Origin of the sequence: Streptococcus parasanguinis (assembly GCF_009717775.1) — a bacterium.
Lineage (GTDB): Bacteria > Bacillota > Bacilli > Lactobacillales > Streptococcaceae > Streptococcus > Streptococcus parasanguinis_AG.
On sequence record NZ_WMZF01000002.1, the window covers coordinates 230,687 to 288,357 of the forward strand.

Here is a 57,671-nt window from a genome sequence, read left to right on the forward strand (position 1 = left end):
TAAACTGGGCTTTAGTGGAAAAGAGATCATGTTTTCTTCTAACAATACGCCAGCAGATGAATTTGTCTATGCTAGAGAATTAGGGGCAACGATCAATCTGGACGCCTATGAAGACATTGCTTTCTTGAAGTCTGTGACTAGCATTCCCAAGGTCATTTCTTGCCGCTATAATCCTGGTGGAGTTTTTGAACTGGGAACCGATATTATGGACAATCCTGAAGAAGCCAAGTTTGGAATGACCAAGGAGCAATTGATCCAAGCCTTTATCGAGTTGAAAGAACTAGGTGTGGAAGAGTTTGGCATTCACGCTTTATTAGCTTCTAATACTGTATCCAACGACTACTATCCAGAGCTAGCGCGTCAACTTTTTGAATTAGCAGTAGAAGTCGTCGAGAAAACAGGTGTCCACTTGGGCTTCATCAACCTCTCTGGTGGAGTTGGGGTCAATTACAAGCCAGAACAAGAACCAAATGATATTGCCATTATTGGGGAGGGCGTGCATCGCGTTTTTGATGCGATTCTTAAACCAGCAGGACTTGGTCATGTGAAAATCTATACCGAGCTTGGTCGCTTTATGCTGGCTTCACACGGCCTCCTGGTAACAAGAGTCACTCATAAAAAGAAAACCTACCGGACCTATGTGGGTGTCGATGCTTCAGCTGTGAATCTTCTTAGACCGGCTATGTACGGTGCTTATCACCATATTACCAATATGGATCGTTCAGATGAACCAACTGAAGTGGTCGATGTCGTGGGAAGTCTCTGTGAAAACAACGATAAATTTGCCAAACAACGAGAACTACCCGTGACGGAGATTAGAGATTTACTCGTGATCCATGACACTGGAGCCCATGGATTTTCAATGGGCTATCAGTACAATGCCAAGTTGCGTTCGGCAGAAGTTTTGCTTCAAGAAGATGGGCAGGCCCGTTTGATTCGTCGAGCAGAAAAACCAGAAGATTATCTTGCGACACTCTACGGCTTTGACATTGAAAAATAAGCGATTGTCTGATATAATGATAGTTATGTAAAAATAATGGATCGGAGAAAATTGTATGAATCTCTTTTTAGGAATTTTGTTGATTATTTTAGCTTTCTTTGGTGGGATGGTTGCAGGAATGTTCTTGCTTCGTCGTCAATTTGAAAAAGAATTTGCATCAAACCCACGTTTGAATATTGAAGCAGTCCGTACGCTTTTAGGTGCGAGTGGCCAACGTCCAAGCGAAGCAAAAGTTCAACAAGTCTATCGCCAAATTGTGAACCAACAAAAATCAGCAATGGCGAAAAACAAGAAAAAATAAGAGTGGGGCAATCTCACGATAATAAATGAGAGGGGCTTGGAGGAATTTCTTAGTCCCTCCTTTTGGAAGGAAGAGATATGGATAACCGACCGATTGGTTTTTTAGATTCTGGAGTAGGGGGCCTAACTGTTGTCCGCGAATTGCTCCGTCAGCTTCCTCACGAAGATGTCGTCTATATTGGAGATTCAGCACGTGCACCTTATGGTCCTAGACCAGCAGACCAAATTCGCGAGTATACTTGGCAGATGGTGAACTTCCTTCTGACCAAAAATGTCAAGATGATTGTCTTAGCCTGTAATACAGCGACGGCAGTGGTTTGGGAAGAAGTCAAGGAGAAACTTGATATTCCTGTTTTAGGAGTGATTTTGCCCGGAGCTTCTGCAGCCATTAAATCGACGACCCATCAAAAAATTGGGGTCATTGGGACACCGATGACGGTTTCTTCTGGAATTTATAAAGAGAAGATTCAAAGTCTAGCACCAGACATGGAAGTCAGCAGTTTAGCTTGTCCCAAGTTTGTTCCTTTAGTGGAATCAAACGAGTTGGCATCCAGTGTGACCAAAAAGGTGGTTTACGAAACCCTAAAACCACTAGTTGGAAAGGTTGATACCTTAGTCTTGGGATGCACCCATTATCCCCTTTTAAAACCGATCATTCAAAATGTGATGGGACCGGATGTCAAATTGATTGATAGTGGGGCAGAGTGTGTTCGGGATATTTCCGTTTTATTAAACTATTTTGAGCTCAATAAGAGTCGGGAACTCTTAGAGCAGACCCACCGCTTTTATACCACTGCAAATGCCAATAGCTTTGCAGCGATTGCCGAAAAATGGCTAGAACGTTCAGTGAATGTGGAGCATGTAAATTTATGAGTGACAAACTATTTGAATACAAAGATTCCCAAGATTGGTATATTGCCCAATGGGGAGAAGATGCAGACTACAACCAATTTAGTCAAGTCCCTGCAGAAGCTTCCACTCTGTTAGACCAGCTGGAACTTCTCTTTGCCAAGGATCCTGAAGGATTTCCTCTCAATCTATCGGTGATGCGCTATGGTTCAGCCTTTCGTTTTCTAACCTTTTTGACTGAAATCTTGAATGAAGTCAAGGGAAGATCTTTTGAAATTGTCCAGCGTCAAGGTGCCTTGCTCTTGGTTGAAAAAGGGAAATTGCTCTATTTGCATTTGCCAAGTGATGGGGTGGATTTGGAAGCCTTCTTGGGTCAAGACAAGGTCAAAGATACGATTCTTATTGCGACTCGAAATGAGGGAAAAACCAAAGAATTCCGTAATATGTTTGAAAAGCTAGGCTTTGAAGTGGAAAACCTCAATCAGTATCCAGAGCTTCCAGAAGTCGAAGAAACAGGGATGACCTTTGAGGAGAATGCCCGCCTAAAAGCTGAAACCATCGCAGAGCTAACTGGTAAAACAGTCTTAGCGGATGATTCAGGTTTGAAGGTAGATATCTTAGGAGGGTTACCAGGTGTTTGGTCAGCTCGCTTTGCTGGAGTAGGTGCGACAGATGCAGAGAATAATGCGAAATTGTTGCACGAATTGGCCATGGTCTTTGACTTGAAAGATCGTTCAGCTCAGTTCCATACGACCTTGGTGGTCGCAAGACCAGGCAAGGAAAGCCTAGTGGTGGAAGCAGATTGGCCAGGGTATATTAATTTTGAGCCCAAAGGGGAACACGGCTTTGGCTATGACCCTCTCTTCTTAGTTGGGGAAACGGGCCGTGCTGCTGCTGAATTAACGCTAGAAGAAAAAAATACACAATCACATCGTGCTTTAGCTGTTAAAAAGTTATTGGAGGTATTTCCATCATGGCAAAGCAAACAATCATCGTTATGAGTGACTCGCATGGAGACCGCTCCATTGTTGAAGCTATTAAAGAAAAATACCTAGGCCAGGTCGATGGGATCTTTCACAATGGGGATTCTGAACTAAAAAGTGATGATCCTGTCTGGGAAGGGATCCACGTTGTCCAAGGAAATATGGATTTTTATGATGGCTATCCGGAACGCTTGGTGACCCAACTAGGGCCAACACGAATCATCCAGACCCATGGGCATCTCTTCCAGATCAATTTTAGTTTTCAAAAATTGGATCTGTGGGCCCAAGAGGAAGAAGCAGATATCTGTCTTTACGGCCACCTTCATATCCCAGATGCTTGGAAGGAAGGAAGAACCCTCTTTGTGAATCCTGGATCGATCAGTCAGCCACGCGGTCTGATTCGAGAGTGTCTCTATGCTAAAATTGAGATAGATGATTCTCATTACAAGGTAGAGTATTATACGCGAGATCATGAGTTGTATCCTGAATTGACAAAGGAGTTTAGCAGATGATAGCAAAGGAATTTGAACGTTTCTTGCTGGCGCAGGAAGAGACGTTCTTAACTCCAGCCAAAAATTTAGCGGTCTTGATTGATAACCACAATGTAGACCATGCTGTCTTGCTGTTGAGCCAGATTAGCTATAGTCGTATTCCGGTAGTGACGGATGAACGCAAGTTTGTGGGGACGATCTCCCTAACGGATATTCTATCTTATCAATTGAAACACGAGATTCCTGAGGAGACTTTTGCCTCGATGGATATCTTAAACGTTGCAAAAAAAGAGGTCGGGGTCATCGGCTTGGACTTCAATTTGACAGAAGTCCTGCACAAGTTGGTGGATGACTCCTTCCTTTCGGTGGTGGATGAAGAAGGCTATTTCCAAGGGATTATTACACGGAAATCGATTCTTAAAGCCATCAATTCGCTCCTGCATGGTTTTTCAAATGAATACGAGATGATTCCAAAATGAAAGAATTTATTGCAAGTTTTATTGATCAAAAAGAATTAAGTGAAAATTCTCAGTCTGCCTATTTCTATGATTTGGACCAATTTATTGAGTCGATCCATGGAAAAGTGACACCGACAAATTTGAGAATTTACCAAGCTTCGATTAAAGATTTTAAACCGGCGGTTCAAAAACGAAAATTATCCGCCGTCAACCAATTTTTATATTATTTGTATCAAGAACGCTTTATTTCTGAATACCATCGTTTGGTCTTGCCTAAAATTCAACCGGCCAAGACCCATGATCGGGAATTGTTGGATCTGACCCATTTTTGGGAAGAATCAACTAACCCACAGGGACGCTTGATGGCCTTGTTGATTCTGGAGATGGGCTTGTTGCCAAGTGAGATCCTCCAAGTCAAAGTCGAAGATATTCAGCTGGACTTTCATGTCATTCGAGTGGGCAAAGATGGCCAAAAACGGGTTTTAAAGGTTCCGGAGCCGTTACTGGATGAGTTGCAACTCTTCCTAGATGGTATTTATCTCTTTGATAATAAAGGAAAATCATACTCCCGTCAGTGGGGATTCCGACAATTAGAAGCCTTCTTGATCGAAAAAGGGAATCAAGACCTTTCGGCACAATCGATTCGTGAGCAGTATATTTTGAAACAACGTGAACTCGGTGTGGATCTTTTTAGTATTGCGCGTGAATTGGGCCTAAAAACCATGGTGACATTAGAAAAATATAAATAATGGATATTAAAATTAAAGATTTTGAAGGGCCTTTGGACCTCTTGCTCCACTTGGTCTCTAAATACCAGATGGATATTTATGAGGTCCCCTTGATTGAGGTGATCGAACAGTATCTGGCTTATCTGGCGACCCTCCAGGCTATGAAACTAGAGGTAGCAGGAGAATACATGCTGATGGCTAGTCAACTAACCTTGATCAAGAGTCGAAGACTTCTTCCTAAGGTTGCAGAGGAGATGGATGAAGCAGAGGATCTCGAGCAGGACCTCCTTTCTCAATTGGAAGAGTACCGTACTTACAAGCAATTAGGAGAGTTGATAGCCTCACAGCACGAGGAGCGCGCCCTCTATTATTCAAAACCAAAGATGGAATTGGTTTATGACGATACCGAATTACTTCATGATCGCACCACGGTGGATCTTTTCTTGGCTTTCTCAAAACTATTGACCAAGAAAAAAGAAGAATTCCGCCAGAACCATACAACCATTGTAAAGGATGAATACAAGATTGAGGATCTGATGGACCAGCTGCGTCACCGATTCCACGATCGCTCACAAGTTCTCTTGCAGGACTTGTTTCTAGAAGCAACGGATCTCCAAGAGGTCATTACTCTATTTCTTGCAACCCTTGAATTGATCAAGATTCAAGAAGTAACGGTGATCCAGGATAGGGCTTTTGGAGAAATTTACTTAAATAGGATTGAACATGAGCAAATTAGCTGAAATTGAAGCACTCTTATTTGTAGCGGGTGAAGAAGGAATTACTGCCAGACAAATCGCAGACCTTCTCTCTTTACCTCCGACAGGTGTGGTGCAAAGTTTAGAAAAATTAAGCCAAAAATACCAAGAGGACACAGATACCAGTCTGTGTTTGATGGAGACAGCTTCCCGTTATAAATTGGTGACAAAGGCAGACTACGCTTCGGTTTTACGAGACTATTCTAGAACGCCTATGAACCAAAGTTTGTCTCGGGCTGCCCTCGAAACCTTATCAATCATTGCTTATAAGCAACCGATCACCCGAGTGGAGGTCGATGATATTCGGGGTGTCAATTCCAGCGGTGCTATTACCAAACTACTGTCATTTGATCTGATCCGTGAAGATGGAAAAAAAGAAGTCCTCGGGCGTCCCAATTTGTATGTCACGACGGAGTATTTTTTGGATTATATGGGAATCAATCATTTGGAGGAATTACCAAAGGTTGAGGAAGTGGACATTGATCCAGAGGAAGGTCAATTATTTTCAGAGAGAACAGAGGAACTAGATGAGAATTAACAAATATATTGCCCATGCAGGAGTGGCTAGTCGTCGCAAGGCCGAAGAACTGATCAAGCAAGGCTTGGTGACGGTCAATGGCCAAGTTGTGCGTGAATTAGCGACCATTATTAAGACCGGTGATCAGGTTGAAGTAGAAGGCACTCCAATCTACAACGAAGAAAAGGTCTACTATCTTTTAAATAAGCCACGTGGCGTCATCTCTAGTGTTTCTGATGATAAAGGGCGGACAACAGTCGTTGACCTTTTATCTCAAGTGCCAGAGCGCATCTATCCAGTAGGACGTTTGGACTGGGATACATCTGGTGTCTTGATTTTGACCAATGATGGTGATTTTACAGATGAGATGATTCACCCACGTAATGAGATTGATAAGGTCTATGTGGCGCGTGTCAAAGGGATTGCCAATAAGGAAAATTTGCGTCCCTTAACACGAGGGGTGACCATTGATGGCAAGAAAACCAAGCCAGCGACTTACGAGATCTTAAAAGTGGATGTTGAAAAGAACCGTTCAGTGGTTCAGTTGACCATTCATGAAGGGCGCAACCACCAGGTCAAAAAGATGTTTGAAGTTGTAGGCCTTTTAGTGGACAAACTCTCCCGAACCCAGTTTGGAAACCTAGATGTCTCAGGACTTCGTCCGGGTGAATACCGTCGCTTGAACAAAAAAGAAATTAGCCAGTTGCACAATCTAGCAGTGACTAAATCTAAAAAATCATGAAAAAAATCCTGATTGCGCTGGTCAGAGGCTATCAAAAATGGATCTCTCCCCTATTTCCGCCTTCTTGTCGCTTTCAACCGACCTGTTCCAATTATATGATCCAAGCGATTGAACGTTTTGGTGTGAAAGGTGTCTTGATGGGGATTGCGAGGATTCTACGTTGCCATCCGGGTACCCAAGCGGGACCAGACCCTCTGCCAGACCATTTTAGTTTGAAGCGAAATGAAGAATCAAAGTAGCACGATCACAAATAAACAGAAATGAGAGTGGGACAGAAATCGGTAATTCGTTAGAATTCGATTTCGTTGTCCCACCTCCGCATAGTTGAGTAGGGCTGTAAAAGCTGATGAAATCAGCGTAGTAGAGCCCACTCAACCACTGCGTCTTGCTCGACAATCCAAAAACAATTAAGAGGCTAGGACTTTTGTCCCAGCCTCATTTTTTTATAACACTCTCGTTTTATCAGCGTTTAGACCATGTTTTAGGGAGGAAGAGTAGAATCATTGGATAGATTTCAAGCCGTCCGGCAATCATGGCTAAGGAAAGTAACAGTTTTGAAATCGGACTAAAGATGGAGAAGGTTTGACCCGTACCAATCATAGGTCCAATATTGTTGAAACAACTAAAGACAGCACTGACAACCGTCATGAAGCTATTATTGTCTAGACTCACTACAAAGAGTAAGCCGATCGTAATAAAACTGTATATTGTAAAGTACTTGAGGATCTGATGCTGGGTATCCTTATCGAGTACCGTATCGTTGACATGCAAGGTCAAAACGCGATTTGGAGACAAGGTCGAAAGAACCTGATTTTTTGCGATTCGCCATAAGGTCAAGCACCGAATGACTTTTAGCCCCCCGGCGGTCGAGCCAGCAGACCCACCGACCACCATCAGCATCAAGAGGATGAACTGAGAAAAGAGAGGCCATTTTTCCGTCGTTCCATAACCAAAACCGGTGGTGGTGATGATATTGGAAACTTGGAAGAAGGAAATCTCAAAACTCTTAGCGACATTGGCATAGAGATGAAGGACATTGTACGCGATCAAGACACTGGACACGAGGACGATGGTGATATAGGTCCGCAATTCCTCATCTTTAAAAAAGGCCTTGAATTTTCGGATCATGAGGAAGTAGTAGAGGTTAAAGTTAACCCCGAAGACTAAGACCCCGATACTGACCAAATAGGTGATCAAACTACTATTGTAGTGGGCGATCCCATCGTTAAAGACAGTAAAGCCCCCAGTACCAGCCGTCCCCATGGCGATGACAAAACTATCATACAGGGGCATGTCGGCAAGGAAATAAAGAACCACAAAGAGGAAGAACAAACCCAAGTACAAGAAGTAGAGAATTTGAGCTGTGTTTTTTAATTTGGAAACGACCTTGCCAAACACTGGACCAGGAACCTCTGCCTTCATGACTTCAAGGTGGCTGTTCTTGTTATTGTCCATAATCGCAAGGGCAAAGACCAATACTCCCATCCCACCTATCAAGTGGGTAAAACTACGCCAAAAGAGGAGAGAATGGGTGAGGACACCCACATCATCTAATATCGTTGCCCCTGTTGTTGTAAAGCCAGAGCTGACTTCAAAGAAGGCATCGATAATGTTTGGAATTTGGCCCGAAAAGACAAAGGGAAGGGCACCAAAGAAGGACCAGAGGATCCAACAGAGGGCTACAATCAGGACTCCTTCTTTAGCATAAATGTGAAAGTCCTTTGGTTTGTGAAAACTACCAAGTAGCCCCAGCCCAAGTAAGATGGCCATGGTTGCCCCAATAGAGACAAAGACCTTGGCAGGTTCCTGATAGATCGTAGCGACGACTAAGGGAACGATCAGGAGAGCTGCCTCGATTAAGAGGAGCTTGGACAAGAGGTAACGAATCATGCTTCTATTCATCAGGCTTACCTCTCAAGTAGATCGTAGATTTTTGTGACATTTTGAATCAAGGTAGTTACGATAATCCGATCTCCTACCATCAAACGGTCATCTCCATTTGGGAAAATAGCCTTGCCGTCTCGAATAATGGCAGCGATCAAGACGCCTTTTTTCAATTTCAATTCAGAGAGGGGATATTGGGTTAGTTTATTGTCTTCCTTAATTTGGAACTGCAAGGTTTCAATCCGGCCGTTTGCGACATGGTGCAAGGCTTCTAGGTTTGAGAACTGTGCATTGTAGCGTCCACGAATAAAGTGCATAATGGTATCTACAGCGATGCGTTTTGGCGTAACGATACTGGTCATATCTTGATCGCCAATGATCTCTAGCAGACTAGTTCGGTTGACCTTGGTAATGTTCTTTTTGACTCCGACAGAATTTAAGAACATGGAGGTGATGATGTTTTCTTCATCGACCCCTGTCAAAGTAGCCACAGCATCGAAGTTATTGGCACTCTCTTCTAAAAGAATGTCTTTAGCAGTTCCGTCTCCATGGACGACATAGAGATCAGGAAATTCCTGACTAAAGAATTCCGCCCGTTCGCGATTGACCTCTAAGACCTTGAGATCGATCTTGCGGCGCACATCTTGAAGAATGTTGAGTAGGTAATAGGCAATTTTCCCAGCACCAATCATCATCATGCTCTTAATGACTTGAGGTCGGACATTGTTGTGGAAGAGAACGATCTCGATCCTATTTCCTGTCACGAAAATCTTGTCTTGGGGCTGCAAAACAAAGTCTCCATTTGGAATCGTGAGTTCGTTGCCACGCTCGATCGCACAAACAATGACGTTTCCGTATTTCTTTCGGAATTGGGAGAGGCTCATATTGCAGAGATTGCTATCTGGCTTGATCTTAAATTCCATCAAGGCAACACGGCCGTTTGCAAAATGCTCCACAGAAAGGGCATTTGGGAAGTCAATAATATTAGCAATATAACGAGCTGTCAGCAATTCAGGATTGACAACCAGGGAGAAGCCCAAGATATTTTTTTCCTTGAAGTAGGAATTGGAATATTCCGGATTCCGCACCCGAACGATGGTTTCTTTGGCTCCCATTTTTTTAGCTAAAACAGCAGAAACCATGTTCACTTCGTCGTACTCGGTCATGGAAACGAAGATATCGCAGTCTTCAACATCTGCTTGCTCCAAGATCTTGAAGTTTGCGCCATTTCCTAAAATCCCAATGATATCAAACCGTTTGGTAATATGGTTGAGAACGGATTCGTCTTTTTCGATCAAAATAACATCGTGGTTTTCAGCAACGAGAGAACGACAAAGGGCCGTTCCGACCTTTCCTCCACCAACAACAATAATTTTCATAGATTACCTCCAGAGTATGCTTCTATCATACTCTATTTTCAAGAAAAATTCATCTATTTTAAGGATTTTCTGGTGGAATTTTGAGAAGCTAAGAACAAGTAGGAGAAATCGTCAAAAGAGTAGAGCTAGGAGGGATTGAAATCTTTGATAAAGTTTCTTAAAAAAATCTAAAAAAACTATTGACAGGAGCTTCAAAAGTGTTATACTTAGAAAGTACCTTCGTTGATTTACCTCAAACCTGTTGTGAGTTAAGTTAATGAAGCTGTAACCACGCTGTTTGCTGAGCTTGACTCCGGGCAGTGTGGCTATTTTTTTATCAGAAAGAGATCGAGTATGAATATTGAAGAACTGGACTACCAAGAGTCAGCTGCTCAAAACCACATCGTCTTGTTCCAACCTCAGATTCCACAAAATACGGGAAATATTGCACGGACTTGTGCGGCGACCAATTCCCCCTTACATATCATTCGCCCCATGGCTTTTCCGATCGATGATCGCAAAATGAAGCGAGCAGGACTTGATTATTGGGACAAGCTGGATGTCCGCTTTTATGATAGCCTGGAAGAGTTTATGGAAGCGGCGCGCGACGGTCAGGTACACCTAGTGTCCAAGTTTGCAAATCAGACCTATTCGGATGTTTCTTATCAGGATGGGAAGTCCCATTATTTCTTGTTTGGACGCGAGGATAAAGGTTTGCCGGAAGATTTTATGCGCCAGCACGAGGAGAAGGCCATTCGCATTCCGATGAATGATGAGCATGTCCGTAGTTTAAATGTCTCCAATACTGTCTGCATGATTGTCTATGAGGCACTCCGCCAGCAAGGTTTTAATGGGCTGGAGTTGAGCCATCGTTATGAGCACGACAAGCTCAAATAAGAACGAAAAATTAAAACCCGAACGATGTAATCCATGACGTTACAAAAACTTGCCTAGGCAAGTTTTTTTTGTTATCATAAAAGGGTCTTCAGGGCAGGGTGTAATTCCCGACCGGCGGTGACTTTTACTAGGAAATGTTCTTTTCCATACTCTAAAAGAAGTCCGCGAGCGCAAGCTGATGTGGTGTGACTCCACAACCGACAGTATAGTCTGGATGGGAGAAGACGAGAGACGAATAGACTGACATCTATTCTGATCTGTTTAGAGCTGATGCATGAAAATGGAACGTTAGGGTCTAAGACTGACTAACGGCATGTTTCGATGGAGACCAGCTAAAGTAACTAGAATATTTTCTAGTTTAAGCTTTGTTTAAATAGTTTAGAGTAGAATGATGGAGTAGACGTCTTTCCAGCTTCTCTAATTTTTAAAAAATTGGAGGAACCTGTTATGACAAATACACGTAAACTGACCCTAGTGGCTGTTTTATCCGCTTTATCTTTTATTTTGATGTTCTATCAATTTTCTTTCTTGATAGATTTCTTCAAAATTGATTTGAGTATCATCGCCATTTTGTTGGCCTTGGTCCTGTTGGATTTTAAAAGTGCCGTTTGGGTGACCTTGATCCGATCTGTCCTTAAGTTAGCCCTTAATAATAAGGGGCTTGAAACCTTGATCGGATTACCAATCAATATCATTGGAGTTCTTGTTTTTGTTCTTGCTTTTGCATGGATTTGGAACAAGGAACGGACCCATGGTCGATTTGTCTTGGCAACGATTGTTGGAACGATCAGCTTGAGTATCACGATGGTATTGGTGAACTATGTCTATGCAATCCCTTTGTATGCTCGTTTTATGAACTATGATATTTCGAAAACACTAGGGCTTGTCCACTATTTAGCCGCAATGGTTGCACCGTTTAACCTGATCGAAGGGGTGATTTGGGCCATCGCATTTGGGTTGATCTATACCTTATTGCAACCGATTTTAAAAAAATATGAAAAATAAACAACAACATTGGGCGAAGGCAAGCTTCGCCCTTCTCATTTTTGTCATTCTTGGGTATGTGATTCGCTTTTACCCGCAACAATTAACAGGCTTTGATAGCACGATTCAGTCTGCTATTCGAGGCGATCTGCCTGCAGCACTGACGGCCTTCTTTACCAAGGTGACCCATGTCATGGATACCAAGATCATTGTCATCTGGGTGGGTCTTTTGCTGGCGGTCTTTGCCTATAAGAAGTGGTACAGCGAAGCTCTTTTTCTAGGGAGCAATCTGGTATTGACTGGTCTTTTGGTTCTTCTTCTAAAGAATATCTACCAGAGACCGAGACCAAGTATTCTTCATCTAGTAGAGGAAAAAGGCTTTTCTTTCCCGAGTGGTCATTCACTGGCATCTAGCCTTGTTTTGGGAAGTTTGATCATCATCATCAGCCAACATGTAAAACATAAAACAGCCCGCTTTTGCCTTCAAGGCTTGCTGGTTCTGGGAATTGTGACCATTGTGGTTTCCCGCGTTTATGTCGGGGTCCACTATCCATCAGACGTTCTTGGCAGTATGATTTTGGGTCTCGCTGTTTTACAGTTTGAGTATCCCTTGTATGATCGCTTGCGATTTCAATGGCGCTTTACAGGTAAGCAAAAATAAGCATCTAACAACTAGGAGTTGAACTCGCGTTTTGAGTTCGACTCTTTTTTTGCTATAATGAAGGGTATGAAATCCTACAATACTTTGAATGATTATTATCGAACCTTATTTGGAGAAAAGACCTTTAAAGTCCCTATTGATGCGGGCTTTGATTGTCCCAATCGAGACGGAACAGTCGCCCACGGTGGCTGTACTTTTTGTACGGTCTCAGGTTCAGGAGATGCCATTGTGGCCCCAGAAGCTCCAATTCGAGAACAGTTTTACAAAGAGATTGATTTTATGCATCGGAAATGGCCAGATGTGAAGAAGTACCTGGTCTATTTTCAAAATTTTACCAATACCCACGATAAAGTGGAAGTCATTCGAGAGCGGTATGAACAGGCCATCAATGAACCAGGAGTGGTAGGAATCAACATTGGTACGCGTCCGGACTGTTTACCAGATGAGACCTTGGCCTACCTAGCAGAGCTGACAGAGCGCATGCATGTGACGATCGAGTTGGGGCTTCAGACGACTTATGAAGCGACTTCTGAATTGATCAATCGGGCCCATAGTTATGATCTCTATGTTGAAACAGTCAAGCGTATTCGCAAACAGGTGCCCAAGGCAGAGATCGTATCCCATTTGATCAATGGCCTTCCTGGGGAGACGCATGAGATGATGGTGGAAAATGTTCGCCGTTGTGTGACCGATAATGAAATTGATGGCATCAAGTTACACCTCTTGCATTTGATGACCAATACACGGATGCAACGGGACTATCATGAAGGACGACTTCAACTCATGAGCCAGGAGGAGTATGTCAAGGTCATCTGTGACCAGTTGGAGATCATCCCCAAACACATTGTCATCCACCGGATTACAGGGGACGCGCCACGGGATATGTTGATTGGCCCTATGTGGAGCCTCAACAAATGGGAAGTCCTAAACGCCATTGAAACTGAAATGCGTCGGCGTGGAAGTACCCAAGGATGTAAGCTAGAAGAAAAGGAGACTGCTGATGCTTCGACCACTTGAAATGGCCCATCAATTTTTAGCAGAAGTCATCACCAAAGAAGATGTGGTGGTGGATGCGACCATGGGAAATGGACATGATACGGCCTTTTTAGCCCAACTAGCAGGCCAGGTCTATGCCTTTGATATTCAAGAGCAGGCACTTGTCAATACCCAAGAAAGATTGGAAAAGTTGGGACTTCAACATGTCCGGTTGATTTTGGATGGCCACCAGCATGTGGACCAATATGTGGAGACCATCAAAGCAGCTATTTTTAATCTGGGTTATCTGCCATCTGCGGATAAATCGGTCATTACTCTTCCAGCTACCACGATTGAAGCGATGGAGAAAATTTGTGTTCGCCTAGAAAAAGGTGGGCGAATGGCTATTATGATCTATTATGGTCATGAGGGAGGAGACATCGAGCGTGATGCAGTGCTGGACTTTGTCAGTCAGCTCCCTCAAAAAGACTATACAGCGACCATCTACCGGACACTGAATCAAGTGAATCAGCCACCGTTTTTGGTCATGATCGAAAAATTAGAAAGCTACCGTCATGGATAAAGAATATTTAAAGAATAAAATTGAAGGATTGAGACATCATTTTGTCGAATCAACCATCCACGAGCGTGCAATGGGTTTTTATGATGAAGCTCATATGACCAAAAAGATGCTCAAAATAAAAAAGAAATTGGTTTCGCTTGAGATGGAACGGTCCCAAAAGAAGATTGAGCACAAGGATGTAACCAAGACAGACCAAAAGATTGCGGAGTTAAAACAGCAATTTGAGACCTGCTGCCAAGAACGCTAAGGAGGGAGTGATATGGAACTACTCCTTTATGCAGTGATCTTTTCGATGATTTTGATCATCTCAAATGCCACGAATAAACTTGTGCCGAGTCTTCCTCTACCCTTGATTCAAATTTTACTAGGGATTGGTTGGGCTCTCTTTGTGCCAGAAGAAAATTTTCATCTGGATACCGAGCTCTTTCTGGCCTTGGTCATTGGCCCTCTCTTATTTCGAGAAGCAGAAGAAGCAGATATTACTTCCGTCTTAAAGCACTGGCGGATCATCCTCTATTTGATTTTCCCAGTGATTTTTATCTCAACCATTAGTTTGGGCTGGGCAGCTCACTCCTTGTGGCTGAGCCTTCCTTTAGCAGCCTGTATGGCAGTTGGGGCAGCCCTTGGGCCTACCGACTTAGTAGCCTTTGCTTCCCTGTCTGAGCGCTTTAGCTTTCCAAAGCGGGTTTCGAATATCTTAAAAGGCGAAGGATTACTAAATGATGCCTCAGGTCTAGTTGCCTTTCGAGTGGCCTTGGCAGCTCTTGCGACCGGGAGTTTCTCTCTTGGAGAGGCAGGGATTTCCTTAGGAATCTCCATTATTGGAGGATTTGCGGTGGGGATCTTGACGGCCTTTGTGAACCGTTGGCTGCAAACCTTACTCTTGAGTGTTCGCGCCAGTGATATTGCTAGTGAATTGTTATTAGAACTGAGTCTCCCTTTGTTGACCTTCTTCTTAGCAGAAGAACTCCATGTCTCTGGTATCATTGCAGTAGTTGTGTCAGGAATCCTAAAAGCCAGTCGCTTTAAGCACATTACCCTCCTTGAAGCGCGGGTAGATACTGTGAGTCATACTGTCTGGAATACGGTCAACTTTATCTTAAATGGGTCGGTCTTTGTCATCTTAGGAATGGAATTGGAAATGATTTCCAAGCCCATCTTAAGTAGTCCCATTTACAATAATCTGCTTTTAGTTCTTTCTGTCTTTTTGTTGACAGCCTTGCTCTTTTTGATTCGTTTTGTCATGGTTTACCTCTTTTATTGGTACCGAACTGTTCGATTAAAAAAATCGTTGAGAAATTATCTAAAAGATGCCTTATTGCTGACCTTCTCCGGTGTGAAGGGAACGGTTTCGATTGCGACGATTCTTTTGATTCCAACCAAGATCGAAAAAGAATACCCTATCCTACTCTTTTTAGTGGCAGGAGTTACCCTTGTCAGCTTTATTGCTGGCTTAGTGGTACTTCCAAAATTATCAGAAGACAAGGAAGAAACCAATGACTACCTGATGCAGATCGCGATTTTAAATGATGTCGTCATGGAATTAGAAGCAGACCTAAAGAATAGCAAGCACAAAGGGCCCTTGTATGCGGCAATTGATAACTACCATGGTCGCATAGAAAACTTGATTCTAGGCCAAGAAAACAGGCTCATTCAAAAGGACTGGGAACAGTTGAAGCTCCTGATTTTGAGTATTGAAAGTGACGGCTTGGAACAAGCCTATGAAGAAGGGAAGATTCGAGAGCGGGGCTACCGCGTCTACCAACGCTATCTTCGCAATATGGAGCAACGTGTCAATCGCAATCTTTCGTCTCGTTTAACCTATTACCTCTTGGTGTCTTTCCGTCTCTTGCGTTTATTAGTTCATGAGATCTTAACTTTTGGGTCTGGCTTGCGAAACTGGTGGACCCGAGAAGACAGTAAGTTAGAGGCCATTGATTATGACCAGATTGCGGCCCTTTATCTGGCCAATACGGAAATCATTATCGAAAGTTTGGAAGACCTCAAGGGGATTTATCGGAGCAGTTTGATCTCTTTCCTACAAGAATCTCGTCTGAGAGAAACTGCTATTATTACCAGTGGGGCCTTTGTGGAGCGGGTTATTAATCGCGTGAAACCAAATAATATCGATGAAATGTTGAGAGGCTATTATTTGGAGCGTAAGATTATTTTTGAATATGAAGCGCAACACCTGATTACTGCCAAGCAAGCGCGCCGTATGCGACAAAATGTCAATGAATTAGAAAGCTATTCCCTAAGAGAAAGTGCCAATACGCTTCCATACGATTTGATCGAGTATGCACGGAATCGTTGAGATAAGAGTAAAAGAGGCTGGGACAAAAGTCCTAGCCTCTCAATTATTTTTGGATTGTCGATCAAGACGCAATGGTTGAGTGGACTCTACTACGCTGATTTCATCAGCTTTTACAGCCCTACTCAACTGTGCGGAGGTGGGACGACGAAATCGAATTCTAACGAATTACCGATTTCTGTCCCACTCTCTTTTTGCTTTATTCATTTTCTTTTCAGTGTGCGATTTCTGGTTTGACAAAGAGTCGCTCATCACCAAGATCAATAAGGGATACTGGTGCTTCATAAAATTGGCTAAGGACATGGGGAGTTAGGATCTTTTCCTTTGGTCCTTGCTTGACCACTTGGCCATGTTTGAGTAAGAGGACATGGGTCATGTCTTTTGTAATTTCCTCGGCATGGTGGGTGACATAAATCATGGTAGGCGCGTGATCCAGTTGTTTGATATGATGGATCTGACGGAGGAGTTTTTCTCTGGCAAAGAGATCAAGCCCGCTCGAGGCTTCATCAAAGATGATCAGATCTGGCTGGTCCATGAGGCTTCGTGCAATGAGAACGGTCTGCTTTTCTCCCTGGGAGAGCTCACGGTATTTGCGGCCGATCAAAGAGCTAGCTCCAATTGAAGTTAGCATATCCCGAGCCCAGTAAAGTTCTTCCTCCCCGTATGCAGCATATAAGATACTACTCTTGTATTGACCAGTTAGGACAATTTGTTCTGTCAAAAGATGATCTGGCAGTCTTTCTGAAATAAAGGAGCTAACGATCCCAATACGCTTCCGCAACTCTGGAATGCCCCCTTCTCCAAAGCGGGTTCCAAGGACAGTTACCTGGCCAGAACTAGCCCAGTATTCAGACATGAGAAGTTTGAGGAGGGTCGATTTTCCTGCCCCATTGAGGCCTAAAATGGCCCAACATTCATTTCCTTTTACTTGCCAGTTAATCTCTTTTAAAAGGGCTTTTCCATTGCGGATCAAATTGACGTCTTGTAGTTCAATCAAATTATTCATAACTTCATCCTTTTGATTAAAATCTCCTTTATTCTATCATAAAATATGGTAGAATAGAAAACAGGAGGTAAGGAATGTTTCGAAATAGTAAATTGTTATTCTGGACATGTGAGATCTTATTATTGACGGTGATTTTCTATATTTGGAAATCAATGGGGACTTTAATTTCTCCATTTGTATCTGTTCTGAATACCATCCTCTTACCATTTTTAATTGCAGGTTTTTTATATTACATTACCAATCCGATTGTTGAATTGTTGGAAAAACATTTAAAAATCAAGCGTGTGTTTGGGATTTTGATCACCTTAGTACTCTTGTTTGGGATCATTGGCTTAGGGATCTTTTATCTGCTCCCTATCTTAATTAATCAGTTAACCAGCTTGATCAATTCAACTCAAGGACTTTACTGGGAAGTTCAAAGTTTGGTTCGAAAACTCTCGACCAATCCTTTGTTCCAGAATGTGAATATCCAGTCGACGATTCAGCAGTTGAATCTCTCTTATATGGATATCCTACAAAATCTCTTGAATAGTGTGACCAACAGTTTAGGAAGTGTGGTTAACACCATTGTCAATACGGTCTTTATCTTGATCATGACCCCTGTCTTCTTGGTTTATTTCTTGGTCGATGGGAAGAAGTTATTACCGATGTTGGAGCGGACCATTTTACGCAATGACAAACTCCACATTTCAAGCCTCTTGATTAGTTTGAATGAAACGGTCTCTCGCTATATTAGTGGGATTTCGATCGATGCCTTTATCATTGGAACCCTAGCCTACATTGGCTATAGTTTTATTGGATTGAAGTATGCTTTGGTCTTTGCCATTTTTTCTGGATTGGCCAACCTCATTCCATATGTAGGACCAACCATCGGGTTGATTCCGATGATCATCACCTATGCCTTCACAGATATGGATATGATGATCAAAGCAGTCATTTATATGTTGATTATCCAGCAGATCGATGGGAATATTCTTTATCCGCGTATCGTTGGAGGCGTGATGAAGGTTCATCCGATTACTATTATGGTTCTCTTATTGCTCTCAAGTAATATCTACGGCATTATCGGGATGGTCGTCGCGATTCCAGTCTATTCGATTGGAAAAGAAATTGTAAAATTCTTGGTGAATCTTTATGATAACCACCGTGCTGCTAAGGAACAGAAGAAAAAAGAAGAATTTGGTATCATTAATAAATCCTAGACTCTAGCGCCTATATGGGCCTTGGAGTCTTTTTTGTACATTTTTTTGAAAAATGCTGGAAAAAAGTCAACAAGTGCTATGAAATGTGTTAAAATATAAGTAATTTTGAAAGAAAATATGAAAAGGTAGGAAAAGATGAGACTGCTCTTATCGAAAAAACAGAGACGCCAATTGCAATTGTTGGAAATCCTGATTAAGGAAAAAAGATGGTTCCACTTGAAAGAGTTGGCCAAGCGTTTGGATTGTACAGAACGTTCGTTAAAAGAAGATTTGTCTAATCTTCGTAGTACATTTGATGACTTTTTAATTGAATCCTCTACCAATGGGATCAAGATCAGTTATGAGGATTCGGTTGGGCTTGAGGTGATTTACCATCACTTTTTTAAAGAATCACAAGCCTTTGCTTTGATTGAATATCTTTTCTTCAACAAGGATGTTTCCAATGAATATATTTGCAGAAAGTTTGATCTGAGTTACCAATCTTTCTACCGCTTGATTCGGACGATCAATCAGAAGCTTCAAACCAAATACAATGTAAAGATTGATTTGAAACCCTTGAATCTTGTCGGGGATGAAGTGGATGTTCGTTTCTTCTATGCCCAGTATTTTGCGGAACGTTATTACTATATGGAGTGGCCTTTCCCAGAATTTAAGGAAGAGGCTGTGACCGATTTGATCACCTTCTTCTTCAAGCTCTATGGCTATCCATTGACCTTCTCTGTCCTCAGGTCTTATAAAGTTCTCTTGACAGTCTACTTATCACGGATTAAGCAGGGCTATTTTATTGACATGCCAACGAACTATGATGTGTATAAGGACCAGTATCAAGGGGTGACCAATGTCGAGGAGATGTTGCGCTACTTTAGCTTGCAGTTGGGTGTCGAGTTGAATGAAAAAGTGCTGGAGCAGTTCTTCATCATCTTCATTCAAGAGAATTTCTATTTCAGCCCAGAAAGCTTGATCGAAGCTGCAGAAACGGATCCTTATGCCAAAGAATCGACTAGACTCATCAAAGATATGTTCAAGGATCTATGCTATACCTATGATTTAGACATTGAAAATCTTGATGAGATGTTGATGCATGTCCATAACACGTCTCATCTCGATCGGAAGGAATTATTCTCTGAGTTTCTCTTATTTGATACCAAGACCAATACCAACGAAGATTTCATGAGCATCTTCCCAGCCTTCTATGATGATTTGAAGGAGCATATCATCACTTATATGAAGACCATGAAGCATGATTTGAATGATGAGATCATCAAGCACATGATCTATACGGTCTATACTCACTGGGAACGTCTCTTACCGCAGTTATTGCGCCGTCGGAAGTCCATTAAGGTCTTGATTATCAGTCGTTTTGACGATCACCATGCCAAATCCATGATCGATTTCCTTGATTTCTACTGTACGGATAACTTTGAATTTACGCAGATGATCAAGTACAATCTGACAGTGGATGATATTGAAGCTTCGGATGCCGACGTAGTGGTGGCCAACTTTATGATGCCTGAATTAAAGAAAAAACCATTTATTTGTACAAGTAGTCTCTCATCGCTTGAGCTGGTTGAAAAACTTAATGCCTTCTTTTATGATTTTACCAGTGCAGAGCATTAAAGACAAAGCCTTCTTAGAAACTTTCCTTAGGTGAGTACGGACGTCAGCGAACTTCGAAGAAGTTCCATGACTAATTAAGATACAAAGGGCGTTCGCGGATAAAGTCAAAATAGGAAGTTTGACGCAGAATCTTTAGATTCTAGGAAAACTTATCTTTTTGACACGATCCGTAGCCCGTGTTCAATTCGTTTTGGACCCCTTCGCTTTTTAATTTTTTAGGCTCAGGCTAAAACAGTTTCCCAAACTGTTTTACTCCCAAAACTCCCGAGTGCTAGAAACAATCGTGTTTCTAGCACTTTTCTCACGGCGGAAAGTTTCAGTGTAGGTTTGAATGAAACGATTATATATTTTGTTTTAAGTTTTCAGCGTTACTTAGGTTATTTTATGTGAAAAAACAATATGTTCACATTCTAAAATCAGGACTTGTTCCTGATTTTTTGATGGTAAAAAAAAGAAAATTTTATAGAAGAATGCAGGCTCTCCTATTTTGTGGTATAATATACAATATTATATACTGGAGGGAATTATCCATGGAAGACCCTGGCAGTCAGGAAATTTTACTGGAAGTTATTTTATTGATTGTTTTGACATTATTGAACGCCTTTTTCTCGGCGACTGAAATGTCAATGGTATCGTTGAATCGCTCTCGTGTAGAGCAAAAGGCTGAAGAAGGAGATAAAAAATACATTCGTCTTCTTAGAGTTTTGGAACAGCCCAACCATTTCTTATCCACTATTCAGGTGGGAATCACCTTGATTACCATCTTATCTGGGGCGAGTCTTGCGGATAGCCTTGGACATGTCATTGCTGGATGGATGGGCAATACCAAAACGGCTCTGGCAACTGGAAGCTTTTTATCTCTAGCATTTTTGACTTATATTTCGATCGTGTTTGGCGAACTCTATCCGAAACGAATCGCTATGAACTTGAAAGATGAGTTGGCTGTTCGAACAGCTCCGATTGTGATTCTATTAGGAAAAATTGTCAGCCCCTTTGTTTGGTTGCTTTCAGCGTCGACCAACCTTTTGAGCCGTATCACGCCAATGGAATTCGATGATCCGGATGAAAAGATGACGCGGGATGAAATCGAGTATATGCTGACCAATAGTGAAGCAACACTGGATGCTGACGAGATTGAGATGCTCCAAGGGATCTTTTCATTAGATGAAATGGTAGCGCGTGAAGTCATGGTCCCACGGACAGATGCCTTCATGGTTGATATCAATGATGATACTAAAGAAATTATTGAAAGTATCCTTAAGCAAAACTTTTCACGGATTCCTGTCTATGATGATGACAAGGACAATGTCATCGGCCTCATCCATACCAAACGTCTCTTGAACGAAGGATTTATCAATGGCTTTGATAATATTGTCTTAAGAAAGATTTTACAAGAACCTTTGTTTGTTCCAGAAACCATTTTTGTGGATGATCTTTTGAAGGAATTGCGCAATACGCAAAATCAAATGGCCATTCTGCTCGATGAATATGGAGGAATGTCTGGACTGGTCACTCTTGAAGACCTCTTGGAAGAAATCGTCGGTGAAATTGACGATGAGACTGACAAAGCGGAAATTGATGTCTTTGAAATTGCGGACAATACCTATGTCGTACAAGGAGCTATGTCACTAAACGACTTTAATGAATACTTTGGCGTTGAGTTGGAAAGTGATGATGTGGATACCATTGCGGGGTATTATCTGACAGAGGTTGGGCGGATTCCATCCTTGAAAGAACGCCTCAGCTGTGAAGTCGATAGTCAAAAGAAACACTTGATCCTGACTAACGACAAGGTGAAAAACGGTCGTGTGACCAAGGTGAAAGTTGAAATTTCTGAAATCGTCGAAGAAGATGAAGAAACCAAATCAAAAGAAGATTAGAAAATAGAGGCCTGGACGTGTTCCAGCCTCTTTTTTTTCTTGTCAGGGCTAGTTGAATTTTCAAAAAATTTGAAAAATTTCTGAAATAGTCTTGACAGCCAAAATAAATTAAGGTAAGATAATACCCATAAATAAAGAAAGCAGAAAATAAACATGAAGCAACAAGCCATTTCAACTCAAAAATTTTACTTTAGCTACTTTAGATAGTGTTTGTAGACATGATCTCATGGATGCAAACAACCCAAACAATTTGTTTGTATCTATGTGGCTAAGATTTTTGATGATGGTCCATAGAGCTAGTATCTAAATGGACCGAGGTTTTGTAACTTGTTGGAGAATTTCAAGCATCCGTTTAGAGAATGATCTAAGCGGATTTTTTGTTTATTTGCAGAAAAGGAGTTTTAAATGAAAGTAGTCAAAAAATTATTGGCACCAGTTTTGGTCGTAGGCCTTTTGTTAACATCATTGGTGACCTTACACCATCTGAAGGATGCAAAAAAAGACAATGTCTTTCGGATTGGGATTTCCCAGTACATCACCCATAAGTCACTCGATGCGACACGGAAAGGCTTTATCGATGAGTTGAAGAAAGAGGGATATGTGGATGGGAAAAATATCCAGATTGATTTCCAAAATGCTCAAGGAGAGCAACGAAATCTGAAAAACATTTCCAAACAATTGGCGGAGAAAAGTGATCTAGTCTTTGCGATTGCAACCCCTTCGGCTCAAAGTTTGGCTAATACGACTAAAACAACGCCGGTTGTCTTCTCAGCTGTGACCGATCCATTGGCAGCGAAATTGGTGAAAAACTTGAAAGAGCCTGGTGGCAATATCACAGGGACAAGTGACCAGTCAGAAGATGCGATCGCTACACAGGTAGACATGATTAAGCAAGTGCTTCCAACGGCGAAAACAGTTGGGATCCTCTATACGCAAAGTGAGCCTAACTCAGTCGTCCAAAAAGATAATGCGAAGAAGATCCTTGAAGCTAAAGGCTATCAAGTGGTTGAAAAAACAATTCTCGATAGTAACAATGTGAAAGCTGCAGCAGACAGTATCATGTCAGAAGCAGATATCGTCTTTGTTCCGACAGACAATATTATCTCTTCTACAATGGAAACTGTAAAACAGGTATCGATTAGTCATAAGGTGCCAGTTTTTGGAGGTTCTGCTGAAATGGTGGCTACTGGTGGCTTGTACAACTTTGGTACTGATTATGAGGAATTGGGAAGACAAGCTGCTCGGATGGCCATTCGCATCATGAAGGGTGAGAAACCCGGCAAAGTCGCAGTTGAAACACCTGAAAAATTAGAATTGCACACCAATAAAGAGATGGCTAAAGAGCTTGGAATTGATATTAGCTCGTTGAAGGTAGAAAAATAGGAGGTTTGAGATGAATTTTGTTTTATCAAGTTTATCAGAAGGTTTATTGTGGTCGATCATGGCGATCGGTGTTTACTTAACATTTCGAATTTTAGATATTGCTGATATGACGGCAGAAGGAGCCTTTCCACTTGGGGCAGCAGTTGTAGCATCTCAAATTCAAGCCGGAAGAAATCCTTGGCTTGCAACCTTTTTAGGCTTCCTAGCCGGAATGATCGCAGGATTGGTCTCTGGAATTCTCCATACAAAAATGAAAATTCCAGCCCTCTTGACAGGGATTGTCACTTTGACCGGTCTCTACTCTATCAATATCAAAATCATGGGAGGGGTTCCTAACCTTTCTATCGGAGATTCTAGTACCATTTTCAAGAGTGTGATGAAATTAGGTCTTTCTAATGAAGAAGCTGTCTTTTTGATTAGCATTTCTTGCTTGATCATCGTCTGTATCTTGTTAACTCTCTTAATGAAGACGCAACTTGGCTTGGTTTTGCGCTCGACTGGTGATAACATTCCAATGAGTGAGGCCAATGGGGTCAATGTAGATAACATGAAGATGTTGGGCTACATGATTTCGAATGGTTTGATTGCCCTTTGTGGAGCCATGTTTGCACAAAATGATGGTTTCTCAGATGTGACTTCTGGTACAGGGACGATCGTAGTCGGCTTGAGTGCGGTGATTATCGCAGAAGTTTTGATCCACGAATTGACCATTGGTTGGCGTTTGCTTTCCATCGGGGTTGGAGCTATTGTGTACCGTTTGATTATCTTAAATATTTATGAGATCCCAAATCTCGATCAAAATATGGTTCGTCTCTTCAATGCGATCTTGCTCGCGATTGTCTTGTTCGCTCCTGAGGCGCAAAAACGTCTTCGTGTTCGCGGATTGAAGTTAGGAAATAAGTAGGAGAAAAGTATGGCAACATTATTATCAATTGAAGGTATTCATAAGACATTTGAAGCAGGAACAGTCAATGAAAACCATGTTTTAAAAGGCTTGGATCTCCAAGTAGAAGAAGGGGACTTCATTTCGGTCATCGGTGGAAATGGAGCTGGGAAATCAACCTTGATGAACATCTTGGCAGGAAATCTGGTCGTAGATGAAGGAGATATCTTGCTAGAAGGTAACTCTATCAAAAATACGAGTGTTCGTAAGCGTGCGAAAGATATTGCGCGTGTCTTCCAAGATCCTAAAATGGGGACAGCTTCACGTTTGACCATTGAAGAAAATATGGCCATTGCCCAACGTCGGGGGAAATCTCGTGGTTTGAGCTGGGGAGTTCGAGAGAAAGATCGCGAATTATTCCGTGAAGCCTTGAAGGAACTGAATATCGGTTTAGAAAACCGTCTCAAGGTGGATACCCAATATTTGTCTGGTGGGCAACGTCAAGCTTTGACCTTGGTCATGGCAGCCTTGGTCAAACCGAAACTCTTGCTTCTGGATGAACATACCGCAGCGCTCGATCCTAAGACTAGTGAAATGGTCATGGAATTGACACAAAAGATCGTGGAAAGCCATGATTTGACAACCTTGATGATTACGCATGATATGAACCATGCAATTGAATACGGCAACCGCTTGATCATGCTCTACCAAGGCAAGATCGTTGTCGACGTCAAAGGAGAAGAAAAGAAAAACCTAACGGTTGAAGATTTGATGCGCCTCTTCCAACAAAACAGTGGTGAAACCCTGGTTAGTGATGAATTGGTATTAGGATAAAATGAGAGTGGGATAGAAATCGGTAATTCGTTAGAATTCGATTTCGTCGTCCCACCTCCGCACAGTTGAGTAGGGCTGTAAAAGCTGATGAAATCAGCGTAGTAGAGCCCACTCAACCACTGCGTCTTGCTCGACAATCCAAAAACAATTGAGAGGCTAGGACTTTTGTCCCAGCCTCCTTTATTTCCTCCGCTCTGCATAGTCGACAAAATGAAACTTGTCTAATTTGTGTCGGCTTTCGATGAATTGGAATTACCGTCCGTCTGCTAGGTGAACTTGGGAGCGGACCGTCACCACGTGTTGGTCTTTTCCAAGATCTAGTAAGATTTTGTCGCGATTATCGATTGGTGAAATCAAGATTTCTTTTTTAGCATAGCCAATCTGCAATTTCAAGTCTTCTTCTATATATTGGTAGATAGAGTGCTGGGCAATTTTCTTGGTTAGGCCAGGGATCAGCTCTCTGTCTAGGTAATCAATATCTAAGACAGAAGAGACACCATCCACCACCCGTTGCCGGGTTACTTTCCAAACCAATCGGTGAAGGGGGAAACCTGTCTTTTTAGTGCCTTTTTCATCGATACTGATTTTTTCCAAACGAATGACATTGGTTTCTGAGCGAAGGCCAGAAGCTTTGACGATTTCTTGGTAGCTGGTTAATTGGGAAACGGGGAAGTCAAAGTGTGCTTGCCTAGAAACTTGCGACCCCATCCCTTGAACAGTCTCGATAAAGCCTTCTTCCTGCAAGAGCTCAAGCGTCTCTATCATACTTGGGGCAAGGAAATGAGTGAACGTGGTGGTTGGAGTGCTCTTTTCTGGAATAACCATGACCAACCTCGTGCCTTGAATCGCTTTGTAGATATCAAGAACTTCCGCAATGAAGGGGCGACCATGCTCGCAGCTAGCATTCACTTGTCACGTGGAACTCCGTATATCTACATGTGCGAAGAGATTGGAATGATTGATCCAGACTATGATTCGATGGCAGATTATGTGGATGTTGAGTCCATGAATGCTTACCAGATGCTTTTGGATCAAGGTCAGTCACCTGAGCAAGCCTTCAAGATTATCCAAGCTAAGTCACGAGATAATTCTCGTACACCCATGCAATGGGATGCTTCTCTAAATGCTGATTTTTCAACAGGGACCCCATGGTTGAAAGTTGGGAAATCCTATAAAGACATCAACGTTGAAAAGGAGATCGACGGACCAATCTTTACTTTCTATAAAAAATTGATTCGCTTGCGTAAAGAAATGCCTATCATTTCAGAAGGCAGCTATCAGCCAGCACTTGAAGATAGTCAAGAAGTCTATGCCTTTGAACGCCACTTAGACGGTCAAAAACTCTTGGTACTCAATCATTTCTATGGAAGTGAAGTCGAAGTAGCGATTCCAAAAGACTACCAAGCAGGGCGCGTGCTCTTGTCCAACTATGAGAATGTAAAGCTTTCTGAAAAAGTAATTCTGAAACCGTATCAGACACTGGCAATTTTAGCTTAAGTTCTTGACACTTCGATCTTTTTTGGTCGAAGTGTTTTTTTTTTGAAAAATATTTTTGAAAGCGCTTGAAAATGCAAAGTTCTTCCCTTATAATAAAAGAGGAAAACTTTTTAGGGATGGAGAAACGCATGAGAAAAAACGGTAAAAAGATTCGCCTACTGGGAGTAGCCACCTTATTGGCTAGTCAGTTGGGGGTCTTTAGCAGTACCCTCACGGTAGTTGCAGACGAGACCACAGCTTCGACTTCAGAGCCAGCGCTTGTGACGAACACTAGCAGCGAAGAAAACTCGACAAATAGTTCGACTTCTGCTACAACAACAACTACAGAAGCTACGACGAGAGCTTCGAGTGATAAAGAAGAGACATCTAGCAGTTCCTCAGACGATACTGAGGAGAAAACGGTTAAGATCGGGGACATTCAAGGGGAATCACAACGCTCTCCACTGGAAGGCCAAAAGGTAGCTATCAAAAATGCAGTGGTGACGAAAACAGACCGCTATGGTTTTTATGCCCAAGATATTGAATCGGATGGCAATAGCCGTACTTCAGATGGGATTTATGTAGTTTCTAAATACAAGGTCAAGGTCGGTGACAAGGTTAAAATCACTGGTACCGTCAAGGAAGGCTATATGGAAGAGGTTACCTTGGGAGCTGGGAAAACCTTTAAGGAACCAACGAATAGTTTAACGGTGACCATGCTGGTCGATGCTTGGATCACAAAAGATGGGACAGCCCCTCTTCCAGAAGCTGTGAATATCACTGAGGGCATGCCAGCAGATGTGAAGCCTAATCCGACTGCTTATGCTCCAGAAACTGATGCTCTCGATTATTGGGAAAGCTTGGAAGGAATGCTCACGGTGGTGAAGAAACCGCATGTCCTTGGTCCCCAGTACAAAGGAGATATCTATGTATTGGGAGAAGATTTTACAGGCCTTCCTTTAAACAATATTGGGGGTCTGAATCTACGGCCACATGCGCAAAATACAGCGACGATCCCGATTTATGTTGGGAATCAATTTGTCGCAAAAGCCAAGGATTACTTTACAGAAGACGTAACAGGAGTGGTAACGTATCGGAATAGCTTTTATAAGTTAGAACCTACTCAACAGTTGACAGTCCAAGATGGTGGTTTGCAGCGTCAAGCAGCTCAAACCCAACCAAGTGAGGACAAGCTGACCATCGCTTCCTACAATATTGAAAATTTCTCGGCCAACAATGCCAAAAATGAAACCCCAGAGGATAAGGTGACGCTGATTGCCAATTCCTTTATCCATGAAATTCACAATCCAGACATCATTACTTTGATCGAAGTGCAGGACAATAATGGTAGTGTGGATGACGGAACGACCAGTGGTGTTGAAAGTGGACGCAAACTAGCCAATCGGATCAAGGAATTGGGTGGCAAGAGCTATGAGTATACGGAGGTTGCTCCAGTAGATGGCGCTGACGGAGGAAAGCCTGGTTCCAATATTCGTTTGGGAATCCTCTACAATCCAGAACGCGTAACCTTAGCCAAAAAAGAGGCAGCAACTAGCAACGAGGCAGCGCAATTTGACAAGGGACACCTGGTTAAAAATCCAGCTCGGATTGCCCCTAATGACCCATCGTTTGATCATACTCGCAAGTCCTTAGCTGTTGAATTTGAATTCAAAGGTCAACCAGTTGTGGTGATTGCCAATCACTTGAAATCAAAAATCGGAGATGATGCTATTTATGGGGCAAGCCAACCAGCAGTGGAACATACCTTGCCAACTCGTGAAGCACAAGCTAGTGTCATCCATCAATTCGTTCAAGAAGGCTTGAAGCAAAATCCGAAGACCACCTTTGTTTTGACGGGTGATTTTAATGATTACGATTTTTCAACCACGGCACAGATCCTTGCGGGCAGTGAACTAACCAACTTAATGGCCCAACATGATGCAGGAGATCGCTATTCCTATTTCTATCGTGGAAGCAATCAAGTTTTGGATAACATTTTTATCTCAAACAACATGGCAGCCAAAGCAAGGTTTGAACCAGTCCATATCAATGCTTCCTTTATGAAGGAACACGGTCGTGCATCAGACCATGATCCTGTCTTGGTCCAAATCGACTTTAGTGGAGCACAAACTCCAGGAACGCCGACGGATGATCAACAAGGAAATGCAGGACAACCAACGGATCAAACCAGCCCTTCTTCATCGAATACAGGGTCTCAACTAGTCCCTCATCAGGCTCAAGCCAATGAACAAAAGAGTTCACCATCTGAAAGCAAAGAGAAGGGCAAGAACGAAGATGAGAAGCAAGACGACAAGGAAGAGGCAGCAACAGAAACGAAGACACCAGGTAAACGGAAAATCCTTCCATCTACTGGACAAGAAACAAGCTATCTAGCTCTTTTTGGAGTGGCAGTAGCTACGATGATTCTTGTTTGGTACAAGAAGAAAAAGACGACTCACTGACGTGTTTTATAAGAAAGATCTAAAAAAGGAGTCGCTGGCTCCTTTTTTTCTCCTAAAATACAGGACAGATAGTCCCATATTGGAAACTGTACTAGGACAATGAAAACTACTGAAAAGAACAGTTTCTTTTCAAAAAGAAGCTTAAACTCTTTAAAATAGGTGGAATCGTGTTATAATAAAATCATAAAACGTTTTCAAGAGAAGAGGTTCCTCAATGGAAAATGAAACAGTTGACTATGGAAAAGTAACAGGAATGGTACACTCAACAGAAAGTTTTGGGGCAGTAGACGGGCCTGGGATCCGCTTTATTGTCTTCCTTCAAGGGTGTCAAATGCGGTGCCAATACTGCCACAATCCAGATACTTGGGCAATGGAAACCAACAAGTCCCGTGAGCGGACGGTGGATGATGTCTTAGAAGAAGCCCTCCGTTATCGTGGATTTTGGGGCGAAAAAGGGGGAATCACTGTCAGTGGTGGAGAAGCCCTCTTGCAGATTGACTTCTTGATTGCACTTTTTACCAAGGCTCAAGAGTTGGGGATTCACTGTACGCTTGATACCTGTGCCCTTCCTTTCCGGAATACGCCTCGTTATTTGGAAAAATTTGACCGCTTGATGGCGGTGACAGACTTGGTGCTTCTGGATATCAAGGAAATCAATGATGAACGTCACAAAATTGTGACCAGCCATACCAATAAAACGATTCTAGCTTGTGCCAAGTACCTATCTGATATTGGAAAACCAGTCTGGATTCGTCACGTTTTGGTGCCAGGTTTGACAGACCGAGATGATGACTTGATCGAACTTGGAAAATTTGTTAAAACCCTTAAAAATGTCGATAAATTTGAGATCCTTCCTTACCATACTATGGGGGAATTCAAATGGCGTGAATTGGGCATTCCGTACAAGTTGGAGGGTGTGAAACCACCGACAAAAGAACGGGTTCAAAATGCAAAAGATTTGATGGAAACAGAAAGTTACCAAGATTACCTGAAACGGGTCAAAGGATAAAACGTATAGACAGTTGGTCACTCCAGCTGTCTTTTCTATTGAAATGCACAACTATTCCCTTTCTTTAAATGGCAAAACGTGCTAAAATAGAGTGAATCTATAAATGAAATAAAGAGGTAGAAACATGTCAAAAATTCTCGTTTTTGGTCACCAAAATCCTGACTCAGATGCTATCGGTTCATCTGTAGCTTTTGCTTATCTTGCAAAAGAAGCTTATGGTTTGGATACAGAAGCAGTGGCTCTTGGAACTCCAAATGAAGAAACAGCTTTCGTATTGGACTATTTTGGTGTGGAAGCACCACGCGTCATCACATCAGCTAAAGCAGAAGGTGCAGAACAAGTCATCTTGACGGACCACAATGAATTCCAACAATCTGTTTCAGATATTGCTGAAGTAGAAGTTTATGGTGTAGTGGATCACCACCGTGTGGCTAACTTCGAAACTGCTAGCCCACTTTACATGCGTTTGGAACCAGTTGGATCAGCATCTTCTATCGTTTACCGCATGTTCAAAGAACACGGTGTAGCAGTGCCAAAAGAATTGGCAGGTTTGATGCTTTCAGGTTTGATTTCAGATACCCTTCTTTTGAAATCTCCAACAACACACCCATCTGATAAAGTGATTGCGCCTGAATTGGCTGAATTGGCTGGTGTCAACTTAGAAGAATACGGTCTTGCCATGCTCAAGGCTGGTACGAACTTGGCAAGCAAATCAGCAGAAGAATTGATCGATATCGATGCTAAGACTTTTGAATTGAACGGAAACAACGTTCGTGTGGCTCAAGTGAACACAGTTGATATTGCGGAAGTTTTGGAACGCCAAGCTGAAATCGAAGCAGCTATCCAAGCTGCCAATGCAGCTAACGGATACTCTGACTTTGTTTTGATGATTACAGATATCGTCAACTCAAACTCAGAAATCTTGGCTCTTGGTGCCAACATGGACAAGGTAGAAGCAGCTTTCAACTTCAAACTTGAAAACAACCACGCTTTCCTTCCAGGTGCCGTTTCACGTAAGAAACAAGTGGTTCCTCAATTGACTGAAAGCTTTAATGCTTAATGATAAATGGGGAAACCCATCGTTAAAAGGAGTTTCGACTCCTTTTTTGCTAGGAGGAGATCGTGCTAGAAAATGGTGATTTAATCTTTGTTAGAGAAGACACAGAAATGGGGCAGGCCATTCAGGCCTCTACTGGCAACTATAGCCATGTAGCTATCTTTTTGGACGGATTCATTTATCATGCCACTGTAGAAGGTGGCGTCCTTGCCCAGTCCCCTGAAGATTTCTTTGAAGCTGAGAAAGTATATGACTTTTATCGCTGTGCGGAGATTGATTGTCCAGAGGTCAAAAAGCGAGCAGAGAGTCTTTTAGGGGCTCCCTACAATGCTTCCTTTTATCCGGATGGAGATGGTTATTACTGTTCCCAGTTCATCTCAGAACTACTTCCTATTTTTGAGACCATTCCCATGAAGTTTGGAGATGAGGAAGAGGAGATTAGTCCGTTTTGGGAAGATTACTACAGAGGGCTCGGTCTAGCGGTTCCTTTGGATCAACCTGGAACCAACCCGAGTCAGTTAGCCCAGTCACCACAGCTACAGTTTAAAGAAAGGTATTTGGATGATTTGGATTCATGAAACAACAATCTGAATCTTTGATACAGTTTATAAGAGTTACATCAAACTAAAGAAAAATAATTTTTCAATCCTTTCCTTTGATGAGTGCGGACGTCAGCGAACTTCTTGGAAGTTCCATGACTTAGTTTTGAGCCTAAGGTCTCAAAACTACCGAGTCCTTGAAACCTAATTGTTTCAAGGACTTTTCTCACAGCGGAAAGTCTCGATATATCATTTTTTACTTTAAAAACATATTTTACGTTCGAATACAACTTGAAAAAGTTGTATTTTTTCTACTATCCTCTGGATGTTTCTTGTTTAGACAGATAAAATATGATATACTTCACAAAAAACTAACCACTGGTTAGTTTTTGCCGGAATTCAAAGGAGGAAGTAAATATGTCTTTCTTGTATCGTTTATTAACACGTACAAAACAAATCAGTCCACATATAAGAAAGTTTGAGTTCGAATTGGGTGTTTTTGTTGTCAGCATATGGCTAGTTGAATCATCTGGTCGCTTTTATGTGATTGATACGGGAATGCGAGGAATGGAGAAGTACGCTGCCCAGTTTTTACTCCCACAAAAAATTGAAGCAATTTTTCTGACCCATGGACATCCAGATCATATCAAAGGTTTGCCCTATCTTAGACAGCACTTTGGGAACATCCCGACTTTAATCAGTGAGAAGGAATTCCCCTATATTTCAGGCAAAGAACCTTTTCCTAATAGAAAAGAGACGGAAAAAGTGATTTTTGATCCGGCTACTTTTATAACTGTTGAAAGTCAAGAAGGTCAAGACTTGATAAGTAGTGCAGGACTAAAACCACTATTTTCTCCTGGTCATTCCCCTGGTCATGTTGTTTATTACCATGAAGAGGATCAAGTTTTAATTGCTGGAGATCTTTTTACAGCTACGAGAAATGGAAAGTTGCGTCCACCAATGAAAGGATATACAGCAGATATGAGACAGGCTTTAGCTAGTGGTGAAAGAATTCTCAAGGATTATTCACAGGCACTTGTTAGTGTTTGTCATGGTAGTGAGGTAAAAGATGCAGTACGAGATTTTGAGGCATCGGATGGGTTTAAAGGGAGTTTGTAATGGCAAAGGATACAAGGTCCAGAATTATCAGAGTAGCAGAGGAAATTTTCCGAAAAGAACCTTACCAGAAGGTGGGAATTAGGCAGATTGCTCAAGCTGCAGGATGTTCACATACAGCTATTTATCAGTATTTTAAAAAGAAAGAGGATATATTATATGCAGTAGCGGAAAAACCGTTAACTCACCTCTATCATACTTGCTTAGAAATCAGTCATTCCAAGCAGAATGATAAGGAACGTCTGCTTCAAATCTGTCAAACATACGTGGATTTTGGGTTTAGAGAACGTAATTTTTATGAATTATTGATTTTTTACCGTGGAGAGCATGAAGATTCAGGCGATTGTTCGCAACCGTTGATGCAATTGAGAATGAAAAGTTATCGTTTATTGGAAGAAGCTATTGATGTCTTTTTACCGAAAGACTTATCTGATGCAGAAGCGCTAAATATTCGTAGTGGAATCTTTATTTTTTTACATGGCTTAGTGAGTATCTACAGTAGGGACAATGAAGAATGTCCAGAACGCATTAAGCAACTACTGACTGATTTTATTTCTTTTAAAATAATAGAAATGAAATGAGTTGGAATAACTTATGGGGCTTCTACAGTAAACTTGGATTGAAAAGACTAAGTTCTTTTATTGCCTTATTTTCCCCTCTTGTCTGCCTATCCATAAATTGAAGATTTTGTCCTTTGGTATTGATTTCGCTTAAACTAATTTTTATGTTACAATAAGAACGAACCGATAAAACAGTAAACGAGACCTATTTATGATTACAATCATTAATCCCACACGTTTGACACGTCAGCCATTTTTCAAGGACTTGATCAACTATTTGGATCAGCATGACGATGTGATCCTGCGGCAAATTAAGGCCCAATTTCCGGATCAACCAGTGGATAAGCTGATGGAGGAATATATCAAAGCGGGCTTCATACTTCGAGAAAATAAACGCTACACCCTCAACCTGCCCTTCTTGGAGTCAGCTGATCTTGTTGACTTGGATCAGGAGGTCTTTGTCCGAGAGGACAGTGCAGTTTATCAAGAATTAAAAGCCAGGATCTTCCAAACGGAACTTCGCAATAGTACCAATGAAGCGATTTTGGTGGAGGAGACGGACTTTGCGCGAAATGCACAGACCCTTTCCAATTACTTCTACAAGGTGAAACACCAATATCCATTGACGGAGGAGCAAGAAAAGCTCTATGCTATCTTGGGAGATGTCAATCCTGAGTATGCTCTCAAGTATATGACCAGCTTTTTGCTCAAGTTCCTCAAAAAAGAAGTAGTCCAGCAAAAGCGCAAGGACATCTTTGTCGATAGTTTAGAAGTCTTAGGCTATATCCGCAAAAATGCTGAAGGCAAATATGAATTAGCAGTGGACTTGGACAAGGAAAGACTGATGTTTATCAAATAATAAACAAGGCTAGGAAAATTTCCTAGCCTTGTTTCGTTTGATTATAGATAACGTTCAGCAATGGCGGCGTCACCTGGATACTCTTCTTTTACGCCATTGACGATTTGGTAGCAATCCGCTCCTTTTCCGGCGATAATGACGGCATCTTCAGGCTTGCTGGTTGTTGCCATAGCCACTTGAATGGCTTCTTCGCGATCTGCGATTTTCTCGACAGGGCGCGTGATAAAACTACTAATCTCTTCAGCGATAGCCAAAGGATCTTCATAGTTGGGATCATCCGCTGTGAGGAAGACTTGGATCTCAGGATGGTCTTCTAAGAGTAAGCCAAAGTCTTTGCGGCGGCTCTCTCCTTTATTACCAGTTGATCCAAGGACCAGTGAAATCGTCCCTGTTTGATGGGTTTCGACAACTGAGAGCAGTTTTTTCAAGCTATCTCCATTATGGGCGTAGTCGATGAAGACCTTAGCGCCGTTTTTCTGAGTCAAGACTTCCATTCGGCCTGGAACGCGCGTCTTAGCAATCCCTTTTTGGATATCCTCGAGGCTCGCACCTAGGCGAAGGCAGGCAAGACCTGCTGCTACAGCATTTTCTTGGTTGAAATGTCCAATCAGTTGGATTTCATAGTTTCCAGCTAATTTACCAGTGGCTGAGAAGCTGAAGGCCTTAGAGTTTTCAATTTGATTCTCAGACTGGCTTCCATAAAAATCGTGGTCTTGGTTCGCGACTTGGTCCGCTAAAACTTGGAAATGATCCATATCACTATTGATGACAACGGCTTGGCTGTTCTTCATGAGGAGACGTTTGTGGTAGAAATAATCCTCAAAAGTTGGGTGTTCAATCGGGCCAATATGGTCAGGACTGATGTTGAGAAAAACACCAACGTCAAAAGTCAGACCGTAAACCCGTTTCACCAGATAAGCTTGACTGGAAACTTCCATAATCAGGTGGGTCCGATCATTGGCTACTGCCTGAGCCATCATGGCAAAAAGATCCAAACTCTCTGGCGTTGTCAGGGTCGATTTAAAGAAGTTTTTACCATCCAGTGTCGTATTCATGGTAGACAGCATAGCTGGTCGGTGACTTTGTTCCAAAATATGGTAAGCAAAATAGGCCGCGGTTGTCTTTCCCTTAGTCCCTGTGAAGGCCAATAGTTTTAATTGTTTCTCAGGGTGCCCATAAAACTCCATGGCAATTAAGCTCATGGCCTGTTTGATATCATTGACGAGGATAGCAGGAATACCAACTTCATAATCTTTTTCAGAGACATAAAAGCCGAGTCCATTAGAAATAGCCTGTTCCAGGTATTCTTTTTTGAAGTTGGCCCCTTTGACAAAAAAGAGGGTGCTAGCAGAAACCTTCCGGCTATCATAGCTAATAGCATCAAAACTTGTTCCTTCTAGATGGTAGTAGTATTCACCATTTACTAGAATTTCTCGGAAATTTTGGTCATGTTTTAAAATGTTGAGGGTTTGTTCAATTGTAATCATAAAACTATTGTAAACCTAAAGTCCCTATTTTACAAGTGTCATGGAAAAGTTTATAATGAAGAGAAGAAGAAACGAAAGAGGACACCAATGAGTCACGAACAAAATGACCAGCAAGCCCAGATGCTACGCGGGACTGCCTGGATGACAGCCAGCAACTTTATCAGCCGTTTGCTAGGAGCCGCTTATATTATTCCTTGGTATATTTGGATGGGAAAATATGGGCCACAAGCCAATGGTCTTTTTACAATGGGCTACAATATCTATGCTTGGTTTCTCTTGATTTCGACAGCCGGAGTACCCGTAGCCGTTGCCAAGCAAGTAGCCAAATACAATACCCGAGAACAAGCCGATCATAGTTTTGCTTTGATTCGGGGTTTCTTGAAGTTCATGGGAATTCTAGGCCTTGGATTTGCCATTCTCATGTATCTTTTGTCTCCTGTCTTTGCTAGTCTTTCAGGTGGGGGAAAAGAGTTGATTCCGATCATGCAGAGCCTTTCTTGGGCTGTCTTGATCTTTCCTTCCATGAGTGTCATCCGGGGATTTTTCCAAGGTTTTAACAACATGAAGCCTTACGCCATTAGCCAGATCGCTGAACAAGTGATCCGGGTCATCTGGATGTTGCTCACGACCTTCTTCATTATGAAGATTGGCTCAGGAGACTATGTGCAGGCTGTGACGCAGTCGACCTTTGCGGCCTTTATCGGTATGGGAGCGAGCCTTCTGGTGCTCTTTTATTACCTTGCAAAGACAGGCTTGCTCTCTTCTATTTTTAGAAAGCAAGAGGGAAGTGAAGGGATTGACACTCGGGCTCTCTTGATCGATACGATTCGGGAAGCTATTCCTTTTATCATTACTGGTTCTGCGATTCAGCTCTTCCAAATTGTTGACCAGATGACCTTTATCAATGTCATGTCTTGGTTCACAGACTATAGTCAAAAGCAGCTCATGGTCATGTTTAGTTATTTCTCTGCTAATCCAAACAAAATTACCATGATCTTGATAGCAGTAGCGACTTCGATTGGGGGAGTTGGGATTCCTCTGTTGACAGAGAATTATGTGAAGGGGGACCTAAAAGCAGCTGGGAAGCTCGTACAGGATAACTTGACCATGTTGCTAGCTTTCTTGCTTCCAGCCACCTTTGGTGCAGTAGCAGTCGCAAAACCACTTTATACGGTTTTCTATGGGCAACCAGATAGCTTGGCCTTAGGACTCTTCATCGTAGCGATGTTGCAGACGGTAATTCTCGGTCTTTACACGGTCTTATCGCCAATGATTCAAGCCCTCTTTCAAAATCGCAAGGCCATCCGCTACTTCTTTTATGGTGTAGTGGTGAAATTGGTCCTACAAATTCCATTTATTTTGGTCTTTCGTTCTTATGGGCCGCTTTTGTCAACGACCATTGCCTTAATGGTGCCAATCGTTCTCATGTATCGGGAGATCCAAACCATTACTCAGTTTAATCGAACCATCATCTTCAAGCGGACCTTGCTTGGTTCTATCCTGACTGTAGTGATGCTACTTGGAGTCTTGATCGCAGGCTTGATTTTGGGCTGGATTTTCCCACCAAATGGCCGTGTATCGAGCATGATTTATATCATCGTCATAGGCGGATTAGGAGTTGCTATTTATGGAGCCTTAGGATTATGGCTACGGTATTTTGACCGCTTTATTGGAGGTCAAGCTGCACGTCTCAGACAAAAATTCCGGATTAAATAAATCAGAGGTTGGGTAAAAAGTGCCCAGCCTTTTCTTATAGTTTGAAACTATAGCTAGGTCTTGAAAATGGGAAAACCGCTCTCCTCATAATAGTGATAAAATAGTAAGCAGTTAGATTGAATGTTTATCGGAGGGCAATATGAGTAAAAAACGCAATATCAATACTATCTTGGCACAGGCAGGAATCAAGTCGGATAAAGCAACGGGAGCTTTGACGACTCCTTTGCATTTCTCTACGACTTACCAACACCCAGAATTTGGTCAGTCTACAGGTTTTGACTATACCCGTACGAAAAATCCAACACGCGCAACAGCTGAGAAAACTTTGGCAGCTATCGAAAGTGCAGACTATGCTTTGGCGACAAGCTCTGGAATGTCAGCTATTGTGCTTGCTTTTAGCATTTTCCCTGTTGGTTCAAAAGTCTTAGCCGTTCGTGACCTTTATGGAGGTTCTTTCCGCTGGTTTAACCAACAAGAGCAAGAAGGTCGTTTCTCTTTCACCTATGCCAATACGGAAGAAGAACTGATCCACCATCTAGATCATGGTCCGGTGGATGTCCTCTATATTGAAACACCAACCAATCCATTGATGTTGGAATTTGATATTGCTCATTTAGCCAAATTGGCCCATGCAAAAGGTGCCAAAGTCGTGGTGGACAATACCTTCTATAGCCCGATCTATCAACGCCCGATTGAAGAGGGAGCGGATATTGTTCTTCATTCAGCAACCAAGTACCTGGCTGGTCACAACGATGTCTTGGCTGGTGTTGTCGTGACAAATGATGCAGACTTGTATGACAAACTCTTTTACAATTTGAACACGACAGGTGCTGTTCTTTCCCCATTTGACAGCTATCTGCTGATCCGTGGTCTCAAAACGCTCTCTATCCGGATGGAGCGCTCCACAGAGAATGCTCGCAAGGTGGTCGAGTTTTTGAAAACCTCCCCTCAGGTCAAAGAAGTCCTCTACACTGGAAAAGGTGGAATGGTCTCCTTTAAAATTCAAGATGAGAAAAAAATTCCTAACTTGTTGAATTCCCTTCAAGTCTTTACCTTTGCAGAAAGCCTTGGCGGAGTTGAAAGTTTGATCACTTATCCTACCACCCAAACTCACGCGGACATTCCTGCAGAAGTTCGTCATTCATACGGTTTGACAGATGATCTTCTTCGGTTGTCCATCGGAATCGAAGATGCGGATGATTTGATTGAAGATTTGAAACAAGCATTGGAGGCTTAAGATGACCAAATATGATTTCACGACTTTACCGAATCGCTTGACCCACCATACCTACAAATGGAAAGAAACAGAGACCGATCCAGAAATCATTCCAGCTTGGATCGCGGACATGGATTTTAATGTCATTCCAGAAGTACGAGAAGCTGTTATCGGCTATGCAGACCAAATGGTCTATGGCTACACCTATGCATCGGATAGCCTCTACCAGTCTATCCTTGATTGGGAAAAAGAAGAGCATGGCTATTCCTTTGACAAGGAAGCTGTCGTCTTTATCGAAGGCGTTGTTCCAGCTATTTCAACAGCTATTCAAGCCTTCACCAAGGAAGGGGATGCTGTCTTAATCAATACACCGGTCTATCCTCCATTTGCCCGAAGTGTCAAACTCAATCGTCGAAAATTGATCGAAAATTCATTAGTTGAAAAGGATGGTCTTTTCCAAATTGATTTTGATCAGCTGGAAAAAGATATTGTGGAGCAAGAGGTTAAACTCTATGTTTTGTGTAATCCGCACAATCCTGGAGGCCGTGTATGGGATTGTGAAGTCTTGGAAAAAATCGGCCACCTTTGTCAAAAACATGGTGTCCTTCTCGTTTCAGATGAGATCCACCAAGATTTGGCCTTGTTTGGCCACCGTCATACCAGTTTTAACACGGTTGATCCAAGCTTTAAAGATTTCAGTTTGATCTTAACTAGTGCTACCAAGACTTTCAATATTGCAGGAACAAAAAATTCCTATGTGGTCATTGAAAATCCAAAACTTCGTACAGCTTTTAAACAACGGCAATTGGCTAATAATCAACATGAAATCTCAGGCTTAGGGTATATTGCTACAGAAGCGGCTTATCGTCATGGCAAGCCTTGGTTGACAGAGCTCAAGCAAGTCTTTGAAAAACACATTGACTATGTCGTAGATGAATTGCATGAAAACACTAAAATCCGTGTCATGAAGCCCCAAGGAACCTATCTTCTTTGGTTGGACTTTTCAGCCTATCCTTATAGCGATGATGAGCTGCATGCTAAAATCCATGACCAAGCCAAATTGATTTTGAACCGTGGAACAGATTTTGGAAAAGAAGGAAACTTGCATGCCCGCCTCAATGTGGCAGCTCCCTTCACCCTCATTGAAGAAATTACCAAACGTTTGGTGGAAACTTTTCACAAATAAGTGTTGACTTTCTGTAAGTGAAGGAGTACAATAAACTCGAAATACGGTAGGTGAGGCTACCACAAGGATACGGATGACTACCGCAAAGCAGTGGAGACACTACTCGTTGGTCAACAGTCCTGATCGCAAAGGTCAAGACTAAGCTCATTTCATTGCCTTGTGGAGCTAAAGCTTGGACGGTCAGTTTTTTGAGAGTTTTGATTGAAAAATAAATGACGAGTTTCATGAGTCCTACCGATCGAGGGTAGGACTCTTTTTTATGCCTTACCAAGAAAAGAGAAAGGAGAGAGCTATGATACAAATCGACGATCATCCCGAACCGCACCGAACCAGCCAATCGCTGATTTGTGTCGTAGGGACTCCAAAAGTGATTGGCTCCTGATTGAAAAAGGAGATACCAATGCAAACAAATAAAGAAAGACTCATTGCTGCCCTTCAAGAACCACTTGAAAGCACCTTTGCCGACTACAAAACCAGTGCCCTTGGTTTAGTTGACGATCAAGTAGAAGAAAACCGCGATATTTATGGCGAAAATGTCATCACAAAAGGTCAAGAAGATTCCATGATCAAAAAGATCTATGAATCGATTATCAATCCTTTTACGGTGATTTTGTTGGTCATTGCGCTGGTTTCCTTCATCACTAATGTCTGGCTAGCAAAACCAGGTGAACAGGATCCAACGACCTCTATCATCATTGTGATCTTGGTCTTGATCTCAGGTGGGATCCGCTTCATTCAAGAATTGCGGAGTGATAAAGCTGCCAGCAACCTATCACGTATGATAGTCAATACAGCGACCGTTCTGCGTGATGGGTCGGAACAAGAAATTCCGATCAATGAAATCGTCGTAGGAGATGTGATCAAACTGAGTGCTGGCGACATGATCCCAGCAGATGTGGTCTTGATTGATTCCCGTGACTTCTTTGTCCAACAATCTGGTCTCACAGGGGAAAGTGATGCTGTTGAAAAGGTTTGTCTCAGAAAAGCCGACAGTCAGAATCTAGATAGTCTCTTGGAGAGTGAAAGCTTGGCCTTTATGGGAACCAATGTCATCTCCGGACGGGCGACAGCCTTGGTCTTGGTCGTGGGGGATGAAACCATGATGGGTGCTATTGAGCAAACCATCAACACCTATGACGAACCAACCTCATTTGAGAGAGAAATGAATACCATCTCTTGGCTCTTGATTCGGCTCATGTTAGTGATGGTGCCCGTTGTCTTTGTGATCAATGGTCTCACAGATGGTGACTGGTTAGAAGCGGGTGTCTTTGCCCTCAGCGTTGGGGTTGGTTTGACTCCGGAAATGCTGCCGATGATTATTACAGCGAGTCTTGCTAAAGGCTCCATCATCATGGCAAAAGAAAAAGTCGTTATCAAAAAACTCAATGCCATCCAAGACCTTGGGGCTATTGATATTTTGTGTACAGATAAGACAGGTACCTTGACTCAAGATGAAATCGTTTTGGAGTATCCGCTTGATATCCATGGCGAATTGGATCTATCAGTTCTTCGTCGGGCTTACTTGAATTCCTATTTCCAAACCGGGCTAAAAAATTTGATGGACCGAGCGATTATCAATCGGACCCAGAAAGAAGCCAAGAAACATGAGATTGTTCGCGATCTGGATCAAACCTTCCATAAGATTGATGAATTGCCCTTTGATTTTGAACGTCGTCGCATGAGTGTCATTGTCAAAGACGAAGACGGTGTGGTCAGCATGGTGACCAAGGGTGCCTTGGAAGAAATGCTTTCTGTATCGAATTATGTTGAGTACAAGGGGGAGATTAAACGCCTGACAGATGAAGTCCGTCAAGAGGTCCTCGCTGAAGTTGCTCAGTTAAATGAACAAGGTCTTCGTGTTTTGGGCGTCAGCTACAAAACCGACTTGGACGAAAATGACATCTTTAGTGTTGAAGATGAACGAGACATGATCCTAACCGGTTACCTTGCCTTTCTTGATCCACCAAAACCTTCTGCAGCTCCAGCAATCAAAGCTCTTGCAGAATATGGGGTAACCACCAAGATCTTAACTGGGGACAATGAAAAGGTCACCCAAGCTGTCTGTGAAAAAGTAGGACTAGATGTCGAGCGGATTCTTTTGGGAAGCGAAATCGATACGATGACTGACCAAGAGTTAGCACAAGTTGTGGAAACAACAACGGTCTTTGCCAAATTATCACCCGATCAAAAAGCGCGGATCATCCTCTGCCTCAAGAACAATGGCCACAAGGTGGGTTACATGGGAGATGGGATCAACGATGCTCCATCCATGAAGGTCTCAGACGTTGGGATCTCCGTGGATACCGCTGTGGATATCGCCAAGGAAACGGCAGATGTCATCCTTCTGGATAAGGACTTGATGGTCCTTGAAAAAGGTTTGGTTGAAGGTCGCAAGGTCTATGCCAATATGACCAAGTATATCAAGATGACGGTCTCTTCTAACTTCGGGAACATCTTTTCTCTGCTCTTTGCCAGTATCTTTTTGCCTTTTCTTCCAATGGCTCCCGTTCATTTGATTGTGCTCAATCTTATCTATGATCTTTCTTGTATCGCCCTTCCTTTTGACAATGTCGACAAGGAATTCCTCAAGAAACCTCGTATCTGGGAAGCAAACTCTATCATGCGCTTTATGGCCTGGATTGGTCCAATTTCATCAGTATTTGATATTATTACCTACATGCTTCTTTATTTCCTTGTTGTCCCAATGATTTTAGGTCATGGCTACAACCATGGAGCAGCAGATGCAGCAGCCTTTATCATGGTGTTCCAAACTGGATGGTTTATTGAATCTATGTGGTCTCAAACCATGGTTATTCATATGTTGCGTTCACCAAAACTTCCATTTATCCAAAGTCGTCCAGCCTTCTCAGTCGTGGTGACGACTCTAGCAGCAGCCTTCTTTGTAACCTCCCTTCCATATAGTCCTTTGGCTTCTATCTTGAAGTTGAGCCAACTAAATGGATTGTACTTTGTTCTATTGTTTGCTATTATCGTCCTCTATATGCTTAGTGTGACGGTTGTCAAACGTATCTATATTAAGAAGTACAAAGAATGGTTGTAATTGATTGATAGAAAGAGTGAGTCCGAACTCAAAAAATTAAGTGTAAGGGCTCTCTTTTTTTTGTAAAATTTGGTATAATAAGAAGAATGTAAAGTTGGAAATGAAGATTTCCATGTGCTGTGAGTATCAAAGAGGGACTGAAAGAAAGAGTAGAGTTTGACTCCACTTTTATCATAGCTCTTTTTTGAATAATAACAGCTTAGAAAGAAGGATCTCAAAATGGGAAAATTAGAAGTTATTACACATCCACTGATTCAACACAAATTGTCTATTCTTCGTCGTACAGATACCTCTACGAAGGCCTTTCGTGAATTGGTAGATGAGATTGCTATGTTGATGGGCTATGAAGTGTTGCGTGAATTGCCTCTTGAAGATGTTGAGATTGAAACTCCTATTACTAAAACGGTTCAAAAACAAATCGCAGGGAAGAAGTTGGCTATTGTCCCAATTCTTCGTGCAGGGATTGGGATGGTTGATGGTCTCTTGAGTTTGGTACCAGCTGCTAAGGTTGGCCATATCGGGATGTACCGTGATGAAGAAACCTTGAAACCAGTTGAATACTTGGTGAAATTGCCAGAAGATATTGATCAACGTCGTATCTTTGTAGTAGACCCGATGCTTGCTACGGGTGGATCCGCTATTCTAGCGATTGATTCCTTGAAAAAACGTGGCGCTAGCCATATTAAATTTGTCTGCTTGGTATCAGCGCCAGAAGGAGTGAAAGCTCTTCAAGAAGCTCACCCAGATGTTGATATCTTTACAGCAGCCCTCGATGATCATTTGAATGAACATGGCTACATTGTTCCTGGTCTTGGAGATGCAGGTGACCGTTTATTCGGTACCAAATAAGAAACCATTCATGATTCGTCCGAAAGTTGCTTAAGATTTGACCTTTTTTGACCATTGGTTTATAATAGCACATATACTTTGAACCTCACGAATCGTGAGAATGAATGGATACTAAAGGAGAAGAATAGATGATTCCAGTAGTTATTGAACAAACCAGTCGTGGAGAACGTTCTTACGATATTTATTCCCGTCTGTTGAAAGATCGAATTATCATGGTAACAGGACCAGTTGAGGACCAAATGGCTAACTCCATTATCGCTCAATTGCTCTTCTTGGATGCCCAAGATAATACAAAAGATATCTATATGTATATCAATACCCCAGGTGGCTCTGTCTCAGCAGGTCTTGCCATTGTAGATACTATGAACTTTATCAAGTCAGATGTCCAAACCATTGTTATGGGGATGGCAGCTTCTATGGGAACTATCATCGCTTCAAGCGGTGCGAAGGGCAAACGCTTCATGTTGCCAAACGCTGAGTACATGATTCACCAACCAATGGGTGGAACTGGTGGTGGTACCCAACAAACCGATATGGCGATTGCAGCAGAACACTTGCTCAAAACACGGAATAACTTGGAAAAAATCCTTGCGGAAAATTCAGGTCAATCCATTGAAAAAGTGCATGCTGATGCGGAACGTGATAATTGGATGAGCGCACAAGAAACGCTTGAATATGGCTTTATTGATGAAATCATGGCCAATAATAAATTGGGTTAAACCATCCTGTAGGAAGGCTCGTCAAGAGGCTGGGACAAAAGTCCTAGCCTCTCAATTATTTTTGGATTGTCGAGCAAAACGCAGTGGTTGAGTGGGCTCTACTACGCTGATTTCATCAGCTTTTACAGCCCTACTCAACTGTGCGGAGGTGGGACGACGAAATCGAATTCTAAGGAATTACCGATTTCTGTCCCACTCTCTTTTTTGCTCTCATAAAAGAGTAGTTCTTTTTCTTGAAATTTGATATACTAGTAACAGAACGAGAAAGGGATTGACCATGTTTGAGAAACAAGAAAGAACAGGCTTGATTGTAAAATTGTATTACAATCGAGACGGGAAAAAATTACAATCTGTCGGAGATGTCTTGTACCATTCTAAGAAATGCCGTTATGTCCAATTGTATGTGGACAGCGACAAGGCCGATCAAGTCATGGAAGACTTAAAGAAAGAACGTTATGTCAAAAAGGTCTTGCCTTGCCATCTCAAAGATTTAGATACAGATTTTGTGGGGAGTTTGCAACGATTGGAGACCCCATCTGTGGTCACAGAAGTTTAGAAAACGCAATCATTTGATGGATTGTGCTTTTTTTATTGACAATTGTCAGATAATTCGGTATATTCTTAATGTATTTAATTTAAGATTCATTTAAGGAGATCATTACAAATGAAGAAAAAATTTGCTCTTTCATTTTTAACCATTGCAAGTGTCGCTCTTCTTGCTGCTTGTGGTGAAGTTTCTACTTCTGGTTCAAACACAACTGGTAACGAAATCGGCAAGGAACTAAAAGTCGGTTTTAACTTTGAAAAAACTGGTGAAGTAGCAGCCTACGGTAGCGCTGAACAAAAAGGTGCTCAATTGGCCGTTGATGAAATCAACGCTAAGGGTGGAGCTGATGGCAAAAAGATCGTTGTCACAGATAAAGATAACAAGTCTGAAACAGCTGAAGCAGCTACAGTCACTACAAACCTTGTCACTCAATCAAAAGTGAACGCTCTTGTTGGACCTGCAACTTCAGGTGCTACTGCAGCAGCCGTTGCCAATGCTGGTAAAGCAGGTGTGCCATTGGTTACACCATCTGCAACTCAAGATGATTTGACAAAAGGTCAAGATTACCTTTTCCGTGCAACCTTCATCGATAGCTTCCAAGGAAAAATCATTGCCAAATACACAACTGATAACTTGAAAGCGAAGAAAGTCGTTCTTTACTACGATAACTCATCTGACTATGCGAAAGGGATTGCTGAAGCCTTCAAGAAATCTTACAAAGGTGAAATCGTAGCAACTGAAACCTTCCAATCTAAGGATACAGACTTCCAAGCTGCCCTTACAAAAATCAAAGATAAAGACTTCGATGCGATTGTTCTTCCAGGTTACTACACAGAAACTGGTAAAATCGTAAACCAAGCGCGTGGTATGGGAATCAAACAACCAATCATTGGTGGTGATGGATTTAGCGATGCTAAGTTCGTTGAACAAGCAACACCTGCTGCAGCTACAGACATCTACTACGTAGCTGGATTCTCTACTGAAGGTGAAATGACTGATAAAGCCAAGAAATTCGTAGAAGCTTACAAAGCGAAATACAATGAAGAACCTTCAATGTTCGCAGCTTTGGCTTATGATTCAGTTTACATGGTTGCAGAAGCATCTAAAGGTGCTAAGAACTCTGTCGAATTGAAAGATAACCTTGCGAAGTTGAAAGACTTGGAAGGTGTGACTGGTACAATGTCAATTGACAAGAACCACAACCCGGTTAAATCAGCTCTTATGATTGGCTTGAAAGATGGTAAAGTCAAATCAGTTGAGTCTGTTAAACCATAATTATCATTTGTTGTTTGTACAAGAGGCTGGGAGAATGAAAATTCCTGGCCTCGCTCTTTATTGTTAGAAAGGATGGTTCAAATGCTCCAGCAATTAGTGAACGGTCTAATCTTGGGAAGTGTCTATGCACTCTTGGCCCTTGGTTATACCATGGTGTATGGAATTATCAAATTGATCAACTTTGCCCATGGAGATATCTACATGGTAGGTGCCTTTATGGGATATTTCTTATTGAACTCGTGGAAAGTGAACTTCTTTGTAGCCTTGCTCCTAGCCATGGTTGGGACGGCTATTTTAGGGGTTGTAATTGAATACCTGGCTTATCGTCCGCTTCGTCATTCGACTCGGATTGCAGCCTTGATCACAGCCATCGGGGTTTCTTTCTTGCTAGAATATGGGATGGTCTTCTTCGTAGGGGCCAATACCCGTTCCTTCCCGCAAGTGATTAAAACGGTTCGTTACAACTTCGGTCCTATTTCAATCTCCAATATTCAGTTGATGATCTTGGGAGTGTCTGTTTTCTTGATGGTCGCTCTTCAATTTATTATTCAAAAGACAAAGATGGGGAAAGCCATGCGGGCTGTATCTGTCGATAGTGATGCTGCTCAATTGATGGGGATTAACGTAAACCGTACGATCAGTTTTACCTTTGCTTTGGGATCTGCCTTGGCAGGTGCTGGTGGTGTCTTGATTGGTTTGTATTACAACTCGATCGAGCCTCTGATGGGGATGACACCAGGGATCAAAGCATTTGTCGCAGCCGTTCTTGGAGGAATCGGAATCATTCCAGGTGCTGCCCTAGGTGGATTTGTTATCGGTTTGTTGGAAACCTTCGCTACAGCGATCGGTCTTTCAGACTTCCGTGATGCCATTGTGTATGCCATCTTGATTGTGATCTTGCTCATCCGTCCAGCAGGTATCCTCGGTAAAAATGTGAAAGAGAAGGTGTAAGCCATGAAACAAAATTTAAAAGTGAATTTAGTCTGGCTTGGTCTTTTGGTCGCAGGTTTTGCCTTGATCCAAGTCTTGGTTGCAGCGGGTGTGCTCAACCTCTTCTATATCCAAATTTTAGAACAAATTGGAATTAATATTATCCTTGCAGTTGGCTTGAACCTCATTGTTGGTTTCTCAGGTCAATTCTCACTCGGCCATGCCGGATTTATGGCGATTGGTGCTTACTCTGCAGCCATTCTTGGTTCCAAATCACCAACCTATGGGGCTTTCTTTGGCGCGATGGTTTTAGGTGCTTTGATTGCTGGTGTCGTTGCCTTGATCGTTGGGGTTCCAACCCTTCGTTTGAAAGGGGACTATCTCGCGATTGCGACACTTGGGGTTTCTGAAATCATCCGGATCTTGATCGTTAATGGTGGTACTCTAACAAATGGTGCTGCTGGGATCCTTGGTTTGCCAGCCTTTACAACTTGGCAATTGGTTTACCTCTTTGTTGTAATTACAACGATCTTTACGATTAACTTCTTACGCAGTCCAATTGGACGCTCTACCCTTTCTGTTCGTGAAGATGAAATCGCGGCAGAATCTGTTGGGATCAATACGACCAAGGTCAAAGTCATCGCCTTTGTATTTGGTGCGATCACAGCGGCGATTGCTGGATCTCTCCAAGCCGGCTTTATCGGCTCTGTTGTCCCTAAAGATTACTCTTTCACCAATACTATTAATGTCTTGATCATTGTCGTATTTGGTGGTTTGGGATCAATGTCAGGAACAGTTGTGGCAGCCATCGTCTTGGGTATCTTGAACATGGTGCTTCAAGACTTCTCAAGTGTACGTATGATCATTTACTCATTGGCTTTGATTCTCGTGATGATCTTCCGTCCAGGTGGTCTTCTTGGAACATGGGAATTCAGCTTGAAAAAACTACTCTCAAAAAAGGAGGCTAACTAATGGCACTTCTTGAAGTAAAAAACTTAACAAAAAACTTTGGTGGTTTGACAGCCGTTGGGGATGTGACCATGGAACTCAATGAAGGAGAATTGGTTGGTTTGATCGGCCCCAACGGTGCCGGTAAAACAACCCTCTTCAACCTACTAACAGGGGTATATGAACCAAGTGAAGGGACCATTACCTTAGATGGTCAGCTCCTAAATGGTAAAGCACCTTATAAAATCGCTGCAGGTGGTCTGGGACGTACTTTCCAAAATATTCGTCTCTTTAAAGATTTGAGCGTGTTGGACAATGTTTTGATTGCCTTTGCCAATCACCACAAACCACATGTCTTTGCGAGTCTTTTCCGCTTGCCAAGCTATTACAAGAATGAAGAAGCTTTGAAAGCGAAAGCTCTTGAATTGTTAGCCATTTTTGGTTTGGAAAAAGAAGCAGATACCTTGGCCAAAAACTTAGCTTACGGACAACAACGTCACTTGGAGATCGTTCGTGCCCTTGCTACAGAGCCAAAAATCCTCTTCTTGGATGAACCTGCTGCAGGGATGAACCCTCAAGAAACAGCAGAATTGACCCAATTGATCCGTCGCATTCAAAAAGAATTCAATATTACGATTATGCTGATCGAGCACGATATGAGTTTGGTCATGGAAGTAACGGAACGGATCTATGTATTGGAATATGGTCGCTTGATTGCTCATGGAACGCCAGATGAAATCAAGAACAACAAACGCGTAATCGAAGCATATCTAGGAGGTGAAGCCTAATGTCTATGTTAAAAGTTGAAAATCTTTCTGTACACTATGGCATGATCCAGGCTGTCCGTGATGTCAGTTTCGAGGTAAATGAAGGGGAAGTTGTTTCTCTTATCGGTGCTAACGGTGCTGGGAAAACATCTATTCTTCGTACCATTTCAGGTTTGGTGCGTCCAAGTGCTGGGAAAATCGAGTTTTTGGGTCAGGAGATTCAAAAGGTTCCTGCTCAAAAGATTGTAGCAGCAGGACTCTCTCAAGTTCCAGAAGGCCGCCACGTCTTTCCAGGCTTAACTGTTATGGAAAACTTGGAGATGGGAGCTTTCTTGAAGAAAGATCGAGAAGAAAACCAAGCTAACTTGAAGAAAGTCTTCTCCCGTTTCCCACGTTTGGAAGAACGGAAGAACCAAGATGCAGCAACCCTATCTGGTGGGGAACAACAAATGCTTGCAATGGGTCGTGCACTTATGTCGACGCCAAAACTCTTGCTTCTGGATGAACCTTCAATGGGATTGGCCCCAATCTTTATCCAAGAAATCTTTGATATCATCCAAGATATCCAAAAACAAGGGACAACTGTTCTCTTGATCGAGCAAAATGCCAACAAGGCTCTTGCCATCGCAGACCGCGGTTATGTTTTGGAAACAGGGAAAGTCGTTCTTACTGGAACAGGAAAAGAACTCTTAGCCTCAGAAGAAGTCCGCAAGGCTTACCTTGGTGGATAAGTTTTCTAAAGTTTGTTTGAAAGGAAAAGTTAGCTAAACCTTTCTTCGGATTGCTGACAAAGATAATTTAGAAACTTTCCTTAGGTGAGTATGGACGTCAGCGAACTTCGAAGAAGTTCCATGACTTAGTTTTGAGCCTAAGGTCTCAAAACTCCCGAGTACTAGAAACATTAATGTTTCTAGCACTTTTCTCACGGCGGAAAGTTTCAATATACTCCCAAATGATTCAAAAAATAGCATAATTTCTATTATGAAGAATTATTAATCTTATATTATAGGAAAGATGGTTTTACAATATTCGAAAGAAAGGTCCTGAAGGCCTTTCTTTTTTCATTTTTACTGGCTGAGATTTTTTCTTAGTAAAATAATTTAAAATATATAATTTCCTTTATTAATTTGGTAAAATAAACGTAATTACTAATGACTGAAATGGATTATAAGTTATGCATATAGATCGAAAAATTCAATTGGGTGAATTATATAAGGAACTAAGAATTGCCAGAGGCTTAAAACAAAAGGATGTTGCTAGGAAAGGATTGAGCATAGCACAATTGTCTAAATTTGAAAATGGGCAAACGATGTTAAGTGCTGATAAATTATTAATAGCGATAGAATCAATCCACATGACTTTTGAAGAGTTTGGCCATAAATTAAATAATTATGAATTACCTAAAGATATTATTTTAGGTAAGAAGATCTCCACTTTATTTTTGAAACAGGATATTAAAGGATTAGAGTCTCTATTAACCGAAGTATTACAGAGTGAAGAGACGGATCGATATCAAAGAATTCAGTCATTCATTATTGAAAATGCGATACATTCATTAGATCAAAACTATGAAATAAATATAGAAGATAGAAAAGTATTGGTAGATTATCTATTTTCAATTGAATCTTGGACATGGTTTGAATTATATGTATTTGGAAATACAATGACTTTAATTTCAGATGAAGATCTATTATTTTTTGGAGATCAGCTTGCGGAAAGGACTAAAGATTATAATTTTCTTAAACACAATTTAAGTTCTTTAAAATTAACGTACATAAATTTAATTGGTGAATTAATTTTAAGAAAAATTGATACTCAAGTTCCATTGTTTATACTCGAGCTAGAAAAGCTTCTTTTCCCATATGATATGCTAGAAATCATGTTGTTAAAATTTTTAAAATTAGTAAATGGTTATTTAAAGTCAAAAAATTCTAAAAAGGAAATTAAACAATTTATAGAGTCTCTTCGAGTTGTTGGTGATAGTCAACTGATTAATATTTTAGAGGTGAAATTGGACCAGTTTGGAATACATATAAATTAGGCAAAAGATTAGATGTATGAGATAGGATATTTCATATTTGAAACTCTGTTAAATATTTAAAATTTAGTAGTAAACTATATTTAGATATAACAATTAAATTCTTCGATATTTTGTTAATTCATATAGAAGAATAAAATGATTCTAATAATAAATATTTTTATTAGAATTTAAGTCATGTCTATTAAGTATCTACTAGGAAGGTATTGCAGATGAAAGTCTTTTTTAGAAATATATTTTTTAGGAATCTAGTGTTGTCTAGTTTCTTTGATGATTTAGGGTCAACTATTTATAATCTTGTTTTTGTAGTTTTTGCAGCAAGTATGGAGAATAGTAAATTGGCGGTTGGTGTAGCGAGTTTTATACAATATATTCCAACGATTTTTGCTCTTTTTATTGCAATGCAGGCTGACAAAACAAAGAATAAGAAATTGTGGTTGCTATTATTAGGATATATACAAGCAATATTATTTATTATGGTTGCGTTCTTATCGAAAGAAAGTTCATGGCTAGTTTTCTCAATTGTATGTTTCATTAACATCCTATCAGATTGTATTGCAGAGTACAGAAGAGGCCTAGTGTTACCTATGTTTCAGTCCCACATTCCTGAAGAAGAACTGATGGAAGCGTACTCTTTTGATCAAGTAATTAGTCAAATAACTTTGATTTCTGGTCAAACTTTGGGAGTTTGGTTACTAACGATTTCTCATAATAATTTCTTCTTTTTAGCTACAATAAATGCTATAAGTTTCTTATTATCATCGATGGTGTTGCTAAAAATCCAAAGACAATTGACACATCCAGAAGTTAATTATTCACCAGAAAATGGGTTTATCTCACAAATTAAGAACCTTTACAAAAATAGTAAAAGTATATTTAAATATCAAGAGAAAGTACGTTTTGGTCTAATGATTTTTTCAATTTTAGGATTAAATTCGCTAGGCAGTGCTATTTTAATAATGTACAATTTGAAATTTACAGAAATAACTCCCTTTGGTTTATCTTTTGCTCAGTCGGTGTTTTTACTTCAAACAATATTATTTGTTTCAGCCCTAATTGGTGGAATGACCCCTAATGATTATTTTTCTAAGCTTTCACTTATTAAAATACTTCAAATAGATAGTGGATTATTAATTTTAATAGGAATATGTGGTTGGATAAATGGTTTGGAAATTATTTCCTTTAGTGTGTTGGCATTCATGATGTATCTTAGTAGTAAGGTAAATCCCAAATTAAATAGTCTATTAATGGCAAAACTTCCACCGGAAATTCTTGCACAAACTAGTAGTTTTTTTAAGGTTATATCAGTATTATCAATGCCATTAGCAACTATTTTGTTTACAAGTTTATCCATTTGGAACTTTCAGTTTGCTTGGGGTGCATTCTTATTATTATCTATTGTGGTATTTGTACTTTCCTTATTTTCTAATAAATCGGTTACTAGTGACTAAGATTAGTTTGCAAGATTTAAATGTTGAATAAAAAGGTACGTGTGTTTGATTTTTCTAAATTTTGAAAACAAGAGAAAACTGCTGAAAGCGTTTGAAATCATACTAAAAATCAAGTATAATAAAACTAGTAAAAGCATAGGAGAACTTGTTATGGCTGTTAAAGATTTTATGACACGTAAAGTGGTTTACATTAGTCCAGATACTACAATTGCCCACGCGGCAGATTTGATGCGCGAACAAGGTTTGCACCGTTTGCCAGTCATTGAAAATGATAAATTGGTTGGTTTGGTGACAGAAGGTACGATTGCAGAAGCAAGTCCATCTAAAGCAACAAGCTTGTCTATTTTCGAGATGAACTATCTGTTGAACAAGACCAAGGTTAAAGATGTCATGCTTCGCGATGTCATTACCGTCTCTAAATTTGCGAGCTTAGAAGATGCTACCTACCTCATGTATAAGAACAAGGTGGGAATTCTTCCAGTCGTGGACAATGACCAAGTATCCGGTGTCATCACAGACCGTGATATTTTCCGTGCCTTCCTTGAAGTATCGGGCTATGGAGAAGAAGGAGTTCGTGTTCGCTTTGTGACTGAAGATAAGGTTGGCGTTTTAGAACAAATCATTCACTTGATTGTAGAAGAGGGGTATAACATCGCCAATACAGTCAATATCCCAACCAAAGACGATCGTGTCGTTATCGAAGTTCAAATTGATGGGGTGACAGATCTAGAAGGAATCCGTAGTAAATTTGAAGCCAACGGTTTGAAAGTTGATGAAATCACTCGAACAACCGCAAAAGCAATTTAATAAAAAATCAGGCTGGATGACAATCCAGTCTGATTTTTCTATTAACGGTTAATGGGTTGTTTTTCTTTATCTAAAGTGAAGCCTTCGCCGAGAATTTCATGGGCTTCAGAAATGGTGATGAAGGCGAATGGATCGATCTGATTGATGATGTCTTTCATTTGTTTCATCTCATTCCGTGAAACGACACAGTAGACGATATCTAAGTCCTTACGGCTGTAATAGCCCATCCCGCGGATAAAGGTAATCCCGCGACCCAGATCGTCGGATACTTTTTGGGCAATTTCTTCTGGTTTAGAGGTGACGATAAGGAAGCCTTTTCCAGCAAAACCACCTTCTCCAATCAAGTCGATCACAAGGGTGTCAATCAGGATAAAGAAGAGGGTATACATAGCCGTACGGACATCTTGGAAGACAACGACAACAGTTATCAGAACAATGGCATCTACAATCAACATGAGTTTTCCCATACTGAGGGAAGTGTATTTGTTAAAGATGCGAGCGAGGATATCTGTTCCTCCAGTAGTTCCACCGGCATTGAAGATAATCCCTAGACCTAAACCAAGGACAACCCCTGAGGCGATACAGGCAAGCAGAATATCTCCTTTAAAGGCTGTAAAGATAAAGTGATGGTAGCGGTGGCTGAGGGGTATGGCTTCAAAAATCGCCATCCAAGCGGAAACCGAGAAAGTCCCCAGTAAGCTCAGGTAAAGAGATTTCTTGCCCAGCAGTTTCCAAGCCAGAATGAAAAGAGGGATATTGATTAGCAAGTTCATGATGGATACGGGGATTTTGAAGAGGTAATAGGTGATCAAGGTAATCCCTGTCGCTCCTCCTTCATAGAAGTGAAAAGGAATGACTAAAAAATAGATCCCAAACGAAAAAATGCCGGCCCCCAAGATGATAGCCAGAATATCTTTAAATTTAAACATGATAGGTTGTCTCCTAAAACTTTATAAGAACATTGTAACAAAAAAGTGAAAAAATGAAAATGACTTTGAAAAATTTTCTCTCCTAAAATACAAGATTTTTACCCTTATTTTTGGTAAAATAAAAAGAAGAAAACTAGAAAGAGGATACTATGGTAAACGGTACATTAATTTCATTTGAAGGTCCAGAAGGAGCGGGGAAATCATCGGTCCTAGAAGCCGTTTTGCCTCTACTTGAAGAAAAAGGAATTCCTTTTATTACAACCCGTGAACCAGGCGGTGTAGACATTGCAGAAAAGATCCGCCAAGTCATTTTAGATCCAGACCATACTAGTATGGATGCCAAGACCGAGTTGTTGCTCTATATTGCTAGTCGCCGGCAGCATTTGGTGGAACGTGTCTTGCCAGCCCTAGCAGCTGGGAAGATCGTCTTGATGGACCGCTTTATTGATAGCTCGGTCGCTTATCAAGGGTATGGTCGCGGTCTGAGTGTGGAAGATATCGAGTGGCTCAATCAATTTGCGACAGATGGTCTTAAACCAGATCTCACCCTTTACTTTGATCTGGATGTCGAAGAAGGGCTCGCTCGAATTGCCAAAAACCAAGAGCGGGAAGTCAATCGTTTGGATTTGGAAGGTTTGGAGCTTCACCAAAAAGTCAGACAAGGTTATTTGGCCTTGTACGAAAAGGAACCAGAGCGCATTGTGAAAATCGATGCCAGTCAATCCTTTGAAGCAGTCTTTGCGGATGTCTTGGCTGTTTTAGAAAATCGCTTGGGGATATTGAAATGAAGCTAGAAGAGATCCAACAGCTCCAGCCAGAATTGGTGGAGCGCTTCACCCAGATCTTGGAACACAAACAGCTCAGTCATGCTTATCTCTTTACGGGTTCTTTTGCCAGTTTTGAGATGGCCCTCTTGCTAGCTCAAAGTCAATTTTGCGAAGATTTGCAGGGAGTCTGGCCTTGTGGCAAATGCCGTTCCTGCCGCTTGATTGCTGAAGAAGAATTCTCAGACGTGAAAATCGTGCGTCCAGTCAACCAGATCATTAAGACGGACCGCATTCGCTCGCTGGTTCAAGACTTTTCTCAATCAGGATTTGAAGGAAGCCGGCAGGTCTTTATCGTCCAAGATGCGGATAAGATGCACACCAATGCGGCCAACTCTCTCTTAAAAGTCATGGAAGAACCCCAGAGTGAGATCTATCTCTTCTTGTTGACATCTGATGAAAACTTGATCTTACCGACCATCAAGAGTCGGGCCCAGCAGGTCCATTTTCCTAAAAAGCAAGCCTACCTAACCGAACTGCTAGAAAAAGAAGGCTTGATCAAATCACAGGCAAATTTAGTAGCTCGTTTTAGTTTTAGTCTCGAAGAGGCAGAGCAGCAAAAAAAGAATGCTACGTTTTTTGAGTTGGCTAAAGTTTGTGATCAGTTCATCGAACGTTGTCAATCCAATTTGAATCGTGCTTATTTGGAAGTGACCCGCTTAGTGAGCCTAGCAGATGATAAGGAAAAACAAAACCAGGCCTTTCGTTTGGTGGAGTTGGCTTTAGAAGAGCAGTTGCGCTTGAGTAGATCCCAGCAGTTGCTTGAGAAATTGAGTCTTGCTCGCAGGATGTGGAAGGCCAATGTTTCTTTTCAAAATGCTCTAGAATATATGGTTTTGAGCTTAGAAAGTTAAGGAGTCAGAATGAATAAAAAAGAATTATTTGATGCTTTAGACGGCTTCTCTCAGAATTTGTTGGTCACCTTGGCTGAAGTCGAAGCCATCAAGAAAAATTTGAAACAAGTCATCGAAGAAAATACAGCTCTTCGTTTAGAAAATGATAAATTGAGAGAGCGTTTGGGGGAAGTTGAGAAGACTTCATCCGCAAAGTCACAACACCATGGTCGTGAAAATTTGCAACGTATTTACAACGACGGTTTTCATATCTGCACTTATTCCTACGGTCAACGCCGTGAGAACGATGAAGAGTGTATGTTTTGTGACGAGTTGTTATTTAGGGAGTAAGCATGCAGATCCAACGAAGTTTTAAAGGGGAAAAGAAAACAGGGGTGCTTTACCTGGTTCCGACACCGATCGGTAATCGTGAAGATATGAGTTGCCGCATGGTCCAGACCTTAAAGGATGTGGACTTGATCGCAGCTGAGGATACTAGAAATACAGGCCTCTTGCTCAAGCATTTTGAGATTACGACACCCCAGACTAGCTTTCATGAGCACAATGCCATGGAGAAAATTCCTGATCTGATCGCCCATTTAGAATCCGGAAAGGATGTGGCACAAGTCTCAGATGCAGGACTCCCTAGTATTTCTGACCCTGGTCATGATTTGGTCAAGGCAGCGATTGAACGCGAGATTCCTGTCGTAGCTGTTCCTGGTCCTAGTGCAGGTATAACTGGTTTGATTGCCAGTGGCCTAGCCCCTCAACCTCATATTTTTTATGGATTTCTGCCTCGCAAAGAGGGGCAACAGAAGGCCTTTTTCCAAGAAAAAGTGGCCTATCCGGAGACTCAGATCTTTTATGAATCGCCCCATCGAGTGAAGGCAACCCTAGAGAATATGTTGGCTGTCTATGGGGATCGTCCTGTCGTCCTGGTTCGTGAATTAACCAAGATCTACGAGGAATATACTCGTGGTAGTATTTCTGAGTTAGTCGCATTTCTTGAAGAAAATCCCCTCAAAGGGGAGTGCCTCTTGATCGTCGAAGGAGCCAAGGAAGAAGAGCTAGACCTAGAAGAGGTCGACTTGATCCAAGAGATAGATACCTTGGTCCAAGAGGGCATGAAGAAAAATCAAGCAATTAAACAGGTCGCCAAACAATACGGCCTGCAAAAGAGTGAGCTCTATGCTCGTTACCATCAAGACTAGGAAAGGTTGGAAGCAGGATGGAAATTAGAATGGCTTATCCCAACGAGATTAAGCGAATTATGGAAATCATCCAAGATGCCAAGGAAAGCCTGGCTCAAAGACAGGTCGATCAGTGGCAGGATGGCTATCCAAATGAAGAGATCATTTTTGAGGATATTCTAGAAAGTCGTGGCTATGTGGCCGTTGAAGATCAGGAAGTTGTCGCCTATGCAACTGTCTACAAGGGAAATGAAGCGGCTTACAATGAGATTTATGATGGCAAGTGGGAGCATGACAACTATATGTATGTCACTTTTCACCGTGTCGCTGTAGCCAAAGAAGCTGCTGGCAAAGGGGTGGCTCAGACCTTCCTTCAAGGTTTAATCGAAGGGGAAAAAGGACCGGATTTCCGTTGCGATACGCACCCAGATAATCTGGTCATGCAACATTTGCTTGAAAAATTGGGCTACCATTATTGTGGGAAGGTCCCTATTGATGGCGTCCGTCTGGCTTATCAAAAGATCAAACGAAAAGCAGAA

At 41.7% G+C, this 57,671-nt stretch carries 56 protein-coding genes, 2 pseudogenes and 2 riboswitches (2 of these 60 running past the window's edge); of the genes and pseudogenes, 52 read left to right on the forward strand and 6 right to left on the reverse strand.

The window, feature by feature from the left end; translation table 11 throughout:
- From GMC92_RS05265 to yidD, 11 genes are all read left to right on the forward strand, one after another.
- Positions 1–1,000 carry the 3' portion of a diaminopimelate decarboxylase gene (locus GMC92_RS05265; RefSeq protein ID WP_155199925.1) on the forward strand. Its footprint begins 251 nt before the window's first position, so only the last 1,000 of its 1,251 coding nucleotides appear in the window; its start codon lies off the left edge, out of view; it ends in the stop codon at positions 998–1,000.
- A 55-nt stretch (positions 1,001–1,055) separates the two neighbouring features.
- Positions 1,056–1,301, forward strand: coding sequence for a YneF family protein (locus GMC92_RS05270; protein ID WP_031575486.1), 246 nt, complete (start codon positions 1,056–1,058; stop codon positions 1,299–1,301).
- Between the two features lie 77 nt (positions 1,302–1,378).
- Entirely contained in the window at positions 1,379–2,173 is a 795-nt protein-coding gene (gene racE / locus GMC92_RS05275; RefSeq protein WP_003008361.1) for a glutamate racemase, read from the forward strand.
- Positions 2,170–3,150: a nucleoside-triphosphate diphosphatase gene (locus GMC92_RS05280; protein WP_155199926.1), complete on the forward strand. Its 981-nt coding sequence runs from the start codon at positions 2,170–2,172 to the stop codon at positions 3,148–3,150. The genes racE and GMC92_RS05280 overlap by 4 nt, the downstream gene beginning before the upstream one ends.
- Positions 3,123–3,644, forward strand: coding sequence for a metallophosphoesterase (locus GMC92_RS05285; protein ID WP_070665474.1), 522 nt, complete (start codon positions 3,123–3,125; stop codon positions 3,642–3,644). Before GMC92_RS05280 ends, GMC92_RS05285 begins: the two co-directional genes overlap by 28 nt.
- Complete coding sequence (gene cbpB / locus GMC92_RS05290; protein WP_155199927.1) at positions 3,641–4,102, forward strand: cyclic-di-AMP-binding protein CbpB; 462 nt, start codon at positions 3,641–3,643, stop codon at positions 4,100–4,102. Before GMC92_RS05285 ends, cbpB begins: the two co-directional genes overlap by 4 nt.
- Positions 4,099–4,830: a site-specific tyrosine recombinase XerD gene (xerD, locus tag GMC92_RS05295; RefSeq protein ID WP_009731506.1), complete on the forward strand. Its 732-nt coding sequence runs from the start codon at positions 4,099–4,101 to the stop codon at positions 4,828–4,830. Before cbpB ends, xerD begins: the two co-directional genes overlap by 4 nt.
- Positions 4,830–5,549, forward strand: coding sequence for a segregation/condensation protein A (locus GMC92_RS05300; RefSeq protein ID WP_155199928.1), 720 nt, complete (start codon positions 4,830–4,832; stop codon positions 5,547–5,549). Before xerD ends, GMC92_RS05300 begins: the two co-directional genes overlap by 1 nt.
- A complete protein-coding gene (gene scpB, locus GMC92_RS05305; RefSeq protein ID WP_009731504.1) occupies positions 5,533–6,102 on the forward strand; it encodes an SMC-Scp complex subunit ScpB in 570 nt (189 codons plus the stop codon). The genes GMC92_RS05300 and scpB overlap by 17 nt, the downstream gene beginning before the upstream one ends.
- Positions 6,092–6,823 carry a pseudouridine synthase gene (locus tag GMC92_RS05310; RefSeq protein WP_155199929.1) on the forward strand — a complete coding sequence of 244 codons (732 nt, stop codon included), beginning with the start codon at positions 6,092–6,094 and terminating at the stop codon, positions 6,821–6,823. The genes scpB and GMC92_RS05310 overlap by 11 nt, the downstream gene beginning before the upstream one ends.
- Positions 6,820–7,062 (forward strand): membrane protein insertion efficiency factor YidD, encoded by a 243-nt coding sequence (yidD, locus tag GMC92_RS05315; RefSeq protein ID WP_155199930.1) that lies wholly within the window; start codon positions 6,820–6,822, stop codon positions 7,060–7,062. The genes GMC92_RS05310 and yidD overlap by 4 nt, the downstream gene beginning before the upstream one ends.
- Before the next feature lie 223 nt (positions 7,063–7,285).
- Here yidD and GMC92_RS05325 read toward each other — a convergent pair whose 3' ends face one another.
- Together GMC92_RS05325 and trkA are read right to left on the reverse strand one after the other, a co-directional pair.
- Complete coding sequence (locus tag GMC92_RS05325) at positions 7,286–8,725, reverse strand: TrkH family potassium uptake protein (RefSeq protein WP_155199931.1); 1,440 nt, start codon at positions 8,723–8,725, stop codon at positions 7,286–7,288.
- 5 nt (positions 8,726–8,730) lie between these two features.
- On the reverse strand, positions 8,731–10,086 hold the full coding sequence (gene trkA / locus GMC92_RS05330; RefSeq protein WP_155199932.1) for a Trk system potassium transporter TrkA: 1,356 nt from the start codon (positions 10,084–10,086) through the stop codon (positions 8,731–8,733).
- A gap of 333 nt (positions 10,087–10,419) precedes the next feature.
- On the opposite strand from trkA, the gene GMC92_RS05335 reads away from it, so the two are divergent.
- From GMC92_RS05335 to GMC92_RS05365, 7 genes are all read left to right on the forward strand, one after another.
- Positions 10,420–10,962 carry a tRNA (cytidine(34)-2'-O)-methyltransferase gene (locus tag GMC92_RS05335; protein WP_155199933.1) on the forward strand — a complete coding sequence of 181 codons (543 nt, stop codon included), beginning with the start codon at positions 10,420–10,422 and terminating at the stop codon, positions 10,960–10,962.
- Positions 10,963–11,042: 80 nt separating this feature from the next.
- Positions 11,043–11,192: riboswitch (FMN riboswitch) on the forward strand.
- Positions 11,193–11,394: 202 nt separating this feature from the next.
- Positions 11,395–11,967 (forward strand): ECF transporter S component, encoded by a 573-nt coding sequence (locus tag GMC92_RS05340; protein WP_324252899.1) that lies wholly within the window; start codon positions 11,395–11,397, stop codon positions 11,965–11,967.
- On the forward strand, positions 11,957–12,607 hold the full coding sequence (locus GMC92_RS05345; protein WP_045759760.1) for a phosphatase PAP2 family protein: 651 nt from the start codon (positions 11,957–11,959) through the stop codon (positions 12,605–12,607). The genes GMC92_RS05340 and GMC92_RS05345 overlap by 11 nt, the downstream gene beginning before the upstream one ends.
- Before the next feature lie 57 nt (positions 12,608–12,664).
- A complete protein-coding gene (gene mnmL / locus GMC92_RS05350) occupies positions 12,665–13,624 on the forward strand; it encodes a tRNA modification radical SAM protein MnmL/YtqA (RefSeq protein ID WP_023918876.1) in 960 nt (319 codons plus the stop codon).
- Positions 13,608–14,165, forward strand: a complete 558-nt coding sequence (mnmM, locus tag GMC92_RS05355) for a tRNA 5-(aminomethyl)-2-thiouridylate-methyltransferase MnmM (RefSeq protein ID WP_070675084.1) — start codon at positions 13,608–13,610, stop codon at positions 14,163–14,165. The genes mnmL and mnmM overlap by 17 nt, the downstream gene beginning before the upstream one ends.
- Positions 14,158–14,412: a hypothetical protein gene (locus tag GMC92_RS05360; protein ID WP_045759757.1), complete on the forward strand. Its 255-nt coding sequence runs from the start codon at positions 14,158–14,160 to the stop codon at positions 14,410–14,412. Before mnmM ends, GMC92_RS05360 begins: the two co-directional genes overlap by 8 nt.
- Before the next feature lie 12 nt (positions 14,413–14,424).
- Positions 14,425–16,479 (forward strand): cation:proton antiporter, encoded by a 2,055-nt coding sequence (locus tag GMC92_RS05365; protein WP_155199934.1) that lies wholly within the window; start codon positions 14,425–14,427, stop codon positions 16,477–16,479.
- Positions 16,480–16,690: 211 nt separating this feature from the next.
- Here the strand turns inward: GMC92_RS05365 and GMC92_RS05370 are convergent, their stop codons facing one another.
- Positions 16,691–17,482 carry an ABC transporter ATP-binding protein gene (locus GMC92_RS05370; RefSeq protein ID WP_155199935.1) on the reverse strand — a complete coding sequence of 264 codons (792 nt, stop codon included), beginning with the start codon at positions 17,480–17,482 and terminating at the stop codon, positions 16,691–16,693.
- 74 nt (positions 17,483–17,556) lie between these two features.
- On the opposite strand from GMC92_RS05370, the gene GMC92_RS05375 reads away from it, so the two are divergent.
- The 6 genes from GMC92_RS05375 to GMC92_RS05400 all read left to right on the forward strand — a co-directional run bounded on the left by GMC92_RS05375 (position 17,557) and on the right by GMC92_RS05400 (position 25,281).
- A complete protein-coding gene (locus GMC92_RS05375; RefSeq protein WP_003008322.1) occupies positions 17,557–18,684 on the forward strand; it encodes an AI-2E family transporter in 1,128 nt (375 codons plus the stop codon).
- A gap of 135 nt (positions 18,685–18,819) precedes the next feature.
- A complete protein-coding gene (locus GMC92_RS05380; RefSeq protein WP_155199936.1) occupies positions 18,820–20,301 on the forward strand; it encodes an AcpB/EbpR/MafR family transcriptional regulator in 1,482 nt (493 codons plus the stop codon).
- A 530-nt stretch (positions 20,302–20,831) separates the two neighbouring features.
- Complete coding sequence (locus GMC92_RS05385; protein ID WP_070588755.1) at positions 20,832–22,181, forward strand: hemolysin family protein; 1,350 nt, start codon at positions 20,832–20,834, stop codon at positions 22,179–22,181.
- A gap of 405 nt (positions 22,182–22,586) precedes the next feature.
- Entirely contained in the window at positions 22,587–23,564 is a 978-nt protein-coding gene (locus GMC92_RS05390) for an ABC transporter substrate-binding protein (RefSeq protein ID WP_155199937.1), read from the forward strand.
- 10 nt (positions 23,565–23,574) lie between these two features.
- Positions 23,575–24,468, forward strand: coding sequence for an ABC transporter permease (locus GMC92_RS05395; RefSeq protein ID WP_013903975.1), 894 nt, complete (start codon positions 23,575–23,577; stop codon positions 24,466–24,468).
- 9 nt (positions 24,469–24,477) lie between these two features.
- Complete coding sequence (locus GMC92_RS05400; protein WP_003005034.1) at positions 24,478–25,281, forward strand: ABC transporter ATP-binding protein; 804 nt, start codon at positions 24,478–24,480, stop codon at positions 25,279–25,281.
- Between the two features lie 180 nt (positions 25,282–25,461).
- Here the strand turns inward: GMC92_RS05400 and treR are convergent.
- A pseudogene (gene treR / locus GMC92_RS05410) lies at positions 25,462–26,040 on the reverse strand (trehalose operon repressor); the annotation flags it as partial.
- Here treR and GMC92_RS05415 point away from each other — a divergent pair.
- From GMC92_RS05415 to GMC92_RS05450, 8 genes and pseudogenes are all read left to right on the forward strand, one after another.
- Positions 26,014–26,778 (forward strand): annotated as a pseudogene (locus GMC92_RS05415) (alpha-amylase family glycosyl hydrolase); the annotation flags it as partial. The pseudogenes treR and GMC92_RS05415 sit on opposite strands and share 27 nt — an antisense overlap.
- A 128-nt stretch (positions 26,779–26,906) precedes the next feature.
- Positions 26,907–29,219 carry an endonuclease/exonuclease/phosphatase family protein gene (locus tag GMC92_RS05420; protein ID WP_155199938.1) on the forward strand — a complete coding sequence of 771 codons (2,313 nt, stop codon included), beginning with the start codon at positions 26,907–26,909 and terminating at the stop codon, positions 29,217–29,219.
- 214 nt (positions 29,220–29,433) lie between these two features.
- On the forward strand, positions 29,434–30,228 hold the full coding sequence (gene pflA, locus GMC92_RS05425; protein ID WP_003005017.1) for a pyruvate formate-lyase-activating protein: 795 nt from the start codon (positions 29,434–29,436) through the stop codon (positions 30,226–30,228).
- A 124-nt stretch (positions 30,229–30,352) separates the two neighbouring features.
- Positions 30,353–31,288, forward strand: coding sequence for a manganese-dependent inorganic pyrophosphatase (locus GMC92_RS05430; protein WP_003005572.1), 936 nt, complete (start codon positions 30,353–30,355; stop codon positions 31,286–31,288).
- Positions 31,289–31,350: 62 nt separating this feature from the next.
- Complete coding sequence (locus GMC92_RS05435; protein ID WP_320909805.1) at positions 31,351–31,863, forward strand: YiiX/YebB-like N1pC/P60 family cysteine hydrolase; 513 nt, start codon at positions 31,351–31,353, stop codon at positions 31,861–31,863.
- A 378-nt stretch (positions 31,864–32,241) separates the two neighbouring features.
- Positions 32,242–32,943 (forward strand): MBL fold metallo-hydrolase, encoded by a 702-nt coding sequence (locus GMC92_RS05440; protein WP_023918823.1) that lies wholly within the window; start codon positions 32,242–32,244, stop codon positions 32,941–32,943.
- Positions 32,943–33,521: a TetR/AcrR family transcriptional regulator gene (locus GMC92_RS05445; RefSeq protein ID WP_070595302.1), complete on the forward strand. Its 579-nt coding sequence runs from the start codon at positions 32,943–32,945 to the stop codon at positions 33,519–33,521. Before GMC92_RS05440 ends, GMC92_RS05445 begins: the two co-directional genes overlap by 1 nt.
- A gap of 190 nt (positions 33,522–33,711) precedes the next feature.
- Positions 33,712–34,359 (forward strand): DUF1803 domain-containing protein, encoded by a 648-nt coding sequence (locus GMC92_RS05450; RefSeq protein ID WP_023918819.1) that lies wholly within the window; start codon positions 33,712–33,714, stop codon positions 34,357–34,359.
- A gap of 41 nt (positions 34,360–34,400) precedes the next feature.
- On the opposite strand, the gene GMC92_RS05455 is transcribed toward GMC92_RS05450, so the two are convergent.
- Positions 34,401–35,846 (reverse strand): UDP-N-acetylmuramoyl-L-alanyl-D-glutamate--L-lysine ligase, encoded by a 1,446-nt coding sequence (locus GMC92_RS05455; RefSeq protein ID WP_070675062.1) that lies wholly within the window; start codon positions 35,844–35,846, stop codon positions 34,401–34,403.
- A gap of 87 nt (positions 35,847–35,933) precedes the next feature.
- On the opposite strand from GMC92_RS05455, the gene GMC92_RS05460 reads away from it, so the two are divergent.
- From GMC92_RS05460 to GMC92_RS05535, 15 genes are all read left to right on the forward strand, one after another.
- Positions 35,934–37,562 carry a putative polysaccharide biosynthesis protein gene (locus GMC92_RS05460; protein ID WP_070675059.1) on the forward strand — a complete coding sequence of 543 codons (1,629 nt, stop codon included), beginning with the start codon at positions 35,934–35,936 and terminating at the stop codon, positions 37,560–37,562.
- 139 nt (positions 37,563–37,701) lie between these two features.
- Positions 37,702–38,799, forward strand: a complete 1,098-nt coding sequence (locus GMC92_RS05465; RefSeq protein WP_070595297.1) for a cystathionine gamma-synthase — start codon at positions 37,702–37,704, stop codon at positions 38,797–38,799.
- Between the two features lies 1 nt (position 38,800).
- Complete coding sequence (locus tag GMC92_RS05470; protein ID WP_070588765.1) at positions 38,801–39,964, forward strand: MalY/PatB family protein; 1,164 nt, start codon at positions 38,801–38,803, stop codon at positions 39,962–39,964.
- A gap of 35 nt (positions 39,965–39,999) precedes the next feature.
- Positions 40,000–40,157, forward strand: a riboswitch (M-box (ykoK) riboswitch).
- Positions 40,158–40,364: 207 nt separating this feature from the next.
- Positions 40,365–43,025, forward strand: coding sequence for a magnesium-translocating P-type ATPase (mgtA, locus tag GMC92_RS05475; protein ID WP_070588766.1), 2,661 nt, complete (start codon positions 40,365–40,367; stop codon positions 43,023–43,025).
- 219 nt (positions 43,026–43,244) lie between these two features.
- The gene (upp, locus tag GMC92_RS05480) at positions 43,245–43,874 is read left to right on the forward strand and encodes a uracil phosphoribosyltransferase (protein WP_003005574.1); all 630 of its coding nucleotides are present in this window, start codon (positions 43,245–43,247) and stop codon (positions 43,872–43,874) included.
- Positions 43,875–44,002: 128 nt separating this feature from the next.
- Positions 44,003–44,593, forward strand: a complete 591-nt coding sequence (clpP, locus tag GMC92_RS05485) for an ATP-dependent Clp protease proteolytic subunit ClpP (RefSeq protein ID WP_021153673.1) — start codon at positions 44,003–44,005, stop codon at positions 44,591–44,593.
- 277 nt (positions 44,594–44,870) lie between these two features.
- Positions 44,871–45,149 carry a DUF2129 domain-containing protein gene (locus GMC92_RS05495; RefSeq protein ID WP_023918810.1) on the forward strand — a complete coding sequence of 93 codons (279 nt, stop codon included), beginning with the start codon at positions 44,871–44,873 and terminating at the stop codon, positions 45,147–45,149.
- A gap of 108 nt (positions 45,150–45,257) precedes the next feature.
- Positions 45,258–46,415 (forward strand): ABC transporter substrate-binding protein, encoded by a 1,158-nt coding sequence (locus GMC92_RS05500; RefSeq protein WP_023918808.1) that lies wholly within the window; start codon positions 45,258–45,260, stop codon positions 46,413–46,415.
- A gap of 81 nt (positions 46,416–46,496) precedes the next feature.
- Entirely contained in the window at positions 46,497–47,366 is an 870-nt protein-coding gene (locus tag GMC92_RS05505; RefSeq protein WP_021153669.1) for a branched-chain amino acid ABC transporter permease, read from the forward strand.
- Positions 47,367–47,369: 3 nt separating this feature from the next.
- On the forward strand, positions 47,370–48,317 hold the full coding sequence (locus GMC92_RS05510) for a branched-chain amino acid ABC transporter permease (protein WP_003008278.1): 948 nt from the start codon (positions 47,370–47,372) through the stop codon (positions 48,315–48,317).
- Positions 48,317–49,081, forward strand: a complete 765-nt coding sequence (locus GMC92_RS05515) for an ABC transporter ATP-binding protein (RefSeq protein ID WP_049491216.1) — start codon at positions 48,317–48,319, stop codon at positions 49,079–49,081. The genes GMC92_RS05510 and GMC92_RS05515 overlap by 1 nt, the downstream gene beginning before the upstream one ends.
- The gene (locus GMC92_RS05520) at positions 49,081–49,791 is read left to right on the forward strand and encodes an ABC transporter ATP-binding protein (protein ID WP_003005434.1); all 711 of its coding nucleotides are present in this window, start codon (positions 49,081–49,083) and stop codon (positions 49,789–49,791) included. The genes GMC92_RS05515 and GMC92_RS05520 overlap by 1 nt, the downstream gene beginning before the upstream one ends.
- 443 nt (positions 49,792–50,234) lie before the next feature.
- Positions 50,235–51,101: an Rgg/GadR/MutR family transcriptional regulator gene (locus GMC92_RS05525; RefSeq protein WP_155199939.1), complete on the forward strand. Its 867-nt coding sequence runs from the start codon at positions 50,235–50,237 to the stop codon at positions 51,099–51,101.
- Between the two features lie 209 nt (positions 51,102–51,310).
- A complete protein-coding gene (locus GMC92_RS05530) occupies positions 51,311–52,549 on the forward strand; it encodes an MFS transporter (RefSeq protein WP_155199940.1) in 1,239 nt (412 codons plus the stop codon).
- A 150-nt stretch (positions 52,550–52,699) separates the two neighbouring features.
- Positions 52,700–53,356 (forward strand): CBS domain-containing protein, encoded by a 657-nt coding sequence (locus tag GMC92_RS05535; protein WP_003005183.1) that lies wholly within the window; start codon positions 52,700–52,702, stop codon positions 53,354–53,356.
- 41 nt (positions 53,357–53,397) lie between these two features.
- Here GMC92_RS05535 and GMC92_RS05540 read toward each other — a convergent pair whose 3' ends face one another.
- A complete protein-coding gene (locus GMC92_RS05540; RefSeq protein WP_023918800.1) occupies positions 53,398–54,285 on the reverse strand; it encodes a YitT family protein in 888 nt (295 codons plus the stop codon).
- Between the two features lie 149 nt (positions 54,286–54,434).
- Between GMC92_RS05540 and tmk the strand changes: the two genes are divergently transcribed.
- The 5 genes in view from tmk to GMC92_RS05565 are tightly spaced (at most 17 nt apart) and all read left to right on the forward strand, a layout consistent with a single transcriptional unit that may run on beyond the window.
- Complete coding sequence (gene tmk, locus GMC92_RS05545) at positions 54,435–55,073, forward strand: dTMP kinase (protein ID WP_049472085.1); 639 nt, start codon at positions 54,435–54,437, stop codon at positions 55,071–55,073.
- Entirely contained in the window at positions 55,070–55,963 is an 894-nt protein-coding gene (locus GMC92_RS05550) for a DNA polymerase III subunit delta' (protein ID WP_155199941.1), read from the forward strand. The genes tmk and GMC92_RS05550 overlap by 4 nt, the downstream gene beginning before the upstream one ends.
- A gap of 9 nt (positions 55,964–55,972) precedes the next feature.
- Entirely contained in the window at positions 55,973–56,293 is a 321-nt protein-coding gene (yabA, locus tag GMC92_RS05555) for a DNA replication initiation control protein YabA (RefSeq protein WP_003005416.1), read from the forward strand.
- 2 nt (positions 56,294–56,295) lie between these two features.
- Positions 56,296–57,153, forward strand: a complete 858-nt coding sequence (gene rsmI, locus GMC92_RS05560; protein WP_155199942.1) for a 16S rRNA (cytidine(1402)-2'-O)-methyltransferase — start codon at positions 56,296–56,298, stop codon at positions 57,151–57,153.
- A gap of 17 nt (positions 57,154–57,170) precedes the next feature.
- A protein-coding gene (locus tag GMC92_RS05565) for a GNAT family N-acetyltransferase (RefSeq protein WP_155199943.1) crosses the window boundary here: on the forward strand, positions 57,171–57,671 show its 5' portion. 81 nt of this gene lie beyond the right edge of the window; only the first 501 of its 582 coding nucleotides appear in the window; its start codon is at positions 57,171–57,173; its stop codon lies beyond the right edge, outside the window.

What these genes read in the sequence shown, in the direction of transcription:
- GMC92_RS05270 (WP_031575486.1), top strand. Translation starts at nt 1,056, where the DNA reads ATGAATCTCTTTTTAGGAATTTTGTTGATTATTTTAGCTTTCTTTGGT.
- racE (WP_003008361.1), top strand. Translation starts at nt 1,379, where the DNA reads ATGGATAACCGACCGATTGGTTTTTTAGATTCTGGAGTAGGGGGCCTA.
- GMC92_RS05280 (WP_155199926.1), top strand. Translation starts at nt 2,170, where the DNA reads ATGAGTGACAAACTATTTGAATACAAAGATTCCCAAGATTGGTATATT.
- GMC92_RS05285 (WP_070665474.1), top strand. Translation starts at nt 3,123, where the DNA reads ATGGCAAAGCAAACAATCATCGTTATGAGTGACTCGCATGGAGACCGC.
- cbpB (WP_155199927.1), top strand. Translation starts at nt 3,641, where the DNA reads ATGATAGCAAAGGAATTTGAACGTTTCTTGCTGGCGCAGGAAGAGACG.
- xerD (WP_009731506.1), top strand. Translation starts at nt 4,099, where the DNA reads ATGAAAGAATTTATTGCAAGTTTTATTGATCAAAAAGAATTAAGTGAA.
- GMC92_RS05300 (WP_155199928.1), top strand. Translation starts at nt 4,830, where the DNA reads ATGGATATTAAAATTAAAGATTTTGAAGGGCCTTTGGACCTCTTGCTC.
- scpB (WP_009731504.1), top strand. Translation starts at nt 5,533, where the DNA reads ATGAGCAAATTAGCTGAAATTGAAGCACTCTTATTTGTAGCGGGTGAA.
- GMC92_RS05310 (WP_155199929.1), top strand. Translation starts at nt 6,092, where the DNA reads ATGAGAATTAACAAATATATTGCCCATGCAGGAGTGGCTAGTCGTCGC.
- yidD (WP_155199930.1), top strand. Translation starts at nt 6,820, where the DNA reads ATGAAAAAAATCCTGATTGCGCTGGTCAGAGGCTATCAAAAATGGATC.
- GMC92_RS05325 (WP_155199931.1), bottom strand. Translation starts at nt 8,725, where the DNA reads ATGAATAGAAGCATGATTCGTTACCTCTTGTCCAAGCTCCTCTTAATC.
- trkA (WP_155199932.1), bottom strand. Translation starts at nt 10,086, where the DNA reads ATGAAAATTATTGTTGTTGGTGGAGGAAAGGTCGGAACGGCCCTTTGT.
- GMC92_RS05335 (WP_155199933.1), top strand. Translation starts at nt 10,420, where the DNA reads ATGAATATTGAAGAACTGGACTACCAAGAGTCAGCTGCTCAAAACCAC.
- GMC92_RS05345 (WP_045759760.1), top strand. Translation starts at nt 11,957, where the DNA reads ATGAAAAATAAACAACAACATTGGGCGAAGGCAAGCTTCGCCCTTCTC.
- mnmL (WP_023918876.1), top strand. Translation starts at nt 12,665, where the DNA reads ATGAAGGGTATGAAATCCTACAATACTTTGAATGATTATTATCGAACC.
- mnmM (WP_070675084.1), top strand. Translation starts at nt 13,608, where the DNA reads ATGCTTCGACCACTTGAAATGGCCCATCAATTTTTAGCAGAAGTCATC.
- GMC92_RS05360 (WP_045759757.1), top strand. Translation starts at nt 14,158, where the DNA reads ATGGATAAAGAATATTTAAAGAATAAAATTGAAGGATTGAGACATCAT.
- GMC92_RS05365 (WP_155199934.1), top strand. Translation starts at nt 14,425, where the DNA reads ATGGAACTACTCCTTTATGCAGTGATCTTTTCGATGATTTTGATCATC.
- GMC92_RS05370 (WP_155199935.1), bottom strand. Translation starts at nt 17,482, where the DNA reads ATGAATAATTTGATTGAACTACAAGACGTCAATTTGATCCGCAATGGA.
- GMC92_RS05375 (WP_003008322.1), top strand. Translation starts at nt 17,557, where the DNA reads ATGTTTCGAAATAGTAAATTGTTATTCTGGACATGTGAGATCTTATTA.
- GMC92_RS05380 (WP_155199936.1), top strand. Translation starts at nt 18,820, where the DNA reads ATGAGACTGCTCTTATCGAAAAAACAGAGACGCCAATTGCAATTGTTG.
- GMC92_RS05385 (WP_070588755.1), top strand. Translation starts at nt 20,832, where the DNA reads ATGGAAGACCCTGGCAGTCAGGAAATTTTACTGGAAGTTATTTTATTG.
- GMC92_RS05390 (WP_155199937.1), top strand. Translation starts at nt 22,587, where the DNA reads ATGAAAGTAGTCAAAAAATTATTGGCACCAGTTTTGGTCGTAGGCCTT.
- GMC92_RS05395 (WP_013903975.1), top strand. Translation starts at nt 23,575, where the DNA reads ATGAATTTTGTTTTATCAAGTTTATCAGAAGGTTTATTGTGGTCGATC.
- GMC92_RS05400 (WP_003005034.1), top strand. Translation starts at nt 24,478, where the DNA reads ATGGCAACATTATTATCAATTGAAGGTATTCATAAGACATTTGAAGCA.
- GMC92_RS05420 (WP_155199938.1), top strand. Translation starts at nt 26,907, where the DNA reads ATGAGAAAAAACGGTAAAAAGATTCGCCTACTGGGAGTAGCCACCTTA.
- pflA (WP_003005017.1), top strand. Translation starts at nt 29,434, where the DNA reads ATGGAAAATGAAACAGTTGACTATGGAAAAGTAACAGGAATGGTACAC.
- GMC92_RS05430 (WP_003005572.1), top strand. Translation starts at nt 30,353, where the DNA reads ATGTCAAAAATTCTCGTTTTTGGTCACCAAAATCCTGACTCAGATGCT.
- GMC92_RS05440 (WP_023918823.1), top strand. Translation starts at nt 32,242, where the DNA reads ATGTCTTTCTTGTATCGTTTATTAACACGTACAAAACAAATCAGTCCA.
- GMC92_RS05445 (WP_070595302.1), top strand. Translation starts at nt 32,943, where the DNA reads ATGGCAAAGGATACAAGGTCCAGAATTATCAGAGTAGCAGAGGAAATT.
- GMC92_RS05450 (WP_023918819.1), top strand. Translation starts at nt 33,712, where the DNA reads ATGATTACAATCATTAATCCCACACGTTTGACACGTCAGCCATTTTTC.
- GMC92_RS05455 (WP_070675062.1), bottom strand. Translation starts at nt 35,846, where the DNA reads ATGATTACAATTGAACAAACCCTCAACATTTTAAAACATGACCAAAAT.
- GMC92_RS05460 (WP_070675059.1), top strand. Translation starts at nt 35,934, where the DNA reads ATGAGTCACGAACAAAATGACCAGCAAGCCCAGATGCTACGCGGGACT.
- GMC92_RS05465 (WP_070595297.1), top strand. Translation starts at nt 37,702, where the DNA reads ATGAGTAAAAAACGCAATATCAATACTATCTTGGCACAGGCAGGAATC.
- GMC92_RS05470 (WP_070588765.1), top strand. Translation starts at nt 38,801, where the DNA reads ATGACCAAATATGATTTCACGACTTTACCGAATCGCTTGACCCACCAT.
- mgtA (WP_070588766.1), top strand. Translation starts at nt 40,365, where the DNA reads ATGCAAACAAATAAAGAAAGACTCATTGCTGCCCTTCAAGAACCACTT.
- upp (WP_003005574.1), top strand. Translation starts at nt 43,245, where the DNA reads ATGGGAAAATTAGAAGTTATTACACATCCACTGATTCAACACAAATTG.
- clpP (WP_021153673.1), top strand. Translation starts at nt 44,003, where the DNA reads ATGATTCCAGTAGTTATTGAACAAACCAGTCGTGGAGAACGTTCTTAC.
- GMC92_RS05495 (WP_023918810.1), top strand. Translation starts at nt 44,871, where the DNA reads ATGTTTGAGAAACAAGAAAGAACAGGCTTGATTGTAAAATTGTATTAC.
- GMC92_RS05500 (WP_023918808.1), top strand. Translation starts at nt 45,258, where the DNA reads ATGAAGAAAAAATTTGCTCTTTCATTTTTAACCATTGCAAGTGTCGCT.
- GMC92_RS05505 (WP_021153669.1), top strand. Translation starts at nt 46,497, where the DNA reads ATGCTCCAGCAATTAGTGAACGGTCTAATCTTGGGAAGTGTCTATGCA.
- GMC92_RS05510 (WP_003008278.1), top strand. Translation starts at nt 47,370, where the DNA reads ATGAAACAAAATTTAAAAGTGAATTTAGTCTGGCTTGGTCTTTTGGTC.
- GMC92_RS05515 (WP_049491216.1), top strand. Translation starts at nt 48,317, where the DNA reads ATGGCACTTCTTGAAGTAAAAAACTTAACAAAAAACTTTGGTGGTTTG.
- GMC92_RS05520 (WP_003005434.1), top strand. Translation starts at nt 49,081, where the DNA reads ATGTCTATGTTAAAAGTTGAAAATCTTTCTGTACACTATGGCATGATC.
- GMC92_RS05525 (WP_155199939.1), top strand. Translation starts at nt 50,235, where the DNA reads ATGCATATAGATCGAAAAATTCAATTGGGTGAATTATATAAGGAACTA.
- GMC92_RS05530 (WP_155199940.1), top strand. Translation starts at nt 51,311, where the DNA reads ATGAAAGTCTTTTTTAGAAATATATTTTTTAGGAATCTAGTGTTGTCT.
- GMC92_RS05535 (WP_003005183.1), top strand. Translation starts at nt 52,700, where the DNA reads ATGGCTGTTAAAGATTTTATGACACGTAAAGTGGTTTACATTAGTCCA.
- GMC92_RS05540 (WP_023918800.1), bottom strand. Translation starts at nt 54,285, where the DNA reads ATGTTTAAATTTAAAGATATTCTGGCTATCATCTTGGGGGCCGGCATT.
- tmk (WP_049472085.1), top strand. Translation starts at nt 54,435, where the DNA reads ATGGTAAACGGTACATTAATTTCATTTGAAGGTCCAGAAGGAGCGGGG.
- GMC92_RS05550 (WP_155199941.1), top strand. Translation starts at nt 55,070, where the DNA reads ATGAAGCTAGAAGAGATCCAACAGCTCCAGCCAGAATTGGTGGAGCGC.
- yabA (WP_003005416.1), top strand. Translation starts at nt 55,973, where the DNA reads ATGAATAAAAAAGAATTATTTGATGCTTTAGACGGCTTCTCTCAGAAT.
- rsmI (WP_155199942.1), top strand. Translation starts at nt 56,296, where the DNA reads ATGCAGATCCAACGAAGTTTTAAAGGGGAAAAGAAAACAGGGGTGCTT.